The organism is Amycolatopsis sp. NPDC104819 (assembly GCF_055583145.1).
In genome coordinates this window covers 160,116-216,573 of the sequence record NZ_JBVJON010000004.1, presented here as the reverse complement: position 1 = coordinate 216,573, position 56,458 = coordinate 160,116, and the positions used below count along the sequence as shown (strand labels likewise).

Annotated in this window: 52 protein-coding genes (1 of these 52 running past the window's edge); 21 read left to right on the top strand and 31 right to left on the bottom strand. The window is 72.4% G+C overall.

Going from position 1 to position 56,458, the window contains the following annotated elements:
• From ACZ63E_RS13795 to ACZ63E_RS13745, 11 genes are all read right to left on the bottom strand, one after another.
• Positions 1-267: the 5' portion of an alpha/beta fold hydrolase gene (locus ACZ63E_RS13795; RefSeq protein ID WP_465336278.1), read on the bottom strand. It extends 795 nt beyond the left edge of the window; 267 of the gene's 1,062 nt are visible here — the first part of the coding sequence; its start codon is at positions 265-267; its stop codon lies off the left edge, out of view.
• A 111-nt stretch (positions 268-378) separates the two neighbouring features.
• On the bottom strand, positions 379-1,224 hold the full coding sequence (locus ACZ63E_RS13790; protein ID WP_465336277.1) for an SDR family oxidoreductase: 846 nt from the start codon (positions 1,222-1,224) through the stop codon (positions 379-381).
• Between the two features lie 59 nt (positions 1,225-1,283).
• Entirely contained in the window at positions 1,284-1,796 is a 513-nt protein-coding gene (locus tag ACZ63E_RS13785) for a GNAT family N-acetyltransferase (protein WP_465336276.1), read from the bottom strand.
• 40 nt (positions 1,797-1,836) lie between these two features.
• The gene (locus ACZ63E_RS13780) at positions 1,837-2,991 is read right to left on the bottom strand and encodes an acyl-CoA dehydrogenase family protein (protein WP_465336275.1); all 1,155 of its coding nucleotides are present in this window, start codon (positions 2,989-2,991) and stop codon (positions 1,837-1,839) included.
• Positions 2,988-4,973: an acetyl-CoA carboxylase biotin carboxylase subunit gene (locus ACZ63E_RS13775; RefSeq protein WP_465336274.1), complete on the bottom strand. Its 1,986-nt coding sequence runs from the start codon at positions 4,971-4,973 to the stop codon at positions 2,988-2,990. The genes ACZ63E_RS13780 and ACZ63E_RS13775 overlap by 4 nt, the downstream gene beginning before the upstream one ends.
• A 2-nt stretch (positions 4,974-4,975) precedes the next feature.
• Positions 4,976-6,589 (bottom strand): carboxyl transferase domain-containing protein, encoded by a 1,614-nt coding sequence (locus ACZ63E_RS13770; RefSeq protein WP_465336273.1) that lies wholly within the window; start codon positions 6,587-6,589, stop codon positions 4,976-4,978.
• Between the two features lie 139 nt (positions 6,590-6,728).
• Entirely contained in the window at positions 6,729-7,541 is an 813-nt protein-coding gene (locus tag ACZ63E_RS13765; protein WP_465336272.1) for an SGNH/GDSL hydrolase family protein, read from the bottom strand.
• A 217-nt stretch (positions 7,542-7,758) separates the two neighbouring features.
• On the bottom strand, positions 7,759-8,148 hold the full coding sequence (locus tag ACZ63E_RS13760; RefSeq protein WP_465336271.1) for a hypothetical protein: 390 nt from the start codon (positions 8,146-8,148) through the stop codon (positions 7,759-7,761).
• A 3-nt stretch (positions 8,149-8,151) separates the two neighbouring features.
• Entirely contained in the window at positions 8,152-8,925 is a 774-nt protein-coding gene (locus ACZ63E_RS13755; RefSeq protein ID WP_465336270.1) for a hypothetical protein, read from the bottom strand.
• 82 nt (positions 8,926-9,007) lie between these two features.
• Positions 9,008-9,667, bottom strand: a complete 660-nt coding sequence (locus ACZ63E_RS13750) for a response regulator transcription factor (protein WP_465336269.1) — start codon at positions 9,665-9,667, stop codon at positions 9,008-9,010.
• 19 nt (positions 9,668-9,686) lie between these two features.
• Positions 9,687-11,381 carry an AfsR/SARP family transcriptional regulator gene (locus tag ACZ63E_RS13745; RefSeq protein WP_465336268.1) on the bottom strand — a complete coding sequence of 565 codons (1,695 nt, stop codon included), beginning with the start codon at positions 11,379-11,381 and terminating at the stop codon, positions 9,687-9,689.
• A 76-nt stretch (positions 11,382-11,457) separates the two neighbouring features.
• Here ACZ63E_RS13745 and ACZ63E_RS13740 point away from each other — a divergent pair, with 76 nt between their 5' ends.
• Genes ACZ63E_RS13740 through ACZ63E_RS13715 form a run of 6 tightly spaced genes read left to right on the top strand, consistent with a single transcriptional unit; the run spans position 11,458 to position 19,494 of the window.
• A complete protein-coding gene (locus ACZ63E_RS13740) occupies positions 11,458-12,159 on the top strand; it encodes a winged helix-turn-helix domain-containing protein (protein WP_465336267.1) in 702 nt (233 codons plus the stop codon).
• Positions 12,156-13,409, top strand: a complete 1,254-nt coding sequence (locus tag ACZ63E_RS13735) for a sensor histidine kinase (protein ID WP_465336266.1) — start codon at positions 12,156-12,158, stop codon at positions 13,407-13,409. Before ACZ63E_RS13740 ends, ACZ63E_RS13735 begins: the two co-directional genes overlap by 4 nt.
• 55 nt (positions 13,410-13,464) lie before the next feature.
• Entirely contained in the window at positions 13,465-15,348 is a 1,884-nt protein-coding gene (locus ACZ63E_RS13730; protein ID WP_465336265.1) for a fibronectin type III domain-containing protein, read from the top strand.
• Positions 15,345-16,301: an AAA family ATPase gene (locus ACZ63E_RS13725; RefSeq protein ID WP_465336264.1), complete on the top strand. Its 957-nt coding sequence runs from the start codon at positions 15,345-15,347 to the stop codon at positions 16,299-16,301. The genes ACZ63E_RS13730 and ACZ63E_RS13725 overlap by 4 nt, the downstream gene beginning before the upstream one ends.
• The gene (locus ACZ63E_RS13720; RefSeq protein WP_465336263.1) at positions 16,298-17,431 is read left to right on the top strand and encodes a DUF58 domain-containing protein; all 1,134 of its coding nucleotides are present in this window, start codon (positions 16,298-16,300) and stop codon (positions 17,429-17,431) included. Before ACZ63E_RS13725 ends, ACZ63E_RS13720 begins: the two co-directional genes overlap by 4 nt.
• On the top strand, positions 17,428-19,494 hold the full coding sequence (locus tag ACZ63E_RS13715) for a transglutaminase TgpA family protein (RefSeq protein ID WP_465336262.1): 2,067 nt from the start codon (positions 17,428-17,430) through the stop codon (positions 19,492-19,494). Before ACZ63E_RS13720 ends, ACZ63E_RS13715 begins: the two co-directional genes overlap by 4 nt.
• On the opposite strand, the gene ACZ63E_RS13710 is transcribed toward ACZ63E_RS13715, so the two are convergent.
• Together ACZ63E_RS13710 and ACZ63E_RS13705 are read right to left on the bottom strand one after the other, a co-directional pair.
• Positions 19,495-20,760: a protein kinase domain-containing protein gene (locus ACZ63E_RS13710; protein WP_465336261.1), complete on the bottom strand. Its 1,266-nt coding sequence runs from the start codon at positions 20,758-20,760 to the stop codon at positions 19,495-19,497. It abuts the gene before it with no gap.
• A gap of 173 nt (positions 20,761-20,933) precedes the next feature.
• A complete protein-coding gene (locus tag ACZ63E_RS13705) occupies positions 20,934-22,376 on the bottom strand; it encodes a hypothetical protein (RefSeq protein ID WP_465336260.1) in 1,443 nt (480 codons plus the stop codon).
• 139 nt (positions 22,377-22,515) lie between these two features.
• Here ACZ63E_RS13705 and ACZ63E_RS13700 point away from each other — a divergent pair, with 139 nt between their 5' ends.
• Positions 22,516-23,106 (top strand): SACE_7040 family transcriptional regulator, encoded by a 591-nt coding sequence (locus ACZ63E_RS13700; RefSeq protein WP_465336259.1) that lies wholly within the window; start codon positions 22,516-22,518, stop codon positions 23,104-23,106.
• A gap of 46 nt (positions 23,107-23,152) precedes the next feature.
• Positions 23,153-23,650 (top strand): hypothetical protein, encoded by a 498-nt coding sequence (locus ACZ63E_RS13695; RefSeq protein ID WP_364728160.1) that lies wholly within the window; start codon positions 23,153-23,155, stop codon positions 23,648-23,650.
• Here ACZ63E_RS13695 and ACZ63E_RS13690 read toward each other — a convergent pair.
• A complete protein-coding gene (locus ACZ63E_RS13690) occupies positions 23,647-24,276 on the bottom strand; it encodes a TetR/AcrR family transcriptional regulator (RefSeq protein ID WP_465312819.1) in 630 nt (209 codons plus the stop codon). The genes ACZ63E_RS13695 and ACZ63E_RS13690 overlap by 4 nt on opposite strands.
• A 79-nt stretch (positions 24,277-24,355) precedes the next feature.
• On the opposite strand from ACZ63E_RS13690, the gene ACZ63E_RS13685 reads away from it, so the two are divergent.
• Positions 24,356-25,234 carry an AurF N-oxygenase family protein gene (locus tag ACZ63E_RS13685; protein WP_465336258.1) on the top strand — a complete coding sequence of 293 codons (879 nt, stop codon included), beginning with the start codon at positions 24,356-24,358 and terminating at the stop codon, positions 25,232-25,234.
• A gap of 13 nt (positions 25,235-25,247) precedes the next feature.
• The gene (locus ACZ63E_RS13680) at positions 25,248-25,466 is read left to right on the top strand and encodes a hypothetical protein (protein WP_465336257.1); all 219 of its coding nucleotides are present in this window, start codon (positions 25,248-25,250) and stop codon (positions 25,464-25,466) included.
• On the opposite strand, the gene ACZ63E_RS13675 is transcribed toward ACZ63E_RS13680, so the two are convergent.
• From ACZ63E_RS13675 to ACZ63E_RS13665, 3 genes are all read right to left on the bottom strand, one after another.
• Positions 25,394-26,059, bottom strand: a complete 666-nt coding sequence (locus ACZ63E_RS13675) for a DUF2306 domain-containing protein (protein ID WP_465336256.1) — start codon at positions 26,057-26,059, stop codon at positions 25,394-25,396. The genes ACZ63E_RS13680 and ACZ63E_RS13675 overlap by 73 nt on opposite strands.
• A gap of 76 nt (positions 26,060-26,135) precedes the next feature.
• A complete protein-coding gene (gene metX, locus ACZ63E_RS13670; protein WP_465336255.1) occupies positions 26,136-27,251 on the bottom strand; it encodes a homoserine O-acetyltransferase MetX in 1,116 nt (371 codons plus the stop codon).
• Complete coding sequence (locus tag ACZ63E_RS13665) at positions 27,248-28,558, bottom strand: bifunctional o-acetylhomoserine/o-acetylserine sulfhydrylase (protein ID WP_465336254.1); 1,311 nt, start codon at positions 28,556-28,558, stop codon at positions 27,248-27,250. Before ACZ63E_RS13665 ends, metX begins: the two co-directional genes overlap by 4 nt.
• 150 nt (positions 28,559-28,708) lie before the next feature.
• Between ACZ63E_RS13665 and rdmE the strand changes: the two genes are divergently transcribed.
• Positions 28,709-30,265 (top strand): aklavinone 12-hydroxylase RdmE, encoded by a 1,557-nt coding sequence (gene rdmE / locus ACZ63E_RS13660; RefSeq protein WP_465336253.1) that lies wholly within the window; start codon positions 28,709-28,711, stop codon positions 30,263-30,265.
• Between the two features lie 5 nt (positions 30,266-30,270).
• On the opposite strand, the gene ACZ63E_RS13655 is transcribed toward rdmE, so the two are convergent.
• The 3 genes from ACZ63E_RS13655 to ACZ63E_RS13645 form a co-directional block, all read right to left on the bottom strand.
• The gene (locus ACZ63E_RS13655) at positions 30,271-30,450 is read right to left on the bottom strand and encodes a hypothetical protein (RefSeq protein WP_465336712.1); all 180 of its coding nucleotides are present in this window, start codon (positions 30,448-30,450) and stop codon (positions 30,271-30,273) included.
• Positions 30,451-30,709: 259 nt separating this feature from the next.
• Positions 30,710-30,916 (bottom strand): hypothetical protein, encoded by a 207-nt coding sequence (locus ACZ63E_RS13650; protein WP_465336252.1) that lies wholly within the window; start codon positions 30,914-30,916, stop codon positions 30,710-30,712.
• A gap of 5 nt (positions 30,917-30,921) precedes the next feature.
• On the bottom strand, positions 30,922-31,542 hold the full coding sequence (locus tag ACZ63E_RS13645; RefSeq protein WP_465336251.1) for a class I SAM-dependent methyltransferase: 621 nt from the start codon (positions 31,540-31,542) through the stop codon (positions 30,922-30,924).
• A 50-nt stretch (positions 31,543-31,592) separates the two neighbouring features.
• Here ACZ63E_RS13645 and ACZ63E_RS13640 point away from each other — a divergent pair, with 50 nt between their 5' ends.
• Positions 31,593-33,149, top strand: coding sequence for a PucR family transcriptional regulator (locus tag ACZ63E_RS13640; RefSeq protein WP_465336250.1), 1,557 nt, complete (start codon positions 31,593-31,595; stop codon positions 33,147-33,149).
• Positions 33,150-33,185: 36 nt separating this feature from the next.
• On the top strand, positions 33,186-33,791 hold the full coding sequence (locus ACZ63E_RS13635; protein ID WP_465336249.1) for a GNAT family N-acetyltransferase: 606 nt from the start codon (positions 33,186-33,188) through the stop codon (positions 33,789-33,791).
• A 1-nt stretch (position 33,792) separates the two neighbouring features.
• On the opposite strand, the gene ACZ63E_RS13630 is transcribed toward ACZ63E_RS13635, so the two are convergent.
• Positions 33,793-34,731 carry a zinc-binding dehydrogenase gene (locus ACZ63E_RS13630; RefSeq protein WP_465336248.1) on the bottom strand — a complete coding sequence of 313 codons (939 nt, stop codon included), beginning with the start codon at positions 34,729-34,731 and terminating at the stop codon, positions 33,793-33,795.
• Positions 34,732-34,903: 172 nt separating this feature from the next.
• On the opposite strand from ACZ63E_RS13630, the gene ald reads away from it, so the two are divergent.
• A complete protein-coding gene (ald, locus tag ACZ63E_RS13625; protein ID WP_465336247.1) occupies positions 34,904-36,019 on the top strand; it encodes an alanine dehydrogenase in 1,116 nt (371 codons plus the stop codon).
• 1 nt (position 36,020) lies between these two features.
• Here ald and ACZ63E_RS13620 read toward each other — a convergent pair whose 3' ends face one another.
• From ACZ63E_RS13620 to ACZ63E_RS13605, 4 genes are read right to left on the bottom strand one after another with little or no spacing between them, the layout of a single operon-like run.
• Positions 36,021-36,959, bottom strand: coding sequence for an acyltransferase family protein (locus ACZ63E_RS13620; protein ID WP_465336246.1), 939 nt, complete (start codon positions 36,957-36,959; stop codon positions 36,021-36,023).
• 9 nt (positions 36,960-36,968) lie between these two features.
• The gene (locus tag ACZ63E_RS13615; RefSeq protein WP_465336245.1) at positions 36,969-37,133 is read right to left on the bottom strand and encodes a hypothetical protein; all 165 of its coding nucleotides are present in this window, start codon (positions 37,131-37,133) and stop codon (positions 36,969-36,971) included.
• 45 nt (positions 37,134-37,178) lie between these two features.
• Positions 37,179-38,531 (bottom strand): sensor histidine kinase, encoded by a 1,353-nt coding sequence (locus ACZ63E_RS13610; RefSeq protein ID WP_465336244.1) that lies wholly within the window; start codon positions 38,529-38,531, stop codon positions 37,179-37,181.
• Positions 38,524-39,189, bottom strand: coding sequence for a response regulator transcription factor (locus ACZ63E_RS13605; RefSeq protein ID WP_465336243.1), 666 nt, complete (start codon positions 39,187-39,189; stop codon positions 38,524-38,526). Before ACZ63E_RS13605 ends, ACZ63E_RS13610 begins: the two co-directional genes overlap by 8 nt.
• Positions 39,190-39,539: 350 nt before the next feature.
• Between ACZ63E_RS13605 and ACZ63E_RS13600 the strand changes: the two genes are divergently transcribed.
• The 4 genes from ACZ63E_RS13600 to ACZ63E_RS13585 all read left to right on the top strand — a co-directional run bounded on the left by ACZ63E_RS13600 (position 39,540) and on the right by ACZ63E_RS13585 (position 45,882).
• Positions 39,540-40,601, top strand: a complete 1,062-nt coding sequence (locus tag ACZ63E_RS13600; RefSeq protein WP_465336242.1) for an ABC transporter ATP-binding protein — start codon at positions 39,540-39,542, stop codon at positions 40,599-40,601.
• Positions 40,601-41,488, top strand: a complete 888-nt coding sequence (locus ACZ63E_RS13595) for an ABC transporter permease subunit (protein ID WP_465336241.1) — start codon at positions 40,601-40,603, stop codon at positions 41,486-41,488. Before ACZ63E_RS13600 ends, ACZ63E_RS13595 begins: the two co-directional genes overlap by 1 nt.
• A 96-nt stretch (positions 41,489-41,584) precedes the next feature.
• Positions 41,585-45,328, top strand: a complete 3,744-nt coding sequence (locus ACZ63E_RS13590; RefSeq protein ID WP_465336240.1) for an ABC transporter ATP-binding protein — start codon at positions 41,585-41,587, stop codon at positions 45,326-45,328.
• Between the two features lie 50 nt (positions 45,329-45,378).
• Positions 45,379-45,882 carry a DUF4291 family protein gene (locus ACZ63E_RS13585; protein WP_465336239.1) on the top strand — a complete coding sequence of 168 codons (504 nt, stop codon included), beginning with the start codon at positions 45,379-45,381 and terminating at the stop codon, positions 45,880-45,882.
• Positions 45,883-45,892: 10 nt separating this feature from the next.
• Here the strand turns inward: ACZ63E_RS13585 and ACZ63E_RS13580 are convergent, their stop codons facing one another.
• Complete coding sequence (locus ACZ63E_RS13580) at positions 45,893-46,165, bottom strand: hypothetical protein (RefSeq protein WP_465336238.1); 273 nt, start codon at positions 46,163-46,165, stop codon at positions 45,893-45,895.
• 258 nt (positions 46,166-46,423) lie between these two features.
• Between ACZ63E_RS13580 and ACZ63E_RS13575 the strand changes: the two genes are divergently transcribed.
• Complete coding sequence (locus tag ACZ63E_RS13575; RefSeq protein WP_465336237.1) at positions 46,424-50,140, top strand: multifunctional oxoglutarate decarboxylase/oxoglutarate dehydrogenase thiamine pyrophosphate-binding subunit/dihydrolipoyllysine-residue succinyltransferase subunit; 3,717 nt, start codon at positions 46,424-46,426, stop codon at positions 50,138-50,140.
• A 54-nt stretch (positions 50,141-50,194) separates the two neighbouring features.
• Here ACZ63E_RS13575 and ACZ63E_RS13570 read toward each other — a convergent pair whose 3' ends face one another.
• Positions 50,195-50,872: a hypothetical protein gene (locus tag ACZ63E_RS13570; protein ID WP_465336236.1), complete on the bottom strand. Its 678-nt coding sequence runs from the start codon at positions 50,870-50,872 to the stop codon at positions 50,195-50,197.
• A gap of 111 nt (positions 50,873-50,983) precedes the next feature.
• Here ACZ63E_RS13570 and ACZ63E_RS13565 point away from each other — a divergent pair, with 111 nt between their 5' ends.
• The gene (locus tag ACZ63E_RS13565; protein WP_465336235.1) at positions 50,984-51,502 is read left to right on the top strand and encodes a GNAT family N-acetyltransferase; all 519 of its coding nucleotides are present in this window, start codon (positions 50,984-50,986) and stop codon (positions 51,500-51,502) included.
• Here the strand turns inward: ACZ63E_RS13565 and ACZ63E_RS13560 are convergent.
• The 4 genes from ACZ63E_RS13560 to ACZ63E_RS13545 are packed head-to-tail and all read right to left on the bottom strand — an operon-like array spanning position 51,499 to position 54,837.
• Positions 51,499-52,386 (bottom strand): ABC transporter substrate-binding protein, encoded by an 888-nt coding sequence (locus ACZ63E_RS13560; RefSeq protein WP_465336234.1) that lies wholly within the window; start codon positions 52,384-52,386, stop codon positions 51,499-51,501. The two genes, ACZ63E_RS13565 and ACZ63E_RS13560, sit on opposite strands and share 4 nt — an antisense overlap.
• Positions 52,383-53,075, bottom strand: coding sequence for an ABC transporter permease (locus tag ACZ63E_RS13555; protein ID WP_465336233.1), 693 nt, complete (start codon positions 53,073-53,075; stop codon positions 52,383-52,385). Before ACZ63E_RS13555 ends, ACZ63E_RS13560 begins: the two co-directional genes overlap by 4 nt.
• Positions 53,072-53,755, bottom strand: a complete 684-nt coding sequence (locus ACZ63E_RS13550) for an ABC transporter permease (protein ID WP_465336232.1) — start codon at positions 53,753-53,755, stop codon at positions 53,072-53,074. Before ACZ63E_RS13550 ends, ACZ63E_RS13555 begins: the two co-directional genes overlap by 4 nt.
• Positions 53,752-54,837 carry an ABC transporter ATP-binding protein gene (locus tag ACZ63E_RS13545; RefSeq protein WP_465336231.1) on the bottom strand — a complete coding sequence of 362 codons (1,086 nt, stop codon included), beginning with the start codon at positions 54,835-54,837 and terminating at the stop codon, positions 53,752-53,754. Before ACZ63E_RS13545 ends, ACZ63E_RS13550 begins: the two co-directional genes overlap by 4 nt.
• Positions 54,838-54,930: 93 nt before the next feature.
• On the opposite strand from ACZ63E_RS13545, the gene ACZ63E_RS13540 reads away from it, so the two are divergent.
• Positions 54,931-56,430: a bis-aminopropyl spermidine synthase family protein gene (locus ACZ63E_RS13540; protein WP_465336230.1), complete on the top strand. Its 1,500-nt coding sequence runs from the start codon at positions 54,931-54,933 to the stop codon at positions 56,428-56,430.
• Positions 56,431-56,458 lie beyond the last annotated feature (28 nt).

The following is a 56,458-nucleotide window of genomic DNA, read 5'->3' as shown; positions in this document are numbered from 1 at the left end:
GTTGCGCCCGTCCTCGACCAGGTGCTCGATCAGGCTGCAGCCGCGCCGCAGGTCGAAGCAGATCGCCGGCGCGGCCAGCGGCGGCACCAGCAGCACCGGCGGCCCGGACACCGAGCCGCCGCTGTGCGTCATCCGGTACACCGAGCGGTTGGGGCCCTGGTCGATCAGCACCCGCGGCATCGGGCGCAGGTCGGCGACGCCGCCGTGCAGCACCTTGCCGACCACGTTCGACGCCGCGGCGGCCAGCCGTGCGGGCGGTGAAGCCATTTCTCGGTCCTCCTGGACGTCCCCCGGGCACTTCCCGCCAATCTTGCCGGGTCAGGCCGGTGGACTCAACACCCGCCCCGTCCAATTCGGACAGACGCTAGGCCGTCCGAGTTACTCCGGGGCCGTCCCGGGAGCGCTCTCCGCGGCGCGTGCCTCGTAGTCCGCGCGAGCCGGGGAATGGGCCGCTGAAGCCAAAAGCTGGTCCGCCTTCAGGGCTCGCGCGAGCGCTTCGGCGGCTCGCCGCGGGAGCAGTCCCGTGAGTTTGCCCATAGGACCCAACGAGCGGGGCACGAAGACGTCGAACCGCGGCTTCCGCACCGTCGCCACGATGGCGTCGGCGACGTCTTCCGCGCGCACCGACTTGAACAGCTTCGCCTCGCCGAGGCCGCTCGCGAGCTCCGTCCGCACGATCGCGGGCATCACGCACGAGACGTGCACGCCGGTGCCGTGCAGCTCCAGGTGCACCGCTTCGGACAGCCCGACCACGGCGTGCTTGGTCGCGCAGTACGTCGCCGCGCCCGGAAAGCCCGCTTTGCCCGCGAACGACGCGACGTTCACGATGTGCCCGCTGCGCCGTGGCCGCATCCGCTTCGCCGCCTCGCGCGTGCCGTGGATGACCGCGTGCAGGTTGATCTCGAGTTGACGCCGGGTGGTCGCGTCGCTCTCCTCTTCGAGCAGGCCCAGCGGCATGATCCCGGCGTTGTTGACCAGCACGTCGATGCGGCCGTGGCGGCGCTCGACCTCATCGAGGAACTCCGTGAAGCCGCGGGTGTCGGTGACGTCCAGCGGCAGCGCCTCGGCGCCCAGCTCCCCGGCGGTCTTCTCGGCGCGGACCTGGTCGAGGTCGCCGATCAGCACCCGCGCGCCCAGGCGGGCCAGCGCCGACGCGGTCGCCGCGCCGATCCCCTGCCCGCCGCCGGTGATGACGACGACCTTGCCCGCGAGCGTCTCGGCCATGGCGACTCCTTCGTCTGTTGGCACCGCGTCAACAGTGTCGCTCGCGAAACCCGATCGCGCTACCCGACGCGTTGCTCCAGCACCTGGCCGACCCACTCGTCCACGGAAAACCGGACAGTCGGTTTGAAGCCCTGGCCCTCGTAGTAGCGCTGCAGGGCGCCGTCGCCACCCGCCCAGCAGTCGACGCGCACGAGGTCGATGCCGCGCCGCCGCGCCTCGTCGAGCGCGTACTCGATGAGGCGCGCGCCGACGCGCCGGCCGGTGAACCGCCGCGACGTGATGAGGAACCGGACGTACAGCTCACGCTCGTCGACGGCGGGCACGTGCGGGTCGTGCTCTTCGGAGACGATCAGCGCGCCGGCGGGCTCGCCGTCGACCATCGCGATCCGCAGGCCGGGGTCGGCGGCCATGCCCGTGACCCGCTCGACGCGCTTCGGGACACCGCTCCACGGCTCGGTGCCCCACTGCCCGGAGCTGCCCCGCGCGACCAGCCATTCGACGGCTTCGTCGAAGAAGCGCAGCAACGTGCCGACGTCCCCAGAGTCACCCGATCGGATGACGGTGTTGTCCATGCCCCTTGTCTACCGGACGGCGGGCATGCGCGGGCCGCTTTCAGGCGACTCCGAGGTGGCGCGAGATCAGCATCTTCTGGACCTCGCTCGTGCCCTCGCCGATCTCGAGGATCTTCGCGTCGCGGTAGAAGCGGCTCACCGGGTACTCGTTCATGAACCCGTACCCGCCGAAGATCTGCGTCGCGTCGCGCGCGTTGTCCATCGCCGCGTTGGACGCCACCAGCTTCGCGATCGACGCCTCCTTCTTGAACGGCTCGCCGCGCAGCATCTTGGACGCCGCCTGGTAGTAGGCCAGGCGCGCGGTGTGCGTGCGGACCTCCATGTCGGCGATCTTGAACTGGATCGCCTGGTACTCGCCGATCCGCTTGCCGAACGCCACGCGGTCCTTCACGTACTGCAGGCACTCGTCCACACAACCCTGCGCCAGGCCGACCGACAGCGCGGCGATCGCGACGCGGCCCTCGTCCAGGATGGACAGGAACTGGGCGTAACCGCGGCCCCGCACGCCGACCAGGTTCTCGACCGGGACGCGGACGTCCGAAAAGGACAGTTCGTGCGTGTCGGAGCAGTTCCAGCCGACCTTGGAGTACTTCGGCGCGACCCCGAAGCCCGGGGTGCCGGACGGGATGAGGATCGCCGAGATCTCCTTGCGGCCGTTCTCCATCACGTCCGTGACGGCGGTGACCGTGACCAGCTTCGTGATGTCGGTGCCCGAGTTCGTGATGAACGCCTTGCTGCCGTTGACAACCCACTCGTCGCCGTCCATCGCGGCACGCGTGCGGGTCGCGCCCGCGTCCGAGCCGCCGCCCGGTTCCGTCAGGCCGAACCCGCCCAGCGCCGTGCCTTCGCACAGCGACGGCAGCCACTTTTCCTTCTGCTCCCGCGTTCCGAAGCGGAAGATCGGCATCGCGCCGAGCGAAACCCCGGCCTCCAGGGTGATCGCGACCGACGAGTCGACCCGGGCGAGCTCCTCCAGCGCCAGGCACAGCGCGAAGTAGTCACCGCCCATGCCGCCGAACTCCTCGGGGAACGGCAGGCCGAACAGGCCCATCTCGCCCATCTTCGCGACGATCTCGTACGGGAACTCTTCCTTCTCGTACAGCTCGCCGATCACGGGCGCGACCTCGGCGTGCGCGAAGTCCTCGACCGTCTTGCGGAGGGACTCGTACTCCTCGTCCAGGCGGAAGTCGATCACTGCTGCTCCTCTTGGGGCGTGACTACGGCAAGGGTTTCGTCGAGCGCGACCTGTTGGCCCGCCCGGACGGGAAGTTCGCTGACCACACCGTCGATCGGCGCGGTGACCGTGTGCTCCATCTTCATCGCCTCGACGACCAGCAACGGCGTCCCGGCCTTCACGACGTCACCCGCGGCGACCTTGACGACGAGCACCGTGCCCGGCATCGGGCTGGTGACCGGCCCGGCGCCCGCGGCCTCACCGCGCGCCGAGAGCACGAACTCCTGCTCTCCGAAGGGAAAGCTCTGCCCGTCGCGTGCCAGCCAGACCGTCCGGTCCGGACCGCAGGCCTGGCGGTACCGGTGGAACCCGCCGGCCTGCCGGACCTCCAGGACGTCACCCTCGCGACGCGCGGAGACCTCCACCGGCGCGGTGTCGTCGACCTGGACGACCGCGGCCGACGGCGTGCCCTGCACCCAGACCACGGCCGTGGCCTGGCCGGACTTCAGCCGGAACGTGACCCCGCCGGAACCGCCCATCCGCCAGCCGTCCGGGATATCCCACGGGTCCACGACGGACCCCGACGGCTGCAGCTCCAGCAGCCGGTCCAGCGCGGCGGCGACGAAGAACTCCGCCGGGACGTCCGAAGAGACCAAAGTGGACAGCCGGCGGTCGACCAGCTCGGTGTCGAGACGCCCTTCGCGGACGTCGGTGTCGGCCAGCAGGCCCCGCAGGAACGCGGTGTTGGTGCCGACGCCCAGCAACGCCGTGTCGGCCAGCGCGCGGTCGAGCCGGTGCAGCGCGGACGCACGGTCCGGGCCCCACGCGATGACCTTGGCCAGCATCGGGTCGTAGTTGGAGCCGATCACCGCGCCGCGCGTCATCCACGAGTCGACGCGGACGCCGTCGCCGGACGGCTCGTGCACCGCCAGCACGGTGCCGCCGGTCGGGATGAACCCGCGCGCCGGGTCTTCGGCGTACACCCGGGCTTCGACGGCGTGCCCGTTCAGGACGACGTCGTCCTGCGCGACGGACAGGTGTTCCCCCGCCGCCACCCGGACCTGCCACTCGACGAGGTCGAGGCCGGTGACCAGCTCGGTCACCGGGTGCTCGACCTGAAGCCGGGTGTTCATCTCCATGAAGAAGAACTCGTCCGGGTCGTGCGCCGAGAGGATGAACTCGACGGTGCCCGCGCCGACGTAGCCGACCGAGCGCGCGGCCTCGACCGCGGCCGACCCCATCTTGGCGCGCGTGGCCTCGTCGAGCAGCACCGACGGCGCTTCCTCGATGATCTTCTGGTGCCGCCGCTGCAGGCTGCACTCACGCTCGCCGAGGTGGATGACGTTCCCGTGCGTGTCGGCGAGCACCTGGATCTCGATGTGCCGCGGCGTCGTGACGAACCGCTCCATCAGCAGTGTGTCGTCGCCGAACGAGCCCTTGGCCTCGCGCCGCGCGGACTCGATGGCCGCGTCCAGCTCGTCCGGACCGTGGACCAGCCGCATGCCCTTACCGCCACCACCGGCGGACGGCTTGAGCAGCAACGGGTACCCGACGCCGGCGGCGGCCTCGGCGAACCCGCCGGCCGGGATGTCCACATCGGACGCGCCGGGCACGACCGGGACCCCGGCCTTCGACACCGTCGCCTTGGCGCGGATCTTGTCGCCCATGGCGTCGATCGCGCCGACCGGCGGCCCGATGAACACGAGCCCGGCGGCTTCGCAGGCCCGCGCGAACTCGGCGTTCTCCGCGAGGAAGCCGTATCCCGGGTGCACGGCCTGCGCGCCGGAAGACACCGCGGCGGCCACGATGGCCGGGATCGAAAGGTAGCTGCGGGCGGCCTCCGCGGGCCCGATGCGCAGCGCCGTGTCCGCCTCGCGGACGTGCCGGGCGTCGGCGTCCGCGTCGCTGTAGACGGCGACCGCGCGGATGCCGAGGGCCTGCAGCGTGCGGATGACCCGGACCGCGATCTCGCCGCGGTTGGCGACCAACACTGAGTCGAACATGCTCACATCCGGAAGACGCCGTAGTTGACATCGGACAGCGGCGCGTTGGCCGCGGTGGAGAGCGCGAGACCTAGCACCGTGCGGGTGTCGGCCGGGTCGATGACGCCGTCGTCCCACAGCCGCGCGGTGGAGTAGTACGGGCTCCCCTGGGCCTCGTACTGCTCGCGGATCGGGTCCTTGAAGGCCTCTTCGTCCTCGGTGGACCACTCGCCGCCGCGCGCCTCGATCGAGTCGCGCCGGACCGTCGAGAGGACCGACGCCGCCTGCTCGCCGCCCATCACCGAGATCCGCGCGTTCGGCCACATCCAGAGGAACCGCGGCGAGTACGCCCGGCCGCACATCGAGTAGTTCCCGGCGCCGAACGAGCCGCCGATAACGACCGTTAACTTCGGCACCCGCGCGCAGGCGACGGCGGTGACCATCTTCGCGCCGTGCTTCGCGATGCCGCCGGCCTCGTACGCCTTGCCGACCATGAAGCCGGTGATGTTCTGCAGGAACAGCAGCGGGATCGAGCGCTTGTCGCAGAGCTCGATGAAGTGCGCGCCCTTCATCGCGGACTCGGCGAACAGGACGCCGTTGTTCGCGACGATGCCGACCGGGTGGCCGTGGATCCGCGCGAACCCGGTGACCAGCGTCGAGCCGTACTCCTTCTTGAACTCCCCGAAGCGGCTGCCGTCGACGATCCGCGCGATCACCTCGCGCACGTCGTAGGGCGTGCGCGGGTCGGTCGGGACGACGCCGTACAGCTCCGCGGGGTCGACGGCCGGCGCTTCGGTCGGCAGGACGTCCCACGGGCGCGGCGTGCGCGGCCCGAGTGTCGAGACGATCGAGCGGACGATCCGCAGCGCGTGCGCGTCGTCGTCGGCCAGGTGGTCGGTGACGCCGGACTGGCGCGAGTGGACGTCGCCGCCGCCGAGCTCTTCCGCCGTGACGACCTCGCCGGTCGCGGCCTTCACCAGCGGCGGGCCGCCGAGGAAGATCGTGCCCTGGTTCCGGACGATCACGGCCTCGTCGCTCATCGCGGGGACGTACGCGCCGCCCGCGGTGCAGGAGCCCAGCACCGCGGCGATCTGCGGGATGCCGCGCGCGGACATCGTCGCCTGGTTGTAGAAGATCCGGCCGAAGTGTTCACGATCCGGGAAGACGTCGTCCTGCCTGGGCAGGAACGCGCCGCCGGAGTCCACCAGGTAGACACACGGCAGGTTGTTGTGCAGCGCGACCTCCTGGGCGCGCAGGTGCTTCTTCACCGTCATCGGGTAGTACGTGCCGCCTTTGACGGTGGCGTCATTCGCGACGACCACGCATTCCCGGCCGGAGACGCGCCCGACCCCGGTGATGATGCCCGCGGACGGCGCTTCGTCGTCATACAGTCCGTTCGCTGCCAGCGGCGAGAGCTCCAGGAACGGCGAACCCGGGTCCAGCAGTGTGTCGACGCGGTCGCGCGGGAGCAGCTTGCCGCGCTCGACGTGCCGGGTGCGCGACTTCTCGGGGCCGCCCGGGCGGGTGGCTGCCAAACGTTTGCGGAGGTCCTCGACCAGCTCCGCGTGCGATGTCGCATTGCGGGCGTAAGCCTCGCTGTCCGGGGCTGCAGACGTCCCCAGTGCCGGCGTGTCCATGGGCTCCCTCGAAGTTAGCGGTCGTTAACCTCCGCTCCGATGTTAGCGACCGCTAACGTGGGTGTCCAGTCGCCGGATTGCGGCAAAGGGCCCCCTCGCGGACATGCCGGCCGCGAGGAGGCCCTTCAGGACGTGAGGTTCAGCCGATCGCCGCGCGCAGCGGGGCGTAGTAGCCGCCCGACTGCCCGGCCGGCGTCGGGTGGTAGGACTCGACCACCGGCCAGGTGAGGCTGTGCAGGTAGTCGTCCGCCGACGAGCAGATGTTGTGGCCGACGAAGGACGGCCGGACGTCGACGAACGTCGCCCCGGCCGCCGAAGCGCGCTGCTGGAGCACCGACGCCAGGGTGTCCGCGCCGGAGTTGATCGCCGAGCGCTTGGTGTCGCTCAGCCCGACCCAGCAGGAGCCGGGCACGGTGTAGAAGCGCGGGTAGGACAGGACGACGAGACGCGCCCCCGGCGCCTTCGTCTTGATCGCGTTGTAGGTGTTGGTGAGCAGCCCCGGCAGGGTGTTGTTGACGTAGGTCTTCGCCGTGTTGACCCGGTTGACGCAGTCCGAGTCGCTGCCCAGCGTGCAGGTGGTGATGACGTCGGTGAACCCGGCGTCGTTGCCCCCGACGGTGACGGTGACCAGCGTCGCCCCCGCGGGAATCGAGTTGGCCTGGTTGATCACGTCGCCGGTCTTCGCTCCCGAGCAGGCGAGGAAGGCGAACGACGTGCCGCTGTGGGCGTTGGCCCAGAGCTGCCCATACGCGTTGGAGCTGCGGTAGCAGCTCCCGGAGCTGCCGTAGCTCCCGGCTCCGGTCCCGGAGGAATAGGAGTCGCCGAGCGCGGCGTAGACGGTCCCGGCGGCCTGGGCGAGGCCCGTGACGCCGAGGGTGGACAGGACGACGGCCCCCAGGGCCGTGCTCAACCGCAGTAGTGGACGCAGGAACTTACGGGTGCGAACAGCCATGGTCACTCCTCTGTGACAGAGCCGACCGAAATAGCACAGCAGGTGCAGCTCCCACGAGGAAGGACGATTACCTGTAAGTAACTCTCTTGGCTCACGACTTAAGTGCGGTGACCAGCAACTCGAGCGCGGCGACCGGCAACTCGGGGCCGGGACCGGCAACGGAACCGCCGGAAGATGCCGCCGGAACCGTTGCCGGTCCGGGCGGCATCCGGGCCCCTCAACCGGCGCGACGCTCGTACAGCTCGCCCGCCAGCTCGCGGCCCATCAGGCCGCCGAACAGGCCGGCCGCGACCCCGGCGACCAGGCCGGCCGGCCCGGCGATCAGCACCCCCGGGGCCAGCCCGGCCAAGACCGCCCCGACGACCCCGCCGAACGTGCTCACCGCGCCCAGGCTCATCGGCGGGCGCTCGGGGTGCCGGTAGTAGTACTCCTCCACCGGCGCGGTCTCGACGCGTTCGTCGTCGGCCTCCGGGACCGCCCGCTGCCCGAGCCAGACGGACTCCGGCACGACGATGTACCGCGGCAGCCGCGGCGACCGGTACAGGCCGGCTCGCGCCCGGGCGGCGCGGAGCGACAACCTCGGCCGCTCGGCGATGCTGACGCCCACGTGTCAGCCCACCCGGACCGTGCCGTTGCCGCACACGACGGCCGACGAAGCGCTGGACGCGCCCACGCCCTGCGAAGACGTCCGGACTGTCTTGCACGGGCCGATGTCCCGCACCGGCCGCTGCGGCGGCACGACCTGCTTGCGCACCGTCCGCGCGGGAGTGGCCTTCTCGTGCTTCGCAGCTTTCTTGCGGCCGGCCTGTTCGTGCGACGCGTCGTGCTTGTGGTGGGTGTCCGGTCGCAGCGTCTTCCGCAGCTGCGCCAGATCGTCCTTGATCTTCGAGAGCTCCTGCTCGGCCGCCGTGACGCGCTGCTCGGAGTGCGCCAGGACCTTCTCCGCCGGACCGGCCACGGCGGCCGGGACAACCGGCTTGGCCGCCGCCTGGACCACGAACCGCTTGCGCTCGGGCTTCGCCTGGGCCGTGGCGGCCTTGACCACCCGGTGCGGCGCGGCCGCCGGCCGGTGTCCCGCGGGGGTTGCCACGCGGACCTTCTTCGTCGGCGTTGCCACCTTCGCCGGGCTGACGGCCTTAGGCGCTGTCGCCGCCTTCGGCGCGGTCGCAGTCTTCGGCGTCGTCGCGGTCTTCCCGGGCGACGGCTTCACCGCCGGCGCCGGAGCCGTCTTGACCGCCGGTGGGGTGCCGGGCTGCGCGACCGGTGCGGGCGCCGGACCGCTGTCGGTCACGAACGCGTTGGCCGCCGTGGCCCCGATCGCCGCGGTGGCGAGCCCGGCGATCCCGTACACCGCGGCCCGGCCCACCCTGTTCGCTTTGCTCATCTTCTGCTCCCGGAAATCGAGCCGTTGCTTCCGCGGGAGATCGTCGCCCGGGCACGTCCAACACCGGTACAGCGCAAGTACATCAGGCTTCGGCGAGCAGGAACCCCGCGCCGCGGCGGGCGTGCACCACCGGGGGCGGCCCCAGTTTCCGGCGCAGCCGGACGATCACCGCGTCGACCACGTTGGAGGACGGCGCGACCAGCTCGTCCCACGCGACCGCGACGAGCTCCTCCCGGGACACCACCGCGCCCCCGGCCGTCAGCAACCGGTGCAGGACGGCGAACTCCTTGGCCGTCAAGGAAACCAGACGGCCGCCGCGGCGCACTTCGTGGCGGCCGGGGTCGAGCTCGAGGTCGCCGTGGCGCAGCGGGAGCGCGGTCTCCGCGCCGGTCCGGCGGCAAAGGTTCCGCACCCGCGCGACCAGTTCCACGACGGCGAACGGCTTTCCGAGGTAGTCGTCGCCTTCGGTCAGCCCCGCGACGCGGTCGGCGACGCTGTCGTGCCCGGTGAGGAACAGCACGGGCACCGTCCAGCCGCCGGCCCGGCGCTCGCGCACGAACGGCAGCGAGTCGCCGTCCGGGAGCATCCGGTCGAACACCGCGCAGTCGTAGGAGTTCACGAAGAGCAGCTCGTCAGCGGACGCGAGATCGGCCGCCGCGTCGACCGCGAAACCCGCGTCGCGCAAGGTGAACTCGACGGCGGCGCGGATGTCCTCGTCGTCCTCGACCACCAGCACTCGCACAAAGGAAACGATAACGCGGTCACGCGACATGGGCGCCCGGTGGCCCGGCCGCCAGCCGGCGCAGCACCGGGTGGACGGTGTACCGGCCGGCGACGCGTGCGGTGACCAGGTTGCAGTCGACGAGCCGTTCCAGCAGCCGCCGCGCCTCGGGCGCGCCGATCCGGAGCCGCCGCGACACGCGCAGCGGGTCGACCTGCCCCTTCGAGCAGAGCGCGAACACCTTCCGTTCGGCGACCGGCAGCCGCCGGACGCTCGAGGCGAGCGCGGCCGCGCACCCGCTGCCCTGCCCGATTTCGCCGTCGAGCCAGGCGAGGACGTCCGAGGGCCGCCAATGGGGGCGCGCGGCGAGCCGGTCGGCGGCGGCCCGCACCAGCCCGGGCAGGCCGCCGCACAGGTCGAGCAACGCGCGCAGCATCGCGGGGTCGGCATCGAGCCGGTCGTCGCCGGCGCCGGCGCGCAGCAGGTCCTCGGCGGCCGGGTCCGGCAGGGGCGCCAGCCGCAGCCGGCGCGCGCCGGGGACGTGCCAGTCCCCGGTCCGCGTCGTGATCAGGGTCAGCGCGGTGGACCCGGCGGGCAGCAGCGGCGCGACCTGCGCCTCGCCCGTCGCGTCGTCCAGCACGAGCAGGATCCGCCGCCCGGCGATCCGGGACCGCCAGAGCGCCGCGCTCTCCCCGAGGTCCGCGGGCACGGCGCCGACGCCGGTCGCGCGCAGCAGCCGGTCCAGCACCTCGGCCGGGGTCGCGGCGCCGTGACGCAGGTCGACGTGGAACTGGCCGTCCGGGAACTGCCCGGCCAGCCGGTGGGCCAAAGCCACGACGAACGCGGACTTCCCGACCCGCGGCATGCCTTCGACCAGGGCGACGCGCACCGGCGCGGCCAGCACCTCGCTCGCGTCCCGCAGCTCCGCCTCGCGTCCGGTGAACCCGGGCACGTCCCGGGGCAGCTCGCGGCGGGGGCCGAACGGGACCGGCGACGGGCCGGCCAGCGCGCGCTCGTGCGCCGCCAGCAGCATCGGGCCCGGGTCGACACCGAGCTCCGCGACGAGGGCCCGGCGGGCGTCGCTGTAGGCCGCCAGCGCCTCCCCGCGCCGTCCCGCCGACGCGAGCGCTTCCACCAGCAGCGCCCAGGTTCCCTCGCGCAACGGGTCTTCCGCCGTCAGCGCGCGCAGGGCCGCGACCGCGTCACCGTGCCGGCCGGCGGCCAGCCAGGCCCGGGCCCGCGTCTCCCGCAGCGACCAGCCGAGCTCGGCCAGCCGCGCCGCCGCCACGGCCGTCGCTCGCCCGGTCACCCCCTCGAACGGCCGCCCGCGCCACAGCGCGAGCCCCTCGGTGGCCAGCGCGGCGGCACTCGCGTGGTCGCCGGCGGCGAGCGCGTCCCCCGCGCGGACGGCCAGGTCCGCGGCGAGCCGCGCGTCGAGCTCGCACTCCGCGACGCGGATCCGGTAGGCGCCCGGCCGGTGCTCGATGCGGCTGCCGCCGTCCGGCGCCGGGAGCACCCGCCGCAGGCGCCAGATGTAGGTCTTCAGGTTGGCTTCGGCGGACGGCGGTGGGCGGCGCCCGGCCCAGGTCGTGTCGACGAGCTCGTCCACCGACACCCAGTCGCCCGCGCGCAGCAGCAGGCTCGCCAGCACGAGCTCGGGCTTGCCCGGGCCGAGCTCGATCGCCCGGCCGTCCGCGTCGCGGGCCGCCACCGGCCCCAGCACCTGGAAGAGCACCGTTCCTCCTGCCCCCGGCCGCCCCTCGCGGCCTCCGGGAACCACCTTGCTCCGCCCTCCATGACGTTTCGATGACATGATCGGCCGGAACGAGGAGGGGGTGGGGGACCCGATGACCCGGGTGCTCGTGGTGGAGGACGACGACGACCTGCGCGCGGCCGTCGTGACCGACCTGCGCGCCGCCGGTTTCGACGTCGGCGAAGCCGGCGACATCACGACCGCGGACGCCGCCCTCGCCGCGCGCCCGCACGCGTGCGTCGTGTTCGACCGCGTGCTGCCGGACGGCGACTCGATCGGGTACGTGCGGCAGCGGCGCGAGTCCGGCTGGACCGTCCCGGTGGTCTTCCTGACCGGCCGCGCCGACGTCGCCGACCGCGTCGCGGGGTTCGAACACGGCGCCGACGACTACCTCGGCAAGCCGTTCTCCATGGCCGAGCTGTGCGCGCGCGTCTCGGTGCTGTGCCGGCGGCCGGCCCCGCGCCCCGGTGTGCTGCGCGTCGGCGACCTCACGCTCGACACCGTCCGCCACGAGGCTGTCCGCGGCGGGACCCCGCTGGCGCTGGGCGCCCGCGAGTTCTCGGTCCTGGAGTTCCTGATGGCGCACCCCGGCGCCGCCGTCAGTCGCTCGGACCTGATCGAGCACTGCTGGGACGGCAGCACCGACCCGATGTCCAACGTCGTCGACGTCGTCGTCCGCCGGATCCGGCGGAAGCTCGGCCCGCCCGAGCTGGTCCACGCCGTCCGCGGTCGCGGCTACCGCTTCGGGCTGCCCGGATGAGCGCCTCCTCGGCGAGCCGGCTCGGCCGCGTCCGGTGGCTGCTGGTCTGGGTGTTCGCCGGGTTCAACGCGGTCGGCCTGATCCTCTTCTGCTGGCTCCTGGTCCGCGACGACGGGCGGCAGCGCGACCTCGCGCTCGACGCGCAGCTGCAGCGCGTCACCTCGACCGTGACCCGGCTGGTCCACTACGACAACGCGGCGGTGACCGTCGACGCGGCGCGCGACCCGCTGACCGGTGAATGCCCGCAGTTCGCCGTGCTGCCCGCCGCGGACGGCGGCTTCGCGTCGTTCCGGTCGGCGCGGACCTGCGTGGCCGTCGGTGAACCGGCGTTAACCGAGCTGGCCAGGCGGGCCGCCGCGGCCGGCACCCAGCTCACCACCACGATCGACGGCGGCGACGGGCCGGTCCGCGTCCACGCGGAGCCGTTCCGCGAGCCCGGCGGCCGCTTCACCGGCGCGGTGGTCGCCGCCGTCGACGCCGGCCCGGCGGACGCCGCCCACGACCAGCGCGCGCTGCTGCTCGCCGGCGCCTGCGCCGTCCTCGTCGGGGTCGCCGGCGCGGCCGGGTACTTCGCGGCCGGGCGGGCCCTGCGGCCGGCCGGGAACGCCCTGCGCCAGCAGGAGATCCTCATCGCCGAGACCGCGCACGACCTGCGCACGCCGGTCGCCGCGCTGCGGGCGCTGGCCGAGACCGCACTGCGCAACCCCGCCCGCAGCACGGATCTGCTGCCCCGCACCGTGCGGCTGGCCGGGCGGATGGGCGCGATCATCGACGGGCTCCTCGTCCGCGCGCGGCTGTCGGCGGGCGCGGACCAGTTCGACCTGCGGCGGGTCCGGCTCGACGAACTCGTCGCGGCCGTCGTCCGCGAAACCCCGGCCGGCGACGCCCAGGTCACGCTCACGGCCGCGCCCACCGAGGTCGAGGCCGACCCGGTCCTCGTGCAGCGGGCGGTGGCGAACCTGCTCGACAACGCCCTGCGCTACGGCCACGAACCCGGCACGCTCGCGATCGTGCACATCACGGTCGCCGGCGGCCGCGTCACGGTGGCCGACCACGGTCCCGGGGTCGACGCCGGACGCGCGCAGGCCGCGTTCGACCAGTTCTCCGGCGAAGGCTCCTCGAGCGGGCTGGGCCTGTCGATCGTCCGCTGGGTCGCCCAGGCCCACGGCGGCGAGCTGCGCGTCTACAACGCCCGGGAAGGCGGCGCGATCTTCGAGCTGGTGCTGCCGATCGGGGCGCCGGAAGCCTGAGCCCGATGTACTCCGGATGGACCACCGGAGTACCGCGATCGACTAATCTGCCCGGGTGGGTGAGGGAGCCAGGGGGCGGGTCGCCGGACGACGGCTGCGGTCGCGGCTGCCCGTCGCGCTCGTCGCGGCCGGCGGCGCCGTGGCCGTCACGCTCGCGCTGACCGGAGCCGGCAGCCCGGGCGCCGGGCTGTCCTTCACCCCGGCGGGGCACTGGGTCGTGAACGCGACCTCGGGGCTGGTCGCGCACGTCAACGGCGCGGGCCGGACGGTCGACGCGAACGCCGCCGTGCCGGACCTGGCGCCGGGTTCTCCGGTGGCCCAAGGGGATTCCAGCGCCTACGTCGTCGGGCCGTCGCGGATCACGGAGTTCGGCAAGTCCGATCTCGCGGTGACCGGCGGGGTCCCGGCGCCGGTTACCGGTGAACGTCCCGTCGTGTTCGAAGTGGACGGTGGGCCCTACCTCGTCTACCGGGACGCGGGGACCGTCGTCCGGCTCGGCCCGGCGATGACGGTCGTCCCGGCCGGCGGTCCGCTCGGTGAGCCGGTCGCCGCGCGCGGTGGCCGGGTGTGGGTGAACCGGCCCGCCGACGGCGCGATCTGCGACCTGGACAAGGGGGCCGACCGGCTCGCCTGCCCGGCGGCCGCGCCGGCCGGTCACTCCGGTGGGCTCACCCTGCTGGGGGAAAAAGCGATCTACGTCGACACCACCGCGCGCACCTTCAGCCTGGTCGGCGCCGGCGGCCTCGAGCCCGCGGTCGGCCTGGGCGTCGACGTTTCGCCGTCGGCCCGGGTGGCCGGTGCGGACACCGCGGGCCGCATCGCGCTCTTCGACCCGGTGGGCAGCCGCCTGCACCTCGTCGACACCGCGGGCCTGACCCGCGACCGCCCGGCCGCGCCGCCGGTCACGATCGCCGTCCCGCCGGGCGACTACGCGACACCGGCCACCACCGGCGACGCCGTCGCGCTGCTCGACCGGCACAGCCACACCCTGCGCACCTACGGCCCGGACGGCGGCGGCCGCAGCGTGCGGGCGATCCCGCCCGAGCCGGGTGACACGCGCATCAGCCGCGGCCAGGACGACCGGCTCTACGTCGACGGCGACAGCGGGAAGCACGTCGTCGTGGTCGATCCCGACGGCTCGGTCGGGGACGTCGCGGTCGGCGAAGACCGGGCCTCGGACCAGCCGGTCGCGCCGCCGCCCGCCGACACACCGCCGTCACCGCCGCAGGAGCCGAAACCACCGGTGGGCCGGCCCGATCCGGCCAAACCCCCGAAGACGGTGGTCCCGCCGTCGAGCACCACCCGGCGCCCGGCGCCGCCCCCGGTCACCGCCCAGCCGGCCACCCCGCCGGGGGTGCCACCCGGCCTCCGCGCGACGGTCTCCGGCTCCGGCGCACGGGTCCAGTGGTCGGCCGCCGCGGCCAACGGCGCCGCGGTGACCGCCTATCACGTGTCGTGGTCCCTCGCGGACGGCTCGGGCGCGGGCGCGCTCGACACCGCCGGAACCGCGCGCACGGCCACGATCCCCACGCTTTCCGCCGGCGCGAGCTACACCGTGCGGGTGGTGGCGGAAAACAGCGCCGGCCGTGGCGCGGCGGCGTCGACCACGGTCACCCGTGCGGCGCCGAAGCCGGCGATCGCGCTGTCGCAGGGCGCCCGTCCGACCGAGGACGAGAACCGCAACTGCGGCGAGCCGGAGGACATCCCGGACTGCGGGTGGATGCACATCCGGATGACCGGGTTCGAGCCGGGCAAGACCTACCTCGTGATGCCGCACTCCAGCGATCCCGGGTACAGCAACGAAGGACGCCGGGTGCGGACCGACCGGAACGGCGCCTTCACCATGGACTACTTCTACTACTACGGCGTCGGCCGCCAGTTGTGGATCACCGTCGACGACGTCAAGTCCAACACGATCACCTGGAAAGCAGTCTCGTGAGCACCTCCGCAGCCGAGGTCTACCGCGCGCTCGCCGAGAACATCGGCCGGGTCGTGCGCGGGAAGACCGAAATCGTGCGCCTCACCGTCGCCGCCCTCTTCGCCGAAGGTCACCTCCTCCTCGAGGACGTCCCCGGCGTCGGCAAGACAACGCTCGCGCACTGCCTCGCCCGGAGCATCGGCGGTTCGTGGCACCGCATCCAGTTCACGCCGGACCTGCTCCCCGGCGACATCACCGGGGTGACCGTGTACCGGCAGCGGGACGAGGACTTCGTCTTCCACCCGGGCGGGGTGTTCGCGAACATCGTCGTCGCCGACGAGATCAACCGCGGCACGCCGAAGACGCAGTCGGCCCTGCTCGAGGTGATGGCCGAGCAGCGCGTCACCGTCGACGCGGTGAGCCACGAGGTGCCCCGGCCGTTCCTGGTCGTGGCCACGCAGAACCCGATCGAGATGGCGGGCACCTACCGGCTGCCCGAGGCGCAGCTCGACCGGTTCCTGATGCGGCTGACCGTCGGCTACCCGGACCTCGCCACCGAGGTCCTCGTGATCATGAGCAGCACCGCCGGGGTGAGCCCGGCCGACCTGCCGGCCGTCGTGGACGTGGCCACGGTCGCCGCGGCGATCGCGGAGGTCCGCGCGGTGCACGTCGACCGGGGCGTCTGCGAATACGCCGCCCGCCTGGCCGCGGCGACGCGGGAGCACCCGGCCGTCCGGTTCGGGGCCAGCCCGCGCGGCAGCATCGCGCTCGTGCGGGCCGCGCAGGGGTTCGCCGCCACCGGCGACCGCGCGTACGTGACCCCCGACGACATCAAGGACGTCGCCGTGCCGGTGCTCGCCCATCGCCTGGTCCTCACGGCCGAGGCCGAGCTCGGCGGCCGGGCCGGCACCGACGTCGTCCGCGAAGTGCTGGACTCGGTCCCGGCGCCCGGACCGCTGACCACCACGCGGTGAACGCGCGACCGACCGCGCGCGGCTGGACCGTCCTGCTCCTGTCCGTCCTCGCCTTCTCGGCCGGGGAATGGTTCGGCTTCGACCTGCTGCGCGGGCTCGGCGCGGCAGGCCTGGGCACCCTGGCGGCCGCCGCGCTCTTCACCTTCCGGCGCGTGCGGGTCGAGGTGACACGGTCGGTCCACCCCGACAGGGTCACGCGCGGCGAACCGGCGCTCGCGCGGCTGGTCGCGACGTCCCGCGGGCGGCAACCCGGCTTCTTCGCCACCGACCGCGCAGGCCGCTTCACCCGCACGGTCCGGGTGCCGCCGTCGCTGCCCGGGGTGACGCGGACCCTGCAGTACGAGCTGCCGACGTCGGTTCGCGGCCGGCAGGAGGTCGGCCCGCTGCGGCTGCACCGCGCCGACCCGCTGGGTCTGGCCGTCAACGAGCTGCCCGCCGGGGACACCGCGACGCTATGGGTGCACCCGCGCCGGTACCCGGCCAAAGCGCCCGCCGCCGGGTACCCGCGCCACCACCACGAAGGCGTCGTCACCGACCAGGCGCTGCGCGGCTCGACCGACCTGCTCGAAGTGCGCCCCTACCAGCCCGGGGACGAGGTCCGGCACCTCCACTGGAAGGCCTCGGCGCGGACCGGGCAGCTGATGGTGCGCGACTACGCCGACCCCGAGCAGCCCCGGTTCACGCTGCTGCTCGACACGCGGCGCGGGGTGTTCCCGCCCGCCGCGTTCGAGGAAGCCGTCGACCTCACGGCGTCGCTGCTGGTCGCGGCCGGGCAGGCGGGGCGGCACAACCGGCTGGTCACCACCGGCGGCGTGGACCGGACCTTCGCCGGTGGCGGTGAAGCCCTGCGGGTCCTGCTGGACGAGCTGAGCGAGCTCGGGCCGACCGCGCCGGACGCGGGCCCGGTGCCGGTTTCGCTGCTGCGGGGCGCTTCCCGGGGCGGCTGTCTCGCCGTCGTCACCGCGGCCGCGGACCCCGGCGCGCTGGCCGCGCTACGACCGGCGTTCGCCGCGATGTTCGTGCTCGAGCTCGGCGTGGCCGGCGGCAACGCGCGTTCGGTCCCCGGGTTGCTCGTGCTGCGCGCCGGCACCGCGGCCGAGGCGGTCGCGCGGTGGAACGAGGTCGCGTGATCCCGCGCCTGGCCGTGCTCGCCGCCACCGCCGTCGCGGGCCTGTTGTTCCAGCCCGTGTTCGGGCTGCCGGAGCTGCTGCTCCCGGTGCTGGCGCCGGTCGCCGTGCTGGCGCTGGTGGCCGAAGTGTGTCATCGGCGCCCGGAGCTGCGCACCTGGCAAGCGGTGCTGCTCGCCGTCGCAGGCCTGCTGGCCGTCATCGAGACCGTGCTCTTCCGGACCACGCTCGCCGGACTGCCCACTGTGGACACTCTGCGCGCGCTCCTCGCGGGCGCGACCGGGTCGTGGCGGGAGACGCTGAGCTCGACCTGGCCGGCCCGGGCCGAGCCGGGACTGCTGCTGTTCGTGCCGCTACTCGTCGTGCTCACCGGGACGGCCGGGGTGGAGCTGCTGACCCGGCTGCGCCGGCCGCTCGTGGCGCTGGCGCCGAGCGCCGTGGTCGTGGTGCTCAGCCAGCTGTTCTCCGCGGCCACCGGCTGGACGGCGCTGCTCGCGGCGCTCGCCTACGGCGCCTGCGTGGCGGCCGCGCTGCTGCCCGCCGGTAGCGGCCGGCTTTCCGGACGGACGCTCGCCGCCGCCGTCCCGCTCGGCGCCACGGCGCTGGTGGCCGCGGGGCTCGCCGCGCTCCTGCCGTCGCAGCCGGCGCCGTCACTGCAGGACCGGCGCCCGGCCGCGGTCGCCGTCCGGACCGCGAGCCCGCTCGACGAGATCCCCGCGCGGCTGGCCCGGCCCGCGGAGCCGGTGTTCGACGTGCATGGCCCGGCGAACACCGACCGGTGGCCGGTCGCCGTCCTCGACGACTTCGACGGCGTCGAGTGGCACTCCGGCGACGACTACCGCAGCCTCGGACGGGAGCTCGCGCCGCCCGGTTCGCTCACCGTCCCGGTCCACCGCGAGACCGCGACGCTCTCCGTGCGTGCCGGCCAGGGCCCGTGGCTGCCCAGCCAGGCCGCGCCGGCCGCCGTGGTCGGGACCGCGCCGCGCGTCGAAGAGCACCAGGGCTCGCTCCTCGCCGAGGCACCCGGCCAGGCCGTGGACTACACGCTGAGCTGGTGGGCCCCGGACGCCGCGACCGGCTCCCGGGTGGACCCGGCCGCGCCCGGCGGCCTCGGCAGCCTCGGCACGATCCCGCCCGGCGTCACCGAGCTCGCCACCACCGCGGTGCGGGGCCTGCGCCCGACGCTGGAGAGCGCACTCGTGCTCGAACGGTTCTTCCGCGAGAACTACCGCCGCGCGACCGGCCCGGAGCTGCCGACCGGCCACGGCTGGCCCCAGCTGCGCGAGTTCCTGCTCGACACCAAGCGCGGCACGAGCGAACAGTTCGCCACGGCCTACGTCGTCCTCGCGCGCAGCGTCGGCATCCCGTCCCGCGTGGTCGTCGGCTACCGGCCGCCGCCGGGCCGCGACGCCGGCGGCGGGTACACCGTCCGCAACGGCGACGTCCTCGCCTGGCCCGAGGTCGCGGTGGCCGGCGTCGGCTGGGTGCCGCTGGACCCCGGCGGCAGTGCGGCCGGCAGCGGCGCGCCGTCGGGTGCGGCCGCTCTCGCCGCGAAGGCCCGGGCGTCCCTCGCGCCGTCCGCACAGCTGCGGGACCCGCCGGTCGCTCCTCCCGCCCCGGGCAGGTCCGGGCCGGCCGCGGACGGCTCGTCGCAGGTCCGGTTCCCGCTCGGGACGATCTTGACCGGGCTGGGGGCGCTGGTCGTGCTCGTGCTCGCGGGGGTGCCCGGCGCGAAGGCCGCACGGGCTCATCGACGACGGCGACGACCCGGCGCCGGGAGCGTGCTCGGCGCGTACGAAGAGGTCCGCGACCGGCTGCGCGACCACCGGTTCCCGGTGACCGACGGGATGACCGTACGGGACTACGCCGGGCTCGTCCCGGACCCGGCCCCGCTCCGCACGCTGGCGTCACTTGTGGACAGTGCACTGTGGACCGGCCGGCCGGTCGGCGAGGAGCCCGCGGCGGCGTGGCGCGCGGTCGCCGACGTCCGCGCCGGTCTGGGCGGGAGCCTGGGCTCGCGGTTCCGGGCGGCGCTGGATCCCCGCACCCTGTTCAGCCGGGGTTGATCAGCGGTTGCAGGTCGCGCCGCGGATCGGGCGGGACGCGCTCTGGAACGTGCGGACGCCGTCGGTGGCCTGGACGAGGAAGCAGTACTTGAGCCCCGGGGTCACCGGCTCCCGCAGCGTGCGGTCCTGGCCGGTGAAGCGGGTCGTCGCCGCGGCGCCCTCGGCCGCGACGACCACGGCGAACCGGAGCTGCGCGCCGTCGGCGTGCCAGGTCAGCTCGACGGCGGTCCCCTGGTCCACCGGCGCGTCGAGGACAAGCGTGGCGGGCGGCGCCGCCGCGGGGACCGAGGCGGGAGCGGGCGGCGGCACGAGCGGCGCCGGCTCTTCACGCAGGAGCACCACCGCGACCGCCACGACGACGGCGACCATCACCGGCACGGTGATGAGCACCCCCAGCCGTCCGGAGGACTTCGGCGGGGACGGCGGCCCGGCGACCGCGACGAGCGCACGCTCGGGCGGCGGGGCCGTCGGAACGGGCGCTGCCGCGGCGGCGGCCAGGCGCTCCGCGACGTAGGAGGCGTCGATCGGCCGGTCCGCCGGCTCGGCCGACAACAGCGCCCCCACCAGGCCGAGCAGCTCAGCCGGGACATCAGGCCGGTCGGGCGGCGGGACCGGTTCGTTGAGGATCCGCAGCACGTGCGCGGCGGGGTCGCCGGACGGCGGCCGTCCGTGCGGCGGGTACCCGGTCAGGGCGAAGTGGAGCACCGCGCCGAGACCGTAGAGGTCGGCCCGCTCGTCGGTCACCGCCGCGCGAAGGGTCTCCGGCGCGCGGTACCCCGGCGCGGCGGTGTCGGCGGCGAACGCGTCGCGCAGCACCGTGCCGGCGTCGGCGAGCAGCGGTTCGCCCTCCGGCCCGAATAGGACGTTGTCCGGGGACACGCCGCCGTGCACGATCCCGGCGCCGTGCAAGGCCACCAGCGCGACGGCGACGGCCTCGCCGAGGGCGAGCACGTCCTCGCCGTCCAGCGGCCCGGCAGTGCCGACGAGCTCGGTCAGCGACTGTGTGCAGAGGGCCATCCGCAGCGCCACCCGCCCATCGGGCAGCGCGTCGACGGCATCGGGCGCCAGAAGCGGCGCCCCGGCCGCCAGCGGGCGCAGCCGGGCCAGCTCCCGCTCGAGCTCGGCGCGCACCCGCCGCGGTAGCGGACCCGGGAAGACCTTGAGCGCAAAGGCGCTCTGCCCGTCTTCGGCGACCCCGGCGAGCACGGTGGCCACGGGCCCGTCCCCGACGGGGACGAGATCGTCGAGCGGGTGGTCGATCGTCATCGCGGCGCGGTCCTGTCCGGTGGCGGGTTCTCGGGGTCCCAGTTTCGCACCCGGTCCCGGGGCCCGGACCCGAGCGCGCGAGCACGGCCGTCACCCTCGCGCCGACGGCGGCCTTCGCCGTCCCGATCGCGGCTCGCCCGACGCAGTTCCCCACCTTCGGCCCACCCCCTCGTTCAGTGCCCGAAGAGCTCGTCCTCGAGTGCCTTCGGGTCGACCTCGACCTCCAAGCCCAGCGAGCCGCCGATCCCCGGCGCCGCCCCCTGCTTGGCCTTGAACCGGACCTTCCCGTCGTCGGCGAACTCGACGCCCGCTCCGGCTTTCGCGCCGAACCCGAGCCAGGCTTCGGGCGACGCCTTGAGCGTGACCGGCCCGAGCGGCAGGGTGTACTCCGGGAGGCTGACGCTGAGCCCGGCCTTGACCTCGGCGTCGGCGCCGACCCGCTCCTTGCTCACGCTGACCGTCCCCTCGCCCTTCACCCCGAGGTGGTACTCGCCGCCGACGGCCCCGTTGCCGGCGGACCAGGTGCCGTGGTCGTAGTCCGCGTGCCCTTCGGCGCCGAGGAGCTTGCCCTTGGGCAGGTCGGGCGGCGTGATTTCGCCGTCCGCGTCGCCGCCTTCCGAGTTGACGTGGACGCCGTACTTGTCCACGGCGTCGGCGAGTTCCAGCATCTTCTGCGCGAACCAGGTCTGCCCGCGTTCACAGCCCTCTTGCCCGTGGCAGAAGGGGGTGAACGGAATCGGCGACGGCGGCGGCAGGGGCAACCCGTCATCGGTCTTGAAGGCGGCGACGGTGCCGGGAACACGGTGTTGGGCGGGCACGACGGTCCGCTGGTTCTTCACGTGCGCGGCCGCCTCACCGGCGACCTTGAGCACGCCGAGCCCGGGAACAGCACTCGCGGCCGCCAACGCGGTCCGGTCCCGCTGCGCCGGCTTCTCCGCCACCTTCCGCGCGGCCTGCACGGCGTTGAGCGAATGCATCCCCGGCACCGCCCCGGCGGCGGCCAAAGCCGAACGTACGTCCTTCTCTGTCGGATCGCCGGAACGCGCACTCCTCACCGGCGACTTGCCGCCACCCGAGTCCGCGACCTTCCGCACGGCGTCGACGGCTTTCAGCGCACCCATCCCCGGCACCGCGCTCGCCACCCGAATCGCGGCGTCTCTCTTCGCCACGTCCTTCTTCGAGCGCGACTTCGACGAACCCGACTGCCCCTCCTTCGCCGACGACGACACCTTCCGCGCCGCATCCACGGCTTTCAACGCACCCATCCCCGGCACCGCACTCGCGGCCCGCACCGCCGCATCCGTCTTCGCCGAATCCTTCTTCGACGACGAGCCCGCCTTGGCAGCCGCGTCCCTCACCGGTGTGCTCTTCTTGGGCGGAGCCGCCGCGGACTCCGTCACCTTCCGCGCCGTGTCCGCCGCCTTCAGGACCCCCATGCCCGGGACCGCGCTCGCCACCTTCAGCGCGGTGTCCTTGGGCACCGGGGCGCCGGATGCTCCGTCCGGGATCGTCTTCGCCTCCGCCGCCGCTGCCCCCAGCAGGGCGAATGCCACCGACACGAACCCGCCGGACAGCGTGTACAGCACCGCGCGCCGGACCCCGTCACCGTTCTCCACAACCGCCTCCCGATGTGCCGGCCCGCAGCTTCGCTCCGGGAGGTCCACCGGCGATCCACTCCGGGTACACCGGGTCGTGACCAGCGTCACAACCTGCGAGAAGTTAGCGATCGCTAACTTCCGGCCTTAATATGGCCAGATGCCGGCCAACCCCACGCCACTCGTGAACGGCGAGAAGGCGAGCAGACGTGAACAGATCCTGGCCGCGGCCGCCGAGCTGTTCGCCCACCACGGCTTCCACGGTGTCGGCATCGACGACATCGGCGCCGCGGTCGGCATCTCCGGCCCGGCGCTCTACCGGCACTTCCGGAGCAAGGACGCGATCCTCGGCGAGATGCTGAACTCGATCAGCCGCTACCTGCTCGACGGCGGCACGGCGTGGGCGAACCGGCCCGGCTCGCGGGACGACACGCTGACCGGGCTGGTGGCGTTCCACGTCGGCTTCGCGCTCGCGCACCCGGCACTGATCACCGTCCAGGAGCGCAACCTCGCGAACCTCACCGACGCCGACCGCAAGCAGGTGCGCGCGCTGCAGCGCCAGTACGTCGAGGTGTGGGTCCGCGCGATTCGCGAAGCCATGCCGGAACTGGGAGAACGGCAGGCGCGGTCGGCGGCACACGCCGTGTTCGGGTTGATCAACTCGACACCGTACAACCGCCATCTCGGTGACGCAGAACTCGCGGAACTGCTCTCCCGGCTCGCGCTGGGTGCCCTCCGCGCGGCCGGATGACCGACCCGGATCAAGGTATCCCCACGAGTGGCGTCGCTGGTGTTTGATGGGGCACGTGGACCCGGACTGGAACGAGCGGCTCGTCGAGAAGGCCCAGCGCGCGTTGACCGCGCTGAGCGTCGGTGACGACGCCGAAGCCCTCGTCGAGGTCGCCCCGACGGCCGTCGAACCGCAGGCCCGCGCGGACGAGACCAAGGCGCTGATGCTGCTGCTGTTCGGCGAGTGCAGCGCCATGGTGTCCACCCTCGGCGACGGCGGCAGCGCGCCGGTCAAGGTCCAGGTCTTCGACGAAGACGGCGAAGAGGTCTCGATCGACCAGGCCGACCCGCCGGTGCGGACCGCGGTGCGGACACTCCTCGCGGAGGTCCACGGCAACACCGAGGCGGCGCAGGAGCAGGTCGAGATCGCCCTCGCCAACGCCGCGCCCGACGAGGTGGACAGCCTCGTGCTGCAGGCGTTGCGCTGGACGATCCGGCTGTCGGTGGAGTGCCTGGACCGCGACCTGCCGGTGGCCCCCTGGATCTCGGAAGCCGTCTCGGACTAGGCCGGCCGCAGCGACCGCACGATCGGCGCCAGGTAGAGCTCGGCGAGACGACGGCGGCCGGCGTCGTCGTCCACCGGGAGCACCGTGTCCGGCGTCAGCACCAGCGAGACCACGACCCGGATCAGCAGCTCCGCCATCCCGTCGATGTCCTCCGCGGGCAGGCTGAGCCGCCCGGCCGCGATCTCCGCGTGGAAGTGCGCCGCGATGCGCTCGCGTGCGGCCGCGAACAGGCCGCCGGCCTGGACGGTCAGGTGCGGCAGGATCAGCTCCGGCTCGGTGCGCAGCAACCGGTTCAGCAGCCGGTGGCCGCGCAGGTACACCAGGGAGAAGCTCAACCCCTCGATGAGCTTCTCCTCCGGTGTCGCCTGCGCCTCCAGCACGGCGTCGACCTTCGTCAGGAACCGCTTCATCTCCCGCAGGACCAACGCGCTGAGCAGCTGGTCCTTCTTGGGGAAGTAGCGGTAGATCGTCACCCGCGAAAGACCGACGCGGCGCGCGACGTCGTCCACGGTGAACCGGCGCAGCCCGAAGTCCTCGGCCTGGGTGAGCGCCGCGCCCATGATCCGTTCCGCGGTCTCGTCGCCGGGCAGCTCGGCTTCGAGCGCGTGTTTCAGGAGGTCGCGCATGACCCAACCCTAGGCGACTTTACAACTTGACGGAACTTGTTTCATGCGTTCTAGTGTTTCAGGACACAGGGAGGCACGGATGGGTGATCGCGAAGCGACGGCCGAGAGGCTGCTCAAGTCGAGCGCGCGGCTCTCGTACGACCCGGACGTCGACGTCCACTGGGCCGCACCGCTCAACGAGGACCAGTTCTTCATCCCCGAGCGGCTGGTTTCGCTGTACGGCACACCCTTGTGGGACACGCTGACGCGGGAGCAGCGGATCGAGCTGTCGCGCCAGGAGCTGGTGAACACCGTCAGCGTCGGGATCTGGTTCGAGATCATCCTGATGCAGATGCTGCTGCGCGCGTCCTACCACCAGGACCCGACCACCCGGCACGTGCACTACGCGCTCACCGAGATCGCCGACGAATGCCGGCACTCCACGATGTTCGCGACGCTGATCGAGCGCGTCGGCGGCCGCCCGTACTGCAACAACCGGTGGCTGCAGCTCTCCGCGCAGGCGCTCCCGGTCATCCTGCACGGGCCGGCGATGTGGGTCGCGACGCTGATCGGCGAGGAGATCTTCGACGCGCTGCAGCGCGAGCACCTCGACGACGAGTCGGTGCAGCCGGTGGTGCGCGCGGTGATGCGGATCCACGTCACCGAAGAGGCGCGGCACGTCCGGTACGCGCGGGACGACCTGGTCCGCGAGCTGGCCGATGCGCCTTGGTGGCGCAAGGAGTTCGCGCGGATCGTGGTCGCCGTCGGCGCGCTGCTGATGTCCCGGCTGCTGTCGCGGCCGCGGCAGTACCTGCGGGCCGGCATCGACCCGGGCGCGGCGGTCGCGGCCGCGCGGGGCAGCGCGCACCGGCGGGAGACGCTGGCCTTCGGCGCGCGGAAGCTCGTGCGCTTCCTGCGGGAGAACAACCTGATCGGCGGCCCGAGCGCGGTGCTGTGGCGCCGCGCCGGAATGCTCTAGCGGAGGGGAAGTCATGGCGCTCAAGGATCTGCTCGCCGCGAGAACCGGCCGCCTCGCGGACCGCATCACCACGGTGGGCGACGAAGCGGGAGAGCGGGCGGACGACGTCGCCTGGCGGGTCGCGAAGCTGTCCGACAAGGCCGCCGAGCGGCTCGGCGACTACGCCGCCGACGCGTCGCGCCGGGTCGCGAACGGCTTGGTGCGCTGGGGAGAACGGGTCACCGGCCGCTGACGCCGCCGGAGCAGGACCTCGACGACGACCAGGTTGACGACCCAGCCGAGCGTCTGGCCGATCGGGATCAGCGTGGCCGCGCTCTCCGGGTCGACGCCGCCGAACGGGATCTGCGCCAGCAGGAGCACCGGCACGAGGACGCGTGAGGTGACGGCGAGGAACGTCAGCGCGTAGTTGCGCATCATCCACGCCCGGTGCGCGGCGAAGTCACGCCGGCGCGCCGCCCGGTACGCGAGGCCGCCGGTGACCAGCCACAGCACCCCCGCGGTGGTCAGGCCGAGCTGCGTGACGAGCCGGCCCGACCAGAGCGCGACCGGGATCGTCGCCAGCGCCGACGGCAACACCCCGGCGAAGAGGTAGACCCGGCCGATGGTCCGGTGGACGCGCCGGCGAGCCCGCACCTTCGGAACGAACTGCAGCGGGCCGAGCACGAGCGCCACCGCGGCCGTGAAGATGTGCGCCACCAGGACCGCGTACTGCAGGCCGTCGCGCACGGCGAGACGGCTGTCCTCGATGTCGAGGCCCAGGTACGGGTAGGTGAGCACCGCGCCGAACCCGATCGCGACGGCGAACATCAGCCAGGCTTTCCGCATGCCGCCACGATCCCGCGGCGGGACCCGCGCGGGTATCCGCCCGGGAGCGGCGCGTGCCCGTACGCACGCCGACGTACTAGCTCAGGAGCGTCTTCACCAGCGCCGCGATCTGCGCCGTCTCGATGAGGAACGAGTCGTGGCCGTACGGCGAGGAAACCACCGACGGCTCGGCCGTTCCGGGAATCCCGGCCGCGATCTCCGCGGACTGGTACAGCGGGTACAGCCAGTCGCTGTCCACCCCGCCGATGACCGCGCGGGCCGTCACGCGGCTCAGCGCGGCCGCCACCCCGCCGCGGTCGCGGCCGACGTCGTGGGTGTTCATCGACTCCGTCAGCACCAGGTAGCTGTTCGCGTCGAAGCGGCCCGCCAGCTTCTCGGCGTGATGGTCCAAATAGGACTCGACGGCGAACCGCCCGCCCCGCAACGGGTCTTCGTCGCCCTGGTACGACCGGCCGAAGCGCTGGGCCAGCTCCGGCTCGCTGCGGTAGGTGACGTGCGCGATCCGCCGCGCGACCCCGAGCCCCCGCACCGGCCCCGAAGCCGCCGAATAGTAGTCACCGCCGTGGAAGTCCCGGTCGCCGCGGATCGCGTGCAGCTGCGGCGCCGCCCACGCGATCTGCTCGGCCGACGCCCGGGCCGTCGAAGCCAGGACCAGCACCGACGCCACCCGCGCGGGCAGCGTCACCGCCCACTCCAGCGCGCGCATGCCGCCCATCGACCCGCCGACGACGGCCGCCCAGCGCTCGATGCCGAGCGCGTCCGCCAGCACGGCCTCCGAAGCCACCTGGTCCCGCACGGTCACCACCGGGAACCGGCTCCCCCACGGCTCGCCGTCCAGCTCCGACGAAGGCCCGGTCGACCCCTGGCACCCGCCGAGCACGTTCGGCACCACCACGAAGAGCTCGCTGGTGTCCAACGCCTTCCCGGGCCCGATCAGCCCGTCCCACCAGCCCGCGCTGGGGTGGCCCGGCTCGACCGGCCCGGCCGCGTGGCTGTCGCCGGTCAGGGCGTGCTCGACGAGGACCGCGTTGGACGCGTCGGAGTTCAGCGTCCCCCAGGTTTCGTACGCGAGGGTGAAGCCGGGCAGCACGCCACCGGCCTCCAGCGCGAGCGCGCCGGGGCCGGTGACGAACTTCCGGCGGCCCGGCGGATCCCCGATCCGCCAGGCGCCGGTGACGGGCTCACCCGTCACAGTTCCGCCTTGGCCGCCCGGAATCCGGCCTCCAGGTCGGCCTTGAGGTCCTCGATGCCTTCGAGCCCGACGGCGATCCGGACCAGGCCCGGCGTCACGCCGCTGGCGAGCTGCTCCGCCGCCGAGAGCTGGCTGTGGGTGGTCGACGCCGGGTGCACGATCAGGCTGCGGACGTCGCCGAGGTTCACCAGCTGGCTGTGCAGCTCGGTGCCGTCGACGAACTTCCGGCCCGCCTCGACCCCGCCGCGCAGGTCGAACGACAGGACCGCGCCCGCGCCGCGCGGCAGGTACTTCTGCGCCGCGGAGTAGAACGGGCTGGACGGCAGGCCGGCGTAGTAGACCTTCTCGACCTCGTCACGCTGCTCCAGCCACTCGGCCAGCGCCTGCGCGTTCTGCACGTGCCGCTCGACGCGCAGCGACAGCGTCTCGATGCCCTGCAGGATCAGGAAGCTGTTGAGCGGCGCGATCGCCGCGCCGGTGTCGCGCAGGATCTGCACGCGCGCCTTCGCCGCGTACGCGCCCGGGCCGAGCGCCTCCCAGTACTTGAGGCCGTGGTAGCTCGGGTCGGGCTCGGTGAAGCCCGGGAACTTCGCCGGGTCCTTGCCGAAGTCGAACGTGCCGCCGTCGACCAGCACGCCGGCCACCGTGGTGCCGTGGCCGCCGAGGTACTTCGTCGCCGAGTGGACGACGACGTCGGCGCCGTGCTCGATCGGGCGCACCAGGTACGGCGTCGGCACGGTGTTGTCGACGACCAGCGGGACGCCGGCCTCGTGCGCGGCGTCGGCGACGGCGCGGATGTCGAGGACGTTGCTGCCCGGGTTGGCCAGCGTCTCGGCGAAGAACAGCTTCGTGTTCGGCCGGACAGCGGCGCGCCACTGCTCGAGGTCGTCCTGGTCGTCGATGAACGTGACCTCGACGCCGAGCTTCGGCAGCGTGTAGTGGAAGAGGTTGTAGGTGCCGCCGTAGAGCGACTGGCTCGACACGAAGTGGTCACCCGCGCCCGCGAGGTTCAGGATCGCCGCCGTGGTCGCGGCGGAGCCGGAGGCGAACGCCAGCGCCGCGACACCCCCTTCGAGCGCCGCGACGCGCTGTTCCAGCACGTCCTGGGTCGGGTTCATGATCCGCGTGTAGATGTTGCCCGGCTCGGCGAGGCTGAACAGGTCGGCGCCGTGCTGGGTGTCACGGAAGACGTACGACGTCGTCTGGTAGATCGGCGTGGCCCGCGCTCCGGTGGTGGGATCCGGCGCGGCGCCCGCGTGGATCTGCCTGGTCTCGAAGGACCACGCCGAGGTGTCGTCCGCGCTCATCGGTTTCTCCTTGCGGCTCAAGGGGTTCGTTCGGCTCGAAGCTACTTGCGCCGAACGGGGTACCCAACCGTTCCCACGTCCTGAGAGCCTAGCCCCTTGCTTCCGAGACCTCTCTTTATCTAAGATATTTAGCAAGGGAGATTCACGGGCATGGAGGTAGTCATGGTGGAGCGGGTGCAGGTCCTGGTCGTGGGGGCCGGGCTGGGCGGGCTGTCGGCGTCGTTGTTCCTGGCGCAGGAGGGAGTGGACGTGCTGACCGTCGAACGGCACGCCGGAACGTCGGTCCACTCGCGGGCCGCCGGGCAGAACTGGCGCACGATGGAGCTGTTCCACTGGGCAGGAATCGACCGCGACGTGCTGGCGGCGAGCCCGAGAGCGTCACAGGGGCTGCGGATCACCGTCGCGACGAGCCTCGCCGGGCGCGTCCTGCACCGGCTGATGGAAGACGGCAGCGAGTTCGACGTCTCGGCCGCCACGACGATGCCCGCCGGGATGGCCGGGCAGGACGTCGTCGAGCCGATCCTGCTGGCGCACGCCGAGAAGGCCGGCGCGCGCGTGCGGTTCCGCACCGAGCTCACCGGCCTGGCCCAGGACGACGACGGCGTGACCGCGACCCTTCGGCACCGCGACTCCGGCGAGGAGACGGTGGTGCGCGCCGACTACGTCGTCGCGGCCGACGGCGGCCGCAGCGGCATCCGGGCCCGGCTCGGCATCGGGACCACCGGGATGGACGCGCTGAGCCACTGCCTCGGCGTCGTGTTCGACGCCGACCTCGGCGACCGCGTCCAGGCCGGCGTGACCGACCTCTTCTACCTGCAGCACGGCGACTTCACCGCCGGGCTGGTCAACACCGACGTCCCGAACCGGTACGTCTTCGCGCCGGACTACTTCCCCGAAAAGGGCGAAAGCCCGGCGGACTTCGGCCACGACCGGCTGGTCTCGATGATCCGCGCGGCGACCGACCTGCCGGAGCTCGAGCCGGAGATCGTCTGGGTCGGCTCCTGGGAGATCGCCGCGCGGCTGGCCGACCGGTTCCGGTCCGGCCGGGTCTTCCTCGCCGGCGACGCGGCGAAGGTGACCCCGCCGACCGGCGGGCAGGGCGGCAACACGGCCGTCGGCGACGGCGCGGACATCGCGTGGAAGCTCGCGGCGGTGCTGCGCGGCGACGCGGGCCCGGCGCTGCTCGACACCTACGAGGCCGAGCGGAAGCCGATCGCCCGGATGATCATCGACACCTCGCTGCACAACATGAAGCAGCGGATGCACCCCGACCTGGACGTCTCCGGGCTGACCGAGCCGGTGGACGCCCTGGCGGCCATCCTCGCGTTCCGCTACCGCTCGACGGCGGTGCTCTCGGAGGAGCCGGACGACGGCGCGCGCGTCGAGGACGTGCTCGCGCCGACCGGCCGTCCCGGCTTCCGCGCACCCGGCCTGGCGTCCACTGTGGACCTGCTCGGGCACTCGTGGGCGCTGCTCTGTACTGATGGCGGCTGGGAGCGGGCCACGGCCGACATCGCGGCCGAGACCGGCGTCCGCCTCGACTGCCACGTCGTCGACGACGCCGTCTTCGCCGCGCGATACGGGCTTTCCGCAGGGGGCGCGTCCCTCGTGCGCCCGGACGGCATCGTGGCCTGGCGGGCCCGGGAGGCCGTCGAGGACCCCGCGGGTGAGCTGTGGCGGGTCCTGAACGCCGTCTTGTCGCGCTAGCTGCGTCAGTCGCGCTGCTGCAGCGCGAAGCGGTTCCCTTCGAAGAAGTTCGACGTCGGCAGCTGCTCGCCGTCACTCCGGCGACGATCCTCGGGGCTTTCGCTGAGCACGAGGATCGTCCCGTTGGGGGCGGTGACCTCGACCCAGCGCCGGCCCTGGTCGTCGTAGGGCACGTCGGTCGTGATCGCGAAGCCGACCGTCTCGGACCAGAACGCCTTGGCGCGCGCCTGGTCTTCGACGCCGACGGCCTGGCCGAGGAGCTCCCGGGCGAGGACTCCCGACGACGTTATTACCGGTTAACCCCGGCCGGTCGCGAAGCCGCTTCGCTCCTGCGTCGCCTGGTGGCCGCGGCCGACGACGCGAACCTGCGGGAGTCGGCGTGAGCCGACCGCTCGGCCTGGTGCCGCACCTGTTCGTGTGCGACGTCGACGCGACGCTTTCCTTCTACACCAAGGCGTTCGGCGCGGTGGAGCTGTTCGCACGGTACTGCCGGACGGCACCGTGCTGTTCGAGGAGCTGGCCGTCGACGATCGGCGGCACCACGCTGCTGCTGACGCTGGAGACCGCGTACCCGGACGACCTCGTCCGCCGGGCAGTCTTCTCCGGCGCGAGCAGTACACCCCGGAGGACATCGACGCGCGCAAAGCGCACGAGGTCTAACGGCGCCCAAGCACCCAGTGGAAGGTGGCTTCACCCTCCGGCTCGTGCATCGTCACGACTTCGTCGACGACCAAGGTGAAGCCCGCTGCGGCAAGTAAACGGCGGTTAACCTCGGGCGCGTAGCTGCTGAAGAACATCGGCGTGCCGAGCCAGTCGGCCTCGACGCCGTCGCTTTCGCTGCAGCCCAGCGCGGCGAGGAACCAGCCGCCCGGCCGGAGCCAGCGGGAGATGCGCGCGAACAAAGCGCCCTGCTCGTCGCGCGGAACGTGCAGCACCGAGTAGAACGCCGTGACGGCGTCGAAGCTCGCGTCCGGGAAGGTCACCCCGGTCATGTCGCCCTTCTCGAACCGCGCGCCGGGGACGTTCCGCCGCGCGAGCGCGAGCTGCGTCGCCGACAAGTCGACACCGACGACGTCGTGCCGCTCGGCGAGCAGCGCGGTGCACGGGACACCGGCTCCGCAACCGAGGTCGAGCACCGCGGCGCCGTCCGCGAGCCGGTCGGTCAGTTCGCCGAGGAGCCGCAGCCGTGCGTCGTCCGGGATCCGCGCGCTCCACTCGAGGTAGCGCTCCGCGGAGCTGTCGTAGCCGGATTCGACGATCCCCCGCGCATCGGTCACGCGCTCGACCCTACCGAGCCGTCCAGGGGTTTCTCGGCGAGAATGACGCCGTGGTGTCGGTACGCAGTGTCGTCGACCGGGTGGGGCCGACGCTGCTCCACGCGCTCCAGGTGCCCGACGACTCGCCCGCGGTCGCCGACGTGGTCATCGCCGAGCCCGGCGGGGCCGTCACCCTGGCCGCCGGGGACCTCGTGCTCGGCGTCGCCACGACCGGACCCGAGGACGCCGCCGAGCTGGTGAAGCAGAGCGCCGGACAGGGCGCCGCCGCGGTGCTGCTCAAGCCGCCCGTCGCCGGGAAGCCGGCCGTGAAGCGGGCCGCGAAGGCCAGCGGGATCGCGCTGATCCAGGTGCACGCGGCGACGTCCTGGGCGCAGCTCGTGTGGCTGCTGCGGACCGTCCTCGACGCGCTCGCCGACGAGTCCGAAGACCTCGATCCCGGCTCGGGCGACCTGTTCCGGCTGGCCGACGCGGTCGCGAGCGTCGTCGACGCGCCCGTGACCATCGAGGACACCAACTCGCGCGTGCTCGCCTACTCCGCGCGCCAGGACCTCACCGACCCGGCGCGCGTCGCCACGATCATGGGCCGGCGCATCCCCGACGACGTGCTCGCGCGGTTCCGCTCGCGCGGAGTGTTCCGGGAGCTGTCGCGCGGCCGGCAGACGATCTTCGTGCCCGCCCAGCGCGACGGCACGCTGCCGCGGCTGATCGTCCCGATCCGGATGGGCGGCGAGCTGCTCGGCTCGATGTGGGCGGTGGTCGCCGGCCCGGTGTCCGACGAGCGCGCGGCCGCCTTCGCCGACGCCGCCCCCGTCGTCGCGCTGCACCTGCTGCGCCGGCGCGCGCACACCGACGCGCAGCGCCGCGCGTCCGCAGAGCTGCTGCGCGGAGTGCTCGAGGGCCGCGCGAACCCGCGCAAAGCGATGGCCGAGCTGGACCTGTCCGACGAGCCGCACCGCGTGGTCGTCATCGAGGTCACCGGCGGCGACGGGCGCGACGCGGAAGGTCTGCGGCTCGCGCTGCTCGAACGGATCTCCCAGGGCATCGGCCGCCGCCCGGTGGCGACCGAGCTCGGCGGGCTGCTCTACGCCGTGGTCCCGGACCGCCCGGGCCCCGGCGGCTGGGCGGAGCTGCGCGACGCTCTCGTCGCGACGGGACCGTCTCGTCGTAGCGGAGCTCCGCGCGCCGCGGCAGGCGCGCCCGGCGAGATCGGGGACCTCTCGGCGTCCCGTGTGCAGGCCGACGAAGCTCTCGGCCTGCTGCGCGCGGAGATCCTGGACGAGCGTGTCATCACCTTCGACGAGGCCTGGACGGCGTTGACGCTCCACCGCGGCGCAACGGCGGCCGCCGCGGCGAAGGTCGCGGAGCTCGGCCCGCTGGGGATGCTGCGCGCGCACGACGAAGCAGCGAAGGCCGGTTACGTCGAGACGCTGTACGAGTGGCTGCGGCATCCCGGCGACCCGCGCGCGGCGGCGCGAGAGCTGCGAATCCACCCCAACACCCTGCGCTACCGGATGCGGAAGCTGCTGGAGCTGGTGCCGCTGGACCTCGACGACCCCGACGTCCGGCTGGCGCTGCTCACGCAGCTGGTGGCGCTGCGCTGGAGCTGACGGCACAGTGGTGATCAAGACCCTGGAGGCCTCGCGTTGACCACTGAGATCCGGCCCTACCGCGACCGCGACCGGGCCGCCGTCTACGCCATCTGCGTCGCCACCGCGGCCGCCGGCGCCGGGGTGCGCGGGCGGTACCGCACCGACGACCTCGTGCCCGACACCGCCGCCGGGCCCTACCTCTTCCTCGAACCGGAACACGCCTACGTGCTCGACGACGGCGGGCGCGTGGCCGGGTACGTGATCGGCACGGCCGACACAGCGAAGTTAGTCGCCGCTTACCAGGAGCAGTGGCTGCCGAAACTGCGTGAGCGCTACCAGCCGCCGCCGGGGCCGCCCCGCACCGAAGAGGAGCGGCGGCTCGACACGATGTTCCACCCCGAGCGGCAGCTCCGGCCCGAGCTGGCGGCGCACCCGGCACACCTGCACGTCAACCTGCTCGCCGGGCAGCGCGGCGCGGGCCACGGGCGGGCGCTGATCGACACCTTCCTCGCCTCGGTCGCGGCGGCCGGGGCGAAGTCGTGCCACCTCGCCGTCAACCCCGAGAACGCCGGCGCCCTGCGCTTCTACGAGAAGCTCGGTTGGCAGCCGGTCGAGACCGCCGCCGCGGACCGCGTCTACCTGACCCACCCGACCGGCTAGCTCACACGACCAGCAGCGTTTTCCCCAGCGCGGTGCGGGACTCGATGGCCGCGTGGGCGTCGGCCGCCTTTTCGAGCGGGAAGCGCTGGCCGATCACCGGCGTCAGCCGGCCTGCCGCGGCCTCCGCCAGCGCCGACTCCGTGAACGCGCGCATCTCCGCCGGCCCGCCGAGCGAGCGGACCAGGGAAACTCCGCGGGCCGCGGCTTCCTCTTCGGGCACGTCGGCCCACGCGCCGCCCGCGAGGCCGTACATCGCCATCCGGCCGCCGCGGCGCAGCAGGCCGAACGCCGCCGTGCCGATCGCGCCGCCTACGCCGTCGAAGACGACGTCGAGCTCGCCGATGCCCGCCGTCCAGTCCGGGCTGTGGTAGTCGACGGCGACGTCCGCGCCGAGCTCGCGCACCTGCGCCAGCTTCGCCGGACCTCCCGCGGCGCCGACCACCTCGGCGCCCGCCGCTTTCGCGAGCTGCACCAGCAGGCTGCCGACGCCGCCCGCCGCCGCTTCGACCAGGACACGATCGCCGGGGCGCACCCTGGTCGTGTGCACCAGTCCAGTCGCGGTGCGGCCGTCCGCGAGCACCGCCACCGCCACGTCGAGCGCGAGCGCGTCGGGCACCGGGAAGACCGCCGCCGCGTCCACCGCGACGCGCTGCGCGTACCCGCCGGAGCCGCCGGTCGAGGTGACCACCCGCTGCCCCGCCAGCTCCGGGTCCGCCCCCGGGCCGACGGAGCTGATCACGCCGCCGACGCCGTTGCCGGGGACGACCGGCAACACCGGACGGAACGGTCCCGTCCCGGCGCGCGTCTGGGTCTCGACGAACGTGATGTTCGCGAACGTCACCTCCACCAGCACCTGGCCGGGCCCGGGGACCGGGTCCGGCGCGTCCCCCGGCTCCAGCGCTTCCGGCCCGCCGAACTCCCGCAACCACACAGCTCTCATGCCTGCACGCTGCAACCTCCAGCGCGGTCGAAGTCAACGGCCTTGTCCGCACAGAACCATGAATACGGCAAAGAAATGTTCGCTCAGCACGATGACACCGCCGTCCGGGTGGTTCACCGTGAGTGGCACCACCGCACCGAATCCGGACGCAGACCGACCCAGGAGGCCGACCGTGCGTATCGCCGTTCCCCGTGAAATCAAGAAGCACGAGTACCGGGTCGCGCTGACCCCGGCCGGGGTGCACGAGCTGGTCGGCCGCGGGCACGACGTCTTCGTCGAGACCGGCGCCGGGGTGGGCTCGTCCATCACCGACGAGGAGTACGTCGCCGCCGGCGCGAAGATCCTCGCCACCGCCGACGAGACCTGGGCCGAGGGCGAGCTGGTGCTCAAGGTCAAGGAGCCGATCGCCGAGGAGTACCCCCGGCTGCGCGCCGACCAGGTCCTCTTCACCTACCTGCACATCGCCGCCGACCGGCCGCTGACCGACGCGCTGCTGGCCGCGGGCACCACCGCGATCGCCTACGAGACGGTCCAGACCGCCAGTGGCGCGCTGCCGCTGCTCGCCCCGATGTCCGAGGTCGCGGGCCGGCTGGCCCCGCAGGTCGGCGCGTTCTCGCTGATGAAGCCGAGCGGCGGGCGCGGTGTCCTGCCCGGCGGCATCCCCGGCGTGCACCCGGCGCGCGTCGTCGTCATCGGCGGCGGAGTCGCCGGCCTGAACGCCGCCCGCGTCGCGCTGGGCCTCGGCTCGGACGTCGAGATCCTCGACACGAACGTCGACCGCCTCCGCCAGATCGACAACGACTTCGGCGGCCGCATCCGCACGGTGACGTCGAACCGGCTGTCGGTCGAGGAGTCCGTGCTGCAGGCCGACATGGTCGTCGGCGCGGTGCTGGTGCCGGGCGCGAAGGCGCCGAAGCTGGTCTCGAACGAGCTCGTCGCCCGCATGAAGCCCGGCAGTGTGCTCGTCGACATCGCGATCGACCAGGGCGGCTGCTTCGCCGACTCGCGCCCGACCACGCACGACGACCCGACCTACACCGTGCACGAGTCCGTCTTCTACTGCGTCGCGAACATGCCGGGCGCGGTGCCCCGGACGTCGACCTACGGCCTCACGAACGTCACGCTGCCCTACGCGGTGCAGCTGGCCGAGCACGGCTGGAAGGCCGCGCTGCAGGCCGACGCCGCGCTGGCCAAGGGCCTCAACACCCACGCCGGCGCCCTGACCAACGGCCCGGTCGCGGTCGCGCACGACCTGCCGCACACGCCGCTGGACACCGTCCTCGCCTGACCTACCTCACCCGAGCGGGCCCCTGTCGTTCTCCGGCAGGGGCCCGCTCCCCTTTCCGCAGCAGACGGCGTCCATACGCGATGGCGGGCAGCTCGACCCACCTCCGCAGACCGCACGCGAAGAGCAGCGCGACGGCGGAAGTCGCGACGGCCTTGCCGAGCCCCGTCGGCAGCAGGAGCCCGGTCACGCCCGCCGCGCCGGTTTGCGCGAGGTAGAGCGCGTAGGACCGGTCGCCGACGAACTTCAGCGGACGGCTCGCGAGCAACCGCCGGACCGGGCCCTGCGAGATCGCCGCCACTAGCAGCAACGCCGATCCTCCCGCGTACACCGGGACGACAAACTGCCAGTGGCCGCCGAAGGACTGCCCGAGCGGCTTGACCGAGAGCTGCAGCACGCAGAAGCCGAGCGCCACGCCGGCCGCCGCGGCCGGGCTGGTCAGCGGCCGCAGCACCGCGAACCCGCGCGGGTGGTGCAGCGCCAGCGCGAGCAGGCAGCCGACGACCAGCGAGCCGTAGTGCACCGACAGGCTCGCCCACTGATGTGCGGGCGCGAGCGGCAGCACCCCGAGCACGACGCCCAGCGCGCTGGCGCCGATCAGCAGGCGCAGCGCGGTCTTGCCGGTGCGCGCCGTCAGCACGAGCAGAGCGGGCCAGACGAGGTAGAACTTCTCCTCCACCCCGAGCGACCACGACGTCGGGTACGGCGTGTTGAAGTCGACGACCTCGTTGAGGAAGGTCAGGTAGAACGGCATCGCGTCGGCGAGCCGGCTGCTCTGGTAAACGCCGGTTAACGTCACCGCCAGCGCCGTCAGGCCGAGCAGCAGGAAGTACACCGGCATGATCCGGAAGACGCGTCGGACGTAGAAGTCGCGCAGGGAGATGCCGCCGGTGCGGTCTTCTTCGCGCAGCGCCAGGGTGGTGATGAGGAAACCGGACAGCACGAAGAACAGCTACACGGCGATCCACCCCTGCAGCCGGTCGACGACCGGGCCGCCGTAGTGGAAGAAGACGACGGCGAGCGCGGCGAGTGCGCGCAGGCCGGTGAGGCCGGGGAACCACGACGACGCCAGGTACTCGGCGTGGCCGAGCGGCCGCCACCAGGGACGATTGATCATGAGCGCAGCGTCGGCCGCGGACGCTGAACCGGACCTGAAGCGAGCTTAAGACGTCTTCAGCTCCGGGAGCCGGACGACGAACCGGCTGCCCCCTTCGACCAACGCCGTGCCGCCGTGCGCGCGGGCGATGTCCGCGACGATCGCGAGGCCGAGGCCCGAACCGCCCTCGTCTCGGGCGCGGGCGTCGTCGAGGCGGACGAAGCGGTCGAAGACGCGCTCGCGGTCTTCGGCCGGGATGCCGGGTCCGTCGTCGGTGACCGTCAGCACGGCTTGGCCGTCCACAGTGGACAGCGTGACGGCCACCCGGGAGACGGCGTGCCGTTCGGCGTTGTCGACGAGGTTGCGGACGAGCCGTTCCAGGCGCGACCGGTGACCGTGCACCACCGGCGTCCCGGCGACCTCGATCTCCGCCCGGCCGGCGGCGGCCCCTTCGACCACTTCGGACAGTGCCACCGGCTCGAGCCGGTCCGGGCCCGCGTGGTCCAGCTTGCCGAGCAGCACCAGGTCGGCGACGAGGTCCTGCAGCCGCGTGACGTCGAGCAGCGCGTTCTCGCAGGACTGCCGCCAGTCGAGCCGGTCGGGGTGGGCCAGCAGGACCTCGAGCTGCGTCCGCAGCGACGCGAGCGGGGTGCGCAGCTCGTGCGACGCGTCGGAGGTGAACCGGCTCTGGCGCGTCACGGCCTCGTCGAGCCGCGCGAGCATGGTGTTCATCGTCCCGGCGAGGCGCGCGATCTCGTCGCCGCTGCGCGGGGCCGGCACCCGGCGGCTCAGGTCGTGCGCGCCGATCTCGGCGACCTCGCCGCGGATGGCCTCGACCGGCCGCAGCGACCGGCGGACGGCGAGCCACGCGATCACGCCGATCAGCAGCGCGACCGCGGGGACGCCGGCCGTCAAAACGGTCCGGACGGAGTCGACGGCGGCCTGGCCCTCGGGATCGATCGCGACGCCGGCGTAGACGTCGTACGCGCTGTCGCCGCTGTCGGCGTGGACGACGTGCAGGACGAGGTCCTCGTCGAGGTCGGCCAGCTCGGGCGCGCACGGGACGGAGTCCCGGCCGGCGCGGTCGAACCCGGACGGCGGGAGCGTGACGTCGGCGTCGTAGGCGGCCAATGTCGCGTCAAGCAAAGCCGGGCAGGCCGCGACGCGCTTGCCCGTGCGGTCGGTGACCTCGTAGATCGAGTCGCGGACGAGCAGCGGCAGGTCGGCGGGCCGGGCGCCGGTGTTCAGGAGCTGGACGACCGCGTCGGCGTGGGCGTCGGCCAGCTGCGTGGCGGCGTTGCGGAGGCGGCCCTCCGCCTGGAGCACGAACCACACGGACACCGCACCGAGCGCGACGGCGGAGGCGGCGAACGCCGTCAACGCCACCCGGAAGCGGGTCGAGCGGAAGAACCTACGCACCGGAAGCCACCACGAGGTACCCCGCGCCGCGGACGGTCCGGATGGTCTCGCTCCCGAGCTTCCGGCGCAGCGCGCTGACGTGGACCTCGACGAGGTTGGCGGTCGCGGAGGTGGCGAAGTCCCAGAGGTTGTCGAGCAGCTCCGCCTTGGTGACCACCTGGCCGGGGCGGTGCATGAGGTAGGCGAGGAGGGCGAACTCCTTGCCGGTGAGGGTGACGTCGGCGGCGCCGCGGCGGCAGGTCCGGCCGGCCTGGTCGAGCTCGAGATCACCCAGTTTGAGGACCCCCGCCCGGGTGGCGCCGCCCCGGCGGATGAGCGCGCGCAGCCGGGAAAGGAGGACGCCGTAGGAGAAGGGCTTGGGGAGGAAGTCGTCGGCGCCGGTGTCGAGGGCCTCGATCTCGTCGTCCTCGCCGTCCTTGGCGGTGAGCATCAGGATGGGGGTGCTGTCGCCCTGGTCGCGCAGCCGGCGGCAGACGCGGTAGCCGTTCAGGCCCGGCAGCATGATGTCGAGGATGATCGCGGAGTAGGGGTGTTCCCCGGCGTACCAGAGGGCGTCCCGCCCGTTGTGGGCGACGTCGACGGCATACCCCTCGGCGCTCAGCCCGGCCCGCAGCGCCTCGGCCAGCCGCCGCTCATCCTCGACGAGCAAGATCCGCATCGAGCCACGATCGCACACGAGGCGGAGGGCCGGACATGAAAGGGCGACCCGCTCAACCAACCTGGGGGTCATTGGGAGCGGGCCGCCGGTTACTAGCTTAGAGGGCTTCGGCCGGGTTTGCGCCACCGGGTCGGCAAGTCGAATGAATTTTTTGCCGGGCCGGTCCACCCCGGTCACCGCACCCGTCCTTGAATCCTCAGGTCACGGCCCCGGCACCGCTTCCGGCGCCGCCACGGACCGGTCGCGGAACGTGACGAAAGTCGCTCTCCACCGGTTCGAGCGTTCCCTGCGCGCGGGCGGCGCGGGTAGGGCAGGATGACGCCCCATCAGCGGGAACGTTAGGGGACGGTATGCACGACGGCAGTGGCCGGATTGTGGTGCAGAACCTGAGCAAGCAGTTCGGCCCGGTCAACGCGGTGCAGAACCTGAGCTTCACGGTCGAACCGGGTTCGGTGACGGGCTTCCTGGGCCCGAACGGCGCCGGCAAGACGACGACGTTGCGGATGCTGCTCGGGCTGGTGACGCCGACCTCCGGGACGGCGACGATCAACGGGCGCCCGCACTCGCAGCTCGGGAACCCGGCGCGGGTCGTGGGCTCGGTGCTGGAGAACGAGGGGTTCCACCCGAGCCGGACCGCGCGCAACCACCTCCGGGTGTACGCGGCGGCCCTCGGGGTGCCGGACCAGCGCGCGGACGACGTGCTCGGCCTGGTGGGCCTGGGCAGCGCCGCGGACCGGAAGGCCGGCGGCTTCTCGCTCGGCATGCGGCAGCGGCTGGCGCTGGCGACGGCGTTGCTGGGTGACCCGCAGGTCCTGGTGCTGGACGAGCCGACCAACGGCCTCGACCCCGAAGGCATCCTGTGGCTGCGCAACTTCCTGCGGTCCTACGCGCGGGAGCAGCGGCGGACGGTCCTGGTCTCGAGCCACCTGCTCAACGAGGTCGAGCAGCTGATCGACCAGGTCGTGATCATCAGCCAGGGCGTCACGCGCTACTACGGCTCGCTCGACCAGCTGCGCAAGGGCCAGCAGTCGCGGGTGCTGGTGCAGCCGGCCGACCCGGCGGCGCTGGTGAAGGCGTTGCAGGAGAACGGCGTCCAGCAGGTGTCGCCGACGCCGGACGGCCGGGTCGCCGTGGCCGGGTCGAGCGTCCAGCAGATCGGTGACCTGGCCGCGAAGGCCGGGATCGCCGTGTACGGGATGCAGGAGGAGCACGCCGACCTGGAGCGGATGTTCTTCCAGCTGACCCAGGGTCAGTTCGCCGGCGGACCGGCGGGGTACCCGCCGCAGCCGCAGTACCAGGGCCCGCCGCCCGGGTACCAGGGGCCGCCGTCCGGTCCGCAGCAGTACCAGCAGGGCCCGCCCTCGGGTCCGCAGCAGCAGCAGCAGCAGTACTGGGGAGGTCCGCAGCAGTGATGGGCAACCTGATCAAGGCGGAGTTCCGCAAGACGCTCTCGCTGAACACCTGGTGGGTGCTGATCATCCCGCTGGCGCTGGTGGCGTTCTGGCTGACGTTCGTCTGGGGCAAGATCACCAACGACTTCGCCGACTTCCTCGGCTCGGACGACGCGCGCCAGGTCAGCGAGACGATCGGGCTCGACCCGGCCAAGGTGCCGGTGGGCCTGCTCGCGATCGCGCACGGCGTGAACATCGCTCAGCTCGTGCCGGGCCTCTTCGGCATCTTCGCGCTGGCCGGCGAGTACCGCAGCAAGACGATCACCACGACGTTCCTCACCGCCCCGAACCGGATCTCCGCGCTGACCGCGAAGATGCTGACCTACATCGCGTGGGGCGCGATCTACGGCCTGATCAGCTTCGGTGTCTCGGCGGCCGCGGTGATGGCCTCGGTCGACTCGGGCCGGTGGCCCAGCACGGGCCAGTGGCTGGCCGCGCTCGGCGGGACGATCCTCGCGTCGGTGCTGGTGACGTTGTTCGGCATCGGGTTCGGCGCGGTGCTGCGCAACGTGCCACTCGCGGTGGTGCTGTTCATCATCTGGTTCCTGATCGTGGAAAACGTCCTGGTGATCGTGTTCTGGCTCTGGGGTGACGTCAGCATCCTGGGCGGGATCCTGCCGAACGGCACCGCGAACGGGATCGTCGGCGGCATCGCGGCGGACGCGTTCGGCTTCAACTCGCTCAACCTGCCCGCCAGCGTCGACTCCGGCGCGCAGCTGCTCCTGCAGTACACGGCGAGCGCGCCCGGCGTGCTCTCGTGGTGGGCTTCGGCGCTGATCTTCTTCGCCTGGACGATGCTGTTCTTCGGCCTCGGCTGGGCGGGCAACCAGCGCCGCGACATCACGTAGTCCCGGCGTCTCCGGAAGGCCACCTCGAGCTGCTCGAGGTGGCCTTCCGCGCGTTCGGGGAAATATTTTGTCGGTGCCGGCGCTTACTGTGACAACGTGACCCTCGCTCCGCCCCGCTCCCGTCAAGAGCTCCCACCTGCCGAGACCGTCGGCTGGGTCCGCAGGCTGTCCGCCGCGGCGTGGGAGCACCGCGCGATCGTCGTGCTGTCCCTGGTCGCCGCCGTGCTCAGCGTCGGTGTGCAGGCCGCGAGCCCGCTGCTCGTGCGCGCGGCGGTGGACGACGCGGTGGCGGGGCGGACCGGCGCCCTGCCCGGGATCGCGACCTTCCTGGTGACGTTGCAGCTGGTGGCGTTCGGCACCGCGTTCCTGCGCCGGTACTTCGGCGGGAAGCTCGCGCTGAACGTCCAGCACGACCTGCGCCAGCGCGTGTTCAACGCGGTTTCGCGGCTGGACGGCGGAAAGCAGGACGCGCTGCGCACCGGCCAGGTCGTCTCCCGCGCGATTTCGGACCTGCAGCTGGTCACCGGGATCCTGATGCAGATCCCGCTCTCGTTCGGCTCGGTGATCTTCGCGCTGCTGTCGTTCGTCGCGATGCTGTGGATGTCGCCGGTGCTGACGCTGATCGCGCTGGTCGTCACCCCCGCGGTCGGCATCATCGTGACGCGCAGCCGCAAGCGCCTCTTCCCGGCGACGTGGTCGGCGCAGCAACGCGCGGCCGATGTCGCGCAGCAGGTCGAGGAGACCGTCACCGGCGTTCGCGTGGTCAAGGGCTTCGGCCAGGAGACGCGGGAAGTGAGCCGGCTCGAGAAGACCGCGCGCAAGTTGTTCGGGGAGCGGCTTCGCGCGGCGAAGCTGTCCGCGGTCCCGACGGCGACCACCGCGGCCCTGCCCGCCGCCGGCCAGGTCGCTGTGCTCGGCATCGGCGGTGTCCTCGCGTTGAACGGCTCGATCACGCTCGGCACCTTCCTCGCCTTCGCGACCTACCTCGCGACCCTGATCGGCCCGGCCCGGATGCTGTCCGGCCTGGTCGTGCAGGCCCAGCTGACCCGCGCCGGCGCCGAGCGCGTGTACGAGCTGATCGACGCGCAGCCGGAGGTCGTCGACGCTCCCGACGCTCGCCCGCTGCCGGAGGGGCCGCTGGGTGTGGAGCTCGACGGCGTCCGCTTCGGGTACACCCGCAGCGAACCGGTGCTGGACGGGCTTTCGGTCACCGCGAACCCGGGCGAGACGCTCGCGCTGGTCGGCACCGCCGGGTCGGGGAAGTCGACGATCTCGTTGCTGCTGCCCCGCTTCTACGACGTCCACGCGGGCTCGGTGCGGGTCGGCGGCCTCGACGTCCGGGACGTGCCGCTGCGGCAGCTGCGCCAGGCCATCGGCGTGGTTTTCGAAGAGGCCTTCCTGTTCTCCTCCTCGATCCGGGACAACATCGCGTACGGCCGCCCGGACGCGAGCGACGAGGAGATCGTCGCCGCGGCGCGCGCGGCCGAGGCGGACGAGTTCATCCGCGCGCTGCCGGAGGGCTACGAGACGCTGGTCGGCGAGCGCGGGCTCACGCTCTCGGGCGGGCAGCGGCAACGGCTCGGGCTGGCGCGGGCCCTGATCACCGATCCGCGGATCCTCGTCCTCGACGACGCGACGTCGGCCATCGACACCGTCACCGAGGCGGCGATCCACGACACCCTGCGCTCGGTCACCGCGAGCCGCACGACCCTGCTGATCGCGCACCGGCGTTCCACCCTGGCGCTGGCCGACCGGATCGCGGTGCTGGACGAGGGCCACGTCGTCGACGTCGGCACCGAGGCCGAGCTGATGGCGCGCTGCCCGCTGTTCCGCGAGCTGATCGCCGGGCCGGGTGACGACGTCGAGGAGAAGCACCGTTGCGAAGGCCTCGACTGCGGCCCGGCCGGGATCACGCCGTCGCTCTGGCCGCGGGCCGAGCGCGACGAGGTCGAGGACCTGGCCGAGGCGGCGCGCCGGCGCAGCGGCGACCCGAACAGCAGCGGGTTCGTCGGCGGGGGCGGCGGCCTCGACGTGCCGCCGACCCCGGAGCTGATCGAGGGCGTGCGGCGGCTGCCGGCCGCCACCGACGAGCCGCGGCTGTCCGATGTGGACGTCACCGCGCCCGACCCGCGGTTCCGGCTGGCCGGGCTGCTGCGCCCGGTCCGCTGGCCCCTGCTGCTGGTGATCGGGCTGGTGGCGGCGGACGCGGCGGCGTCGATCGCGCTGCCGGGGCTCTACCAGTTCGGCGTCGACCACGGTGTCCGGACGGGTGTCGAGTGGATGATCTGGCTCGCCGCCGGGATCGGCGCGGCGGTGATCGCGGCCGACTGGCTGGTGGTGTTCGCGCAGACGCGCCTGACCTCACGGGTCGGCGAGACGGTGCTGTACGCGCTGCGCGTCCGCAGTTACGCGCACCTGCAGCGGCTCGGGCTCGACTACTACGAGCGGGAGCTGTCCGGGAAGATCATGACCCGGATGACCACGGACGTCGACGCGCTCTCGACGTTCCTGCAGACCGGGCTCGCCACGGCGGTGGTCAGCGCGCTGACGCTGGCCGGGATCACGGCCGCGCTGCTGGTCACCGACGCCGGGCTGGCGCTGTTCGCGCTGGCGATGGTGCCGGTGCTGGCGGTGGCCACGGTGATCTTCCGGCGCGCGGCGTCGAAGGCGTACAACGAGGCCCGCGAACGGGTCAGCGTCGTCAACGCGGACATGCAGGAGAACGTCAGCGGGCTGCGCGTGGCGCAGGCGTACACGCGCGAAGACCGTTCCGCGGCGGCGTTCGCCTCGCGCAGTGACGACTACCGGCGCTCGCGGCTGCGGGCGCAACGGTACGTCGCGACGTACTTCCCGCTGGTCGCGCTGATGTCCGACCTCGCGATGACCACGGTGCTGGTGGCCGGCGCGAACCGCGTCTCGGCAGGCACCCTGTCGGCCGGGGTGCTGCTCGCGTTCCTGCTGTACCTGCAGCAGTTCTTCTCGCCGATCCAGCAGCTGTCGTCGGTGTTCGACGGCTACCAGCAGGCGCGCGTCGGCCTCGACCGGATCGGCGACCTGCTGCGGACGCCGACGTCGGTGCCCGCGGCGGACAACGCCGTGGCGGTGCCGGAGCGGCTGCGCGGCGAGGTTTCGTTCAAGGAGGTCGAGTTCTCCTACACCGGCGCGGAGAGCAAGGCGCTGGCGGAGTTCTCGCTGGACGTCGCGGCCGGCGAGACGATCGCGCTGGTCGGCGCGACCGGCGCCGGGAAGTCGACGGCGGTGAAGCTGGTGGCGCGCTTCTACGACGCCACCGGCGGCGAGGTCCGGGTCGACGGCACGGACGTGCGCGAGTACGAGCTGGCCGGGCTGCGGCGCCGGATGGGCGTGGTGCCGCAGGAGGCGCACCTGTTCTCGGGCACGGTGGCCGACAACGTCCGCTACGGGCGGCCGTCGGCGTCCGACGCCGAGGTGGAGGCCGCGGTCCGGGCGGTGGGCGCGTTCGACGGCGTCGCGGCCCTCTCGGCCGGGTTCCTGCAGCCGGTGGGCGAACGCGGCCGGTCGCTGTCGGCCGGGCAGCGCCAGCTGGTGGCCCTGGCCCGGGCTGAACTGGTCGACCCGGACGTCCTCCTGCTCGACGAGGCGACGGCGGCCCTGGACCCGTCGACGGAGGCCGCGGTCCTGCGGGCGACGGAGCACCTGGCCCGCCGCCGCACGACGTTCGTGGTCGCCCACCGCCTCGCGACGGCGGCCCGCGCGGACCGCATCGTGGTCCTGGACCACGGCCGGATCGTGGAGACCGGAACCCACGAGGAGCTCCTGGCGGCGAACGGCTACTACGCCCGCCTGTGGTCCCTCGGCTGACCACCGAAAGTTCGTGGCCGCGTGCCCGGGGCGCTGGGAGCATGGCGGGCATGTTCGAAGAGAAGCGGGTTCCCGACCGGCAGGTACGAGCAGCGCGGACCGAGACGACGGTCCGGGTCTACCAGGCGTGCTCACCGGCGATCGCCGACGCCGCGCTCGAGAAGCAGACGTTCGCGGGACTGGACGGCACGACGTGGCTCACGCCGTCGTTCCGGTGGGCGGCCTACGACAGCGGCAACGGGAGCAAGCCCGGCCACGAGCGCATCCTCGCGGTCGACATCACCCGCGAGGGCTTCGAGTGGGCCCTCTCGCACGAGGGTCCGGTGCTCATCCAGTGGGACGCCGAGCGAGACCTCGACCACACACCGCTGTACTTCGAAGCGATCCGGATCGGCTTGACCGGTGAAGCGACCGGTCAGTACGCCGAGGAGTGGATCACCGCCATCACCGACGTCACGGCCGTGATGCGCGACATCTCCGGGCTCCTCGCCACCGACCAGCTGCACAAGGCGGTCAAGCTCGTCCCCCACGAGCCGCCGTACCCGCTCGGCTGAGGCGGTACAGCTAAGGCAGCGCCCGCCACTTCAGCGAGCCCATCCCGGCCGCTTCGATGTCGGGCTGCGAGGCCCACCGGACCGTGCCCGGCCGGACGTGCACCCCGGCGCCGACCAGCCAGTCGGGCTCGTCCGGCGACACGTGCTCCATCTCTTCGAAGTCGGCCAGCGTCGGCCAGACCGCTTCGCACGAGTCGCACATCAGCACGACCGTGCCGGACTCGGTGACCAGGGGCCGGACCAGGCCCTGGTCCCAGAACGACGGACATTCGACCAGCCACATCCACCCAGGAGAACCCGCGCCGGTGAACACCCGCGGGCGATGGCGCGAACCCCGCCTGAAACCCCTCGAAACCCTGTACCGGGTACAGGGCTTAAGGTTCCCTTAGCACATCTTGATCGAGTCAGTGACCGATCCCCTAGTGCGCCACGCCTCACACAGGCCGGTTCCATCACATCGGCGTCACCGAGGGGGTTAGCCTGGTAGGCGCATCAACGGATTCAAGATCGAGATCGAGACGGATAGAGGCGAGCCCAAGCCGTGTCCAGCAGCAGCCCTGCGTCACAGTTCGGCCCCAACGAGTGGCTGGTCGAAGAGATGTACGACCAGTTCCTCGCAGACCCCAGCTCAGTCGATGCCGCGTGGCACGACTTCTTCGCGGACTTCAAGCCGACGCAGAGCGCCCAGGCCAAGGCGGACAACGCCCGGCAGAAGGCCGACGCCAAGCCCGCGACCAACGGCCAGGCGTCGGCGCCGTCGTCGAAGGCGGTGCAGAACGCGGAGTCCGCGGCCAAGCAGACGTCGACGCCGGCCGCGCCCGCCAAGGCGGCGCCCGCGAAGGCCGCCCCGAAGCCGGCCGCCAAGGCCGCGCCGAAGGCCGAGGCCAAGACGGACGCGAAGCCGCAGGCCAAGGACGAGCCGGAGTCGAAGCAGCTGCGCGGCGCCGCGGCCGCCATCGCGAAGAACATGGACGCCTCGCTGAGCGTCCCTACCGCGACCAGCGTGCGCGCGGTCCCGGCGAAGCTGATGGCCGACAACCGCATCGTCATCAACAACCACCTCAAGCGCACCCGCGGCGGCAAGATCTCCTTCACGCACCTCATCGGCTACGCCATGGTGCGGGCGCTGAAGAACTACCCGAACCTCAACCGGCACTACCAGCAGATCGACGGCAAGCCGTTCGCGATCACGCCGGAGCACGTCAACTTCGGGCTCGCGATCGACATGAAGGGCAAGGACGGCTCCCGCAACCTCGTCGTGGCCTCGGTCAAGAGCGTCGAGGACATGACGTTCCTGCAGTTCTGGCAGGCCTACGAGGACATCGTCAAGAAGGCCCGCAACAACAAGCTCACCGCGGACGACTTCGCGGGCACCACGATCTCGCTGACCAACCCGGGCGGCATCGGCACCAACCACTCGGTGCCCCGCCTGCAGGCCGGCCAGGGCGCGATCATCGGCGTCGGCGCCATGCAGTACCCGGCGGCGTTCGAGGGCACCAGCGAGAAGACGCTGGTCGACCTCGGCATCAGCAAGATCATGACGCTGACCTCGACGTACGACCACCGCATCATCCAGGGTGCGGAGTCCGGCGAGTTCCTCAAGCGCATCCACCAGCTGCTGCTGGGCGAAGACGGCTTCTACGACGACGTCTTCACCAGCCTGCGCCTGCCGTACGAGCCGATCCGCTGGGTCGCCGACATCCCCGAGGGCCCGGTCGACAAGACCGCCCGCGTGATCGAGCTGATCGACGCGTTCCGGATGCGCGGCCACCTGATGGCTGACACCGACCCGCTGAACTACCGCCAGCGCAGCCACGCCGACCTGGACGTCCTGTCCCACGGCCTGACGCTCTGGGACCTCGACCGCGAGTTCCCGGTCGGCGGCTTCGCCGGCCAGGAGCGGATGAAGCTGCGCGACATCCTGGGCGTGCTGCGCAACTCGTACTGCCGCACGGTCGGCATCGAGTACACGCACATCCTCGACCCCGAGGAGCGCCGCTGGATCCAGGAGCGCGTCGAGATCCCGCACGAGAAGCCGGACCCCGCGGTCCAGAAGTACGTGCTCTCGAAGCTGAACGCCGCCGAGGCGTTCGAGACGTTCCTGCAGACCAAGTACGTCGGCCAGAAGCGGTTCAGCCTCGAAGGCGGCGAGACGGCGATCCCGCTGCTCGACACGCTGCTCGACAAGGCCGCCGAGCACGAGCTCGACGAGGTCGTCATCGGCATGCCGCACCGCGGCCGGCTGAACGTGCTGGCCAACATCGTCGGCAAGCCGATCTCGCAGATCTTCCAGGAGTTCGAGGGCAACCTCGACCCGGGCCAGGCGCACGGCTCCGGCGACGTGAAGTACCACCTCGGCGCCGAGGGCAAGTACTTCCGGATGTTCGGCGACGGCGAGACGAAGGTGTCGCTGACGGCGAACCCGTCGCACCTGGAGACCGTGGACCCGGTGCTCGAGGGCATCGTCCGCGCGAAGCAGGACCTCCTGGACAAGGGCGGCGAGGGCTACACCGTGCTGCCGGTCCTGATGCACGGCGACGCGGCCTTCGCGGGCCAGGGCGTCGTCGCCGAGACGCTGAACCTGTCGCTGCTGCGCGGGTACCGCACCGGCGGCACCGTGCACGTGATCGTCAACAACCAGGTCGGCTTCACGACCGCGCCGGAGCACTCGCGCTCGTCCCAGTACGCCACGGACGTCGCGAAGATGATCGGGTCGCCGATCTTCCACGTGAACGGTGACGACCCGGAGGCCGCGCACTGGGTGGCCAAGCTGGCCGTCGAGTACCGGCAGGCGTTCCACAAGGACGTCGTGATCGACCTGATCTGCTACCGCCGCCGCGGCCACAACGAGGGTGACGACCCCTCGATGACGCAGCCGGCGATGTACGACATCATCGACACGAAGCGTTCGGTGCGGAAGACCTACACAGAGTCGCTGATCGGCCGCGGGGACATCTCCGTCGAAGAGGCCGAAGCCGCGCTGCGCGACTTCTCGAGCCAGCTGGAGCACGTCTTCAACGAGGTCCGGGAGCTGGAGAAGCACCCGGCGAAGGCGAGCCCCTCGGTCGAGGAGGAGCAGCAGGTCCCGGCCAAGGTGGCGACGGCGATCACCACCGAGACGCTGGAGCACATCGGCGACGCGTTCGTGAACGTGCCCGAGGGCTTCACCCCGCACCCGCGCGTCAAGCCGGTCATGGAGCGCCGTCACAAGATGTCCCGCGAAGGCGACATCGACTGGGCGTTCGGCGAGCTGCTCGCGTTCGGTTCGCTGGCGATGGAGGACCGGCTCGTCCGGCTCTCCGGCCAGGACTCCCGCCGCGGCACGTTCACCCAGCGGCACTCGGTGTTCATCGACCGCAAGACGGGCCAGGAGTACTCGCCGCTGCAGAACCTGGCCGAGGGCCAGGGCCGCGTGATGATCTACGACTCCGCGCTGTCGGAGTACGCGGCCGTCGGCTTCGAGTACGGCTACTCGGTCGCCAACCCCGAGTCGCTGGTCATGTGGGAAGCGCAGTTCGGTGACTTCGTCAACGGCGCGCAGACCGTCATCGACGAGTACATCTCCTCGGGCGAGGCCAAGTGGGGCCAGCGCTCGGACGTTGTGCTGCTGCTGCCGCACGGCCACGAGGGCCAGGGCCCGGACCACACGTCCGGCCGCATCGAGCGGTTCCTCTCGCTGTGCGCGGAGGGCTCGATGACGGTGGCGGTGCCGTCCACCCCGGCGAACTACTTCCACCTGCTGCGCCGCCACGCCCTCGACGGCATCCAGCGCCCGTTGGTCGTCTTCACGCCGAAGTCGATGCTGCGCAACAAGGCCGCGACGTCTGCGACCGAGGACTTCACCGGCCAGAGCCGGTTCATGTCGGTCATCGACGACGTGACGCCGGACCCGGCGAAGATCCGCAAGGTGCTGCTGACCTCCGGGAAGCTGTACTGGGAGCTGGTCGCGGAGCGGACCAAGCGCGAGGCGCACGACGTCGCGATCGTGCGGATCGAGCAGTACTACCCGCTGCCGAAGCGGAAGCTGGTGGCGGCACTGGAGCGCTACACCAACGCGAAGGACGTCGCGTGGGTGCAGGAGGAGCCGGAAAACCAGGGCGCGTGGCCGTTCTTCGGCCTGAACCTGCCCCGGAAGTTCCCGGAGCTGCTCTCGGGCCTGCAGGTCGTGTCGCGCCGCCCGATGGCGGCGCCGTCGGCCGGCTCGTCGAAGGTGCACGAGGTGGAGCAGAAGGCGCTGATCTCGAAGGCGTTCGACTGATCGCTTGACCACGGCGAAGGCCCCCGCACCATCGTGCGGGGGCCTTCTCCGTTCTCAGCCGAGTGACTGCGAAGCGGCTTCCGCCAGCTTGTGCGCGTTGCGCCGGCAGCGGTCCACGTTCCGGTCCTGCTCGTCGGCCGCCTGGACGAGCACGATCACGTCGACGTTGCCCTGGTAGAACCGCACGCCGCACTGCAGGCTGTCGCTGCCGTGCGGGTCGGTGTCCGCGGCCTTCGTCGCCTGCCCGATCCCGGCGGTGATCGGCTTGCCGCCGTCCTCGACCGCGTTGTCGTACCCCGCCGCGGCGTACCGGGTGCCCGCGCCCGAGCCGGGCTTCACCGACTTCGACAGGTACATCGTCACCTGCCCGGACGAGGACCCGGACTTCATCCAGGAGCAGCTCAGCTGCATCAGCTCGAGCTCGTCGTCCGAGGAGCTGCCGGGCTCCGGCGGGGCGTCACGCACCAGCGGCGGCAGGCCGTTCATCCGGCTGCCGACCTCCGGGCACCGCGGCAGCGAGGTGTACTTGTCCGGCTCGCCGGCGGCTGACGTCGTGGGCGCCGGCAGGGACCGCTTCTCGTTCCCGGGTGTCAGCAGGAAGAACGCGCCGACACCGACGCCGGCCAGCACGAGGACGCCGGCCACGACCAGGACGACGATCAGCGCGGTTTTCCCGCCGGACTTCGGCGGCGGGTAGCTGGGGTACTGCGGGTAATAGGGTCCTTGCTGCACGATCCGGACATTAGGCCAAACACTGCGTCGAGGTCGGCGTTTCGGGACAAACCACCCGGACGGTCCGGAATCGATTTCCCTCTTCCGCCGGTTCGCGGCAAGGTGACGACCATGCTGATCCGCCGCGAAACCCCTGCCGACCACGCCGCGATCCACACGATCCACAGCGAGGCGTTCCGGCGCGAACCCGGCGTGACACCGGTGGAGGCGCCACTGGTGGACGAGCTGCGCGCCGACGGCGACCTGGTCGACGCGCTGTCCCTGGTGGCACTGCGCGACGGCGAGCTGGTCGGGCACGTGTGCTGCAGCCGCGCCCGGGTCGGCGACAACACGACGTCGGCGGTCGGGCTCGGCCCGCTCGGAGTGCTGCCCGCACACCAGGCGACGGGCGTCGGCTCGGCCCTGATGCACGCAGTCATCGCCGCGGCGGACGCCCTCGGCCACGGCTTGGTGGTCCTGCTCGGCAGCGACGTCTACTACCCGCGCTTCGGCTTCGTGACGGCGTCGACGCTCTCGATCATCGCGCCGGACCCGAGCTGGGGCAAGCACTTCCAGGCGCGGGCGTTGACGGGCTACCAGCCCACGCAGTCCGGCGCGTTCGAGTACGCACCGGCCTTCTCGCGGATCTAGGACTTCAGGTTGTTGCGCGCCAGGAAGTCTTCCGCGATGTCCAGCGGGTTCCGCTTCTCCTCCGTGAACTCGACGTTCAGCCGTGTCAGCTGCTCGGTCGTCAGCGCCGCCGAGACGCGGTTCAACGCGGCCGTCTCGGAAGGCGACAGCGTTCCCTTGGCCACCAGCGGCACGATGTTCTGCGCCGGGAACATGTTCTTGTCGTCGACCAGCGGCACGAACCCGTTCGCCTCGATCGTCGACGACGTGCTGAACAGGTCCGCCACCTGGACGTCACCCGACTTCAGGGCCGCCACCGTGACCGGGCCGCCGGTGTCCGTCGTGCGGATCTCCTTGAACTCGCAGCCGTAGAGCTTCTTGATCTGGTCCTTCCAGCGGCTGCTCCACTGGCCCGGCCCGCCGAACACCAGCTCGCCGCAGCGCTTCCCCAGGTCCGAAAACGTCTTGATGCCCGACGAAGCCAGCTGCGCTCCGACGACCAGCAGGTCCTTGTCCTCGGCCGGCGCCTGATCCAGGACCTCGAAGCCCGCCGGGATCTTCTGCTTCAGCTGTGTGTACACGTCCTGGGACGTCGTCGCGGAAGTGTTCTTGTCGAAGTACCGCAACAGGTTCCCGCTGTAGTCCGGCACCACCGACAGCGACTTGTCCTGCAGCGCCTTGACGACGACCTCGCGGCTGCCGACCGGCGGCCGGACGGTCACGTTCGTCGCGCCCGCGTTCTTCAGCGCGCCGGCGTAGATCTGGGCCAGCAAAAGGCTTTCGCCGACGTCGGACGCGCCGATGATGATGTCCCCATTGGACCCACCTTCGCCGCCGCCCGCCAGCGGGTTGCCGCAGCCGGCCACCAGGACCAGGGCGGCCACCACCAGACCGAGCCGCTTCATGCCGCCACCTTCTTGCCGGTCGCCGCCGCCGTCGCCAGCCGGACACCCTTGGGGACCAGCGCGCGGTTCAGCAGCGCGAACAGGACGTCGAGCACGATCGCGAGCACCGTCGTCAGCAGTGCGCCGGCGATCACCTCGGAATAGTCCAAAATGGCCAGTCCGTCGAGCAGGAACCGGCCCAGGCCACCGAGTCCGACGTACGCGGCCACCGCGGCCGTCGCCACGAGCTGCAGCACGGCGTTGCGGATCCCGCCGAGCACCAGCGGCAGCGAGATCGGCACCTCGACCTTCCAGAGCCGCTGCCAGCCGGTCATCCCGATGCCCTGGGCGGCGTCGACGACACCATGGTCGGTCGCCTGCAGCCCGGCGTAGGTGCCGGCCAGGATCGGCGGCACGGCCAGCACCACGAGCCCGATGATCGTCGAGGTGACGCTTTCGGTGAAGAGCAGGAACAAGAACGTGACGAGCCCGAGCGTCGGCAGCGCGCGAATCGCGTTGCCCACGCTCACCAGCGCGACACCACCGCGTCCCGTGTGGCCGACGAACAGTCCCAACGGGACGGCGATCACCAACGCGATCACGAGCGCCAGCACCGTGTAGCCGAGGTGCTCCAGCAGCCGCTGCGGGATGCCGTCCGGGCCGGACCAGTGCGCCGGGTCGCCGAACCAGTGGAAGAGATCGGTGATCATGCGACGGCCACCCCCGCGTTCCCGGCCCGTTCCCACGGTGTCAGCAGGTTCCGGATCCCCACCAGGACCAGGTCGACGACCAGGGCCAGCACCAGTGTCAGCACGATGCCGACGACGATCGGCGAGAAGTACTCCCGCTGGAAGCCGTCGGTGAAGAGCACCCCGAGGCCGCCGGTGCCGATCAGCGCGCCGACACTGACCAGGCTGATGTTGCTCACCGACGCCACGCGCACGCCGGCCGCGAGCACCGGCACCGACAGCGGCAGTTCGACGGCGAAGAAGAGCCGCACCGGCTTGTAGCCGACCGCCGTCGCCGCGGCGGTCACCGGCGGCGGCACGGCGTCGAGCGCGTCGAGCACCGGGCGGACCAGCAGCGCCGTGGTGTAGATCGTCAGCGCGACGACGACGTTGACGCTGTCCAGGATCTTCGACCCGATCAGGCCGGGGATGACGACGAACAGCGCGAGCGACGGGATCGTGTAGAGCAGGTTGGCCAGCACCATGAGCACCGACCGGGCGGGCGCCCAGCGGTGGCCGAGCCAGCCGGCCGCGATCGCCAGCACGATGCCGATGACCAGCGGGAGCAGCGCGAGGTAGACGTGGTCACCGAGGTCAGCGAGGATCTGTTCGCGGTTGTTGCCGCTGCCCAGGTATCGCCCGAGCTCGTCGAAGAAGCTCATGAGGCCTGGGGCGTCGCCTCGATCACGTCCAGGACCTGTCTGGCGACGACGCCGCCGAGCACGCGGTGGTCTTCGTCGACGACCACGCCGAGGCTGGCCGGTGACGACAGCGCGGCGTCGAGCGCGCCGCGGATCGGCGTGCCGTGGATCCACAGTGAACCGCCGGCGACGAGGTCTGCTTCGGACAGTGCGCCGTCCACTGTGGAGTTCGGCGGCAACCAGCCGCGGGGCTGCTTGTCGGAATTGACCCCGAGCCGCCAGCCGTCGCTCGCCGGGACCGTCGCGCCGATCTCGACCAGCTCGATCTCCTTGACCTCGACCCCTTCGGCGGAGAGGAAGGACAGGCCGCGGTAACCGCGGTCGCGGCCGACGAACGACGCGACGAAGTCGTCCACCGGGTGCCGCAGCACGTCGGCGGGGGTGCCGTACTGGGCGAGCTTGCCGCCGACGCGCAGCACCGCGACCTTGTCGCCGAGCCGGACGGCCTCGTCGATGTCGTGCGTGACGAACACGATGGTCTTGCCCAGCTGGGACTGCAGCCGCAGCAGCTCGTTCTGGAGGTCCTCGCGCACGATCGGGTCGACGGCGGAGAACGGCTCGTCCATCAGCAGCACCGGCGAGTCCGCGGCGAGCGCGCGGGCGACGCCGACCCGCTGCTGCTGGCCGCCCGAGAGCTGGGCCGGGTACCGCTTGCCGAGCTCGACCGGCAGGCCGATGGTCTCGAGCAGCTCGGCCGCCCGCTTGCGCGCCTTCGCCTTGTCCCAGCCGGACAGCAGGGGCACGGTGGCGATGTTGTCCAGCACCGTCCTATGTGGAAAGAGGCCGGCGTGCTGGATGACGTAGCCGATGCCGCGGCGCAGCAGCGCGGGGTCGCCCTCGGCGACGTCCTTGCCGTCGAGCAGCACCTGGCCGCCGGTGGGCTCGATCATCCGGTTGATCATCCGCAGCGACGTCGTCTTGCCGCAGCCGGACGGACCGACGAACACGGTGATCGTGCCGTCCTCGACCGTCAGGTTCAGCTTGTCGACGGCGACCGTCCCATCGGGATACTGCTTGGTCACGTCGCGGAATTCGATCGTCACTTGCCCACTCCCCATGTCAGGTCCAATCGACCGTAGCCGAGTCGGCGGTGGTTGGCACGCTGTTCCGGCAGGTGGTGACTACGCTCTGAGGACGTGAACGCTCTCGACGACGTCCTCGCCAAGCATGGCGTCGGCGTCCGCCCGCTGCACCGCGTCATCGACCTGCTGCGCACGGGCGACCACGACCTCGGCGAGCTGGTCCGGCTGAGCACGGCGCCCCGGCGCAGCGTCGAAGACGTCCTCGCCGCTTTGGGTGACGACCTCGACCGCAGCGGCGACCGGCTGCGGATCTCCCCCGGCGTCGCGGCGTCGTACCTGCAGTACAGCGCGCCGGGTTACGCCGACCCACTCGACGAAGCCGTCGCGACGCACGAGCTGCTGCCGAAGGTCGCCGAGTGGGTGGCCGAGGTGCCGCCGCCGCTGGCCGCGCTCGACCACGTCCAGGCCACGCCGGAGACGGTGCTGCGCCGCGCGCTGTGGCTGGACGCGCGCTACGACCTCGCGTCGGCGCGGCTGCTGTTCCTCGGCGACCACGACCTGACGTCGCTGGCAGTGCGGGCGGTCTGCCCGGCGGCGTCGCTGACCGTCGTCGACCTCGACGAGCGGGTCCTCGCCTACCTGGACGACCGCGGCGAGCGCGAGATCCGGACCGCGCACGCGGACCTGCGGGTCGGCCTGCCGCCGGCGGTGAACGGCTTCGACCTCGTGTTCAGCGATCCGCCGTACACGCCGGAAGGCATGGGCCTGTTCGCCGCGCGCGGGGTGCAGGCGCTGCGGGAGCCGAGCGAGGGACGGCTGCTGTTCGCGTACGGCTACAGCCCGCGGCACCCGGCGCTGGGCGCGCAGGTGCAGCGGTCACTGGCCACGCTCGGACTGACGTTCGAGGCGATCCTGCCGGGCTTCAACTCCTACTTCGGCGCGCAGGCGATCGGCAGCGCGGCGGACCTGTACGTCTGCCAGCCGACGGCGAAGGCCAAGAAGGTCCGCAGCGGCAAGACGATCTACACGCACGGGCCGCAGTCGGTCGAGGCCGCCGGCACAAAACCGGCGCTGCTGGAGAAGCTGAAGGAGATCGCGACCGCGGACGGGCTCTCGTTCGAGTCACGCCCGGTGGACTGGTCGATCTCCGGCCCCGAGGGTGACGCGGTGGCGATGGACCTCTCGGCGGACCCGGGCCCGTGGCTGCTGCGCACCCTGCTGGGCACGAACGCCCGCAGGCTCGCGCTGCTGCTGCCGAACGCGCACCCGGACCTGGCGGACCAGGCATCCCAAACCGCGCTCGCGGACCTCGTCCGCGGCAAGTACACGCTGCGGTACCGGCGCAGCACCCCGGACAACCGGCACGCGGTGGTGGTCGCGGACGCGGTGGAGCACCAGAGCGAGGTGCTCACCCGCGCCCACGCCCGGCTGGCGAACGTCGCCCTGGACGTCCCCGAAGACCTGCGGGACCTGCGCCTGGTCGACGTCCCCCGCCACCGCCTCGCCGCCCTGGGGGGGGGGGGGGGGGGGGGGGGGGGGGGGGGGGGGGGGGGGGGGGAAGGGAAGAGCCCCACCTCTCCCCGTGTTTGGGGGGGGACTGGGTGTTTCGGGTGAGGCGATCTCAGAGGGTGGGGTTCACCCC

Excerpts from the sequence above, each read along its gene's own strand:
- ACZ63E_RS13790 (WP_465336277.1), bottom strand. The coding sequence starts at position 1,224 with ATGGCCGAGACGCTCGCGGGCAAGGTCGTCGTCATCACCGGCGGCGGG.
- ACZ63E_RS13785 (WP_465336276.1), bottom strand. The coding sequence starts at position 1,796 with ATGGACAACACCGTCATCCGATCGGGTGACTCTGGGGACGTCGGCACG.
- ACZ63E_RS13775 (WP_465336274.1), bottom strand. The coding sequence starts at position 4,973 with ATGTTCGACTCAGTGTTGGTCGCCAACCGCGGCGAGATCGCGGTCCGG.
- ACZ63E_RS13770 (WP_465336273.1), bottom strand. The coding sequence starts at position 6,589 with ATGGACACGCCGGCACTGGGGACGTCTGCAGCCCCGGACAGCGAGGCT.
- ACZ63E_RS13765 (WP_465336272.1), bottom strand. The coding sequence starts at position 7,541 with ATGGCTGTTCGCACCCGTAAGTTCCTGCGTCCACTACTGCGGTTGAGC.
- ACZ63E_RS13755 (WP_465336270.1), bottom strand. The coding sequence starts at position 8,925 with ATGAGCAAAGCGAACAGGGTGGGCCGGGCCGCGGTGTACGGGATCGCC.
- ACZ63E_RS13740 (WP_465336267.1), top strand. The coding sequence starts at position 11,458 with ATGATCGGCCGGAACGAGGAGGGGGTGGGGGACCCGATGACCCGGGTG.
- ACZ63E_RS13735 (WP_465336266.1), top strand. The coding sequence starts at position 12,156 with ATGAGCGCCTCCTCGGCGAGCCGGCTCGGCCGCGTCCGGTGGCTGCTG.
- ACZ63E_RS13710 (WP_465336261.1), bottom strand. The coding sequence starts at position 20,760 with ATGACGATCGACCACCCGCTCGACGATCTCGTCCCCGTCGGGGACGGG.
- ACZ63E_RS13700 (WP_465336259.1), top strand. The coding sequence starts at position 22,516 with ATGCCGGCCAACCCCACGCCACTCGTGAACGGCGAGAAGGCGAGCAGA.
- ACZ63E_RS13695 (WP_364728160.1), top strand. The coding sequence starts at position 23,153 with ATGGGGCACGTGGACCCGGACTGGAACGAGCGGCTCGTCGAGAAGGCC.
- ACZ63E_RS13690 (WP_465312819.1), bottom strand. The coding sequence starts at position 24,276 with ATGCGCGACCTCCTGAAACACGCGCTCGAAGCCGAGCTGCCCGGCGAC.
- ACZ63E_RS13685 (WP_465336258.1), top strand. The coding sequence starts at position 24,356 with ATGGGTGATCGCGAAGCGACGGCCGAGAGGCTGCTCAAGTCGAGCGCG.
- ACZ63E_RS13680 (WP_465336257.1), top strand. The coding sequence starts at position 25,248 with ATGGCGCTCAAGGATCTGCTCGCCGCGAGAACCGGCCGCCTCGCGGAC.
- ACZ63E_RS13675 (WP_465336256.1), bottom strand. The coding sequence starts at position 26,059 with ATGCGGAAAGCCTGGCTGATGTTCGCCGTCGCGATCGGGTTCGGCGCG.
- ACZ63E_RS13665 (WP_465336254.1), bottom strand. The coding sequence starts at position 28,558 with ATGAGCGCGGACGACACCTCGGCGTGGTCCTTCGAGACCAGGCAGATC.
- rdmE (WP_465336253.1), top strand. The coding sequence starts at position 28,709 with ATGGAGGTAGTCATGGTGGAGCGGGTGCAGGTCCTGGTCGTGGGGGCC.
- ACZ63E_RS13630 (WP_465336248.1), bottom strand. The coding sequence starts at position 34,731 with ATGAGAGCTGTGTGGTTGCGGGAGTTCGGCGGGCCGGAAGCGCTGGAG.
- ACZ63E_RS13615 (WP_465336245.1), bottom strand. The coding sequence starts at position 37,133 with ATGATCAATCGTCCCTGGTGGCGGCCGCTCGGCCACGCCGAGTACCTG.
- ACZ63E_RS13605 (WP_465336243.1), bottom strand. The coding sequence starts at position 39,189 with ATGCGGATCTTGCTCGTCGAGGATGAGCGGCGGCTGGCCGAGGCGCTG.
- ACZ63E_RS13600 (WP_465336242.1), top strand. The coding sequence starts at position 39,540 with ATGCACGACGGCAGTGGCCGGATTGTGGTGCAGAACCTGAGCAAGCAG.
- ACZ63E_RS13595 (WP_465336241.1), top strand. The coding sequence starts at position 40,601 with ATGGGCAACCTGATCAAGGCGGAGTTCCGCAAGACGCTCTCGCTGAAC.
- ACZ63E_RS13585 (WP_465336239.1), top strand. The coding sequence starts at position 45,379 with ATGTTCGAAGAGAAGCGGGTTCCCGACCGGCAGGTACGAGCAGCGCGG.
- ACZ63E_RS13580 (WP_465336238.1), bottom strand. The coding sequence starts at position 46,165 with ATGTGGCTGGTCGAATGTCCGTCGTTCTGGGACCAGGGCCTGGTCCGG.
- ACZ63E_RS13565 (WP_465336235.1), top strand. The coding sequence starts at position 50,984 with ATGCTGATCCGCCGCGAAACCCCTGCCGACCACGCCGCGATCCACACG.
- ACZ63E_RS13560 (WP_465336234.1), bottom strand. The coding sequence starts at position 52,386 with ATGAAGCGGCTCGGTCTGGTGGTGGCCGCCCTGGTCCTGGTGGCCGGC.
- ACZ63E_RS13555 (WP_465336233.1), bottom strand. The coding sequence starts at position 53,075 with ATGATCACCGATCTCTTCCACTGGTTCGGCGACCCGGCGCACTGGTCC.
- ACZ63E_RS13550 (WP_465336232.1), bottom strand. The coding sequence starts at position 53,755 with ATGAGCTTCTTCGACGAGCTCGGGCGATACCTGGGCAGCGGCAACAAC.